Consider the following 57,297-nt stretch of genomic DNA (forward strand, 5'->3'; position numbering starts at 1 on the left):
GGTTTGGCGCTCAGGGGCAAACTTCCGCTCTGCCGCCATCACCCGACACAGCTGCACCGCGTCAACGGAAGCGATGGGGCACGAGCGGAAGTGCCTAGCCGCTCCATATCGGCCGCCGTCGGTCATCCCTGAACGAACAGCTTACTTTTCTCTCGTCTCCGGCCTATTCTTGGTGTCCTTCTGCGATGAGCGCGTTTGGGAAGAAATGTGGTCTATCGGGCGGAGAAGACGGCCTTGCGCTATCTCTTCGAAGACTACGTATTGGACACGGACCAGCGCGAGCTGCGCTGCGGAGCCGTGCTGATTGCGACTGCGCCACAAACGTTTGACTTGCTCCTTTACCTCATTCGCAACAGGGAGCGGGTTGTTAGCAAGGACGACCTCCTCGGTGCTGTTTGGAGTGGTCGCATCGTCTCGGATGCCGCGCTCACGACGCGCATGAATGCTGCTCGCGGCGCAATTGGCGACACGGGCGAGAGACAGCGTCTGATAAGGACGATGCCCCGCAAGGGTTTCCGCTTTGTTGGCACAGTGCAGGAGGCGCAAAGGCCCACAACCGTCCCCCTTGGCCATGTGGCGCAGAACGATGATGCAGCGCAGAGGTCGCTTTCACCACCTCGCCTTTCCATCGTTGTGTTGCCCTTCGTCAATCTCAGCAGCGCCCCAGAGCAGGACTACTTTGTCGATGGCGTGACCGGGAGCCTCACCACGGATTTATCACGTATCAGTGGCTCATTCGTCATCGGCCAACACACCGCGTTCACCTACAAAGGCAAATCGGTCGATGTCAGGCAGATAGGTCGCGAGTTGAATGTTCGCTACGCGCTCGAAGGCTCGGTGCAGCGTTGCGACGATCGTCTCCGGGTGAATGTTCAATTGATCGACGCGACGACGGGCAATCATCTGTGGGCCGACCGCTTCGACAAGCCCTTCGCCGATCTGCTCGATATGCAGGACGAAATCGTAGCCAGGATTGCGCGGACTTTAGACAACCAGCTCATCGTGGCTGAGGCGCGTCGCGCGGCAAGAACGTTGAATCCCGATGCCATGGATCTCTATTTCCAGGGCCGCCATTCTTGCAATAGGGGAGCGACACTCGAGAATTTGACAGAAGCTCGTAGTTCTTTTGAACGGGCTCTGGCGACTGATCCGCAAAATGTCGACGCCATGAGCTGGAGCGCGTTGGTCGAGACAGCGCTTGTCGCGGCATTCCTGACCGACAATGGGCCTTCGTATCTGGCAGCGGCAGAGACCATGGTGCTAAAGGCGCTCCGCCTCGCTCCGGACCATGCCTGGGCTCATTTCACCTTGGCCATGGTGCTGATCTATACGAACCGGACGGCGCAAGGCGTGGCTGAGTGCGAGCGAGCCTTGGCCCTGGATCGCAATCTGGCTGACGCTCACGAGATGATGGGCCAGGCTAAGTTCTATATGGGTTGCGGTGCAGATACCGAGTTCCACGTCAACGAAGCACTGCGCCTTTCCCCTCGCGATATCTCCGCCTTCCGATGGATGAATACAGCGGGCTTTGCCAAGCTGCAGATCGCAGCAGACGCTGAAGCGGCCGCTTGGTGTGCGCGAGGAATCGAGGCCAACCGAAACTATCCGCTGCTGCATTTCGGGTATGCTGCAGCGCTCGCGCTTCTTGGGAGGCTGAACGAGGCGCAAGTGGCCGCCAAAACCGGACTTGCACTTGATCCGACATTTACAATCCGTCGCCTCAGAAACGTTCCAGTGCGCGGCGGCGGCGCGAATTTCGTTGTAGGAGCCAGGCGCTTGGTTAGGGGATTGTACATCGCCGGAGTACCGGAGGGGTGATGCCGGCGATCGGTCTATCGCGTCACTATGGCCGCGTGCCGCTCTCTTCCGGTTTACCCCTGTGAACGGAAATCGTCGGAATGCACCGCCATGTCTCACACGGGCCAAAAGGCGACATTGGATGCATCGTGACCCAATCCGGCCCGGCAAGGGCCCAACCTGCGGCACTATCAGTGCGAGGCGGCGCGCGCCGGGCCGCGGCCGCCCGGAAGCGCTCGATCGTCCGGCCGAGCTCCCGGAAAACGGCATCAACGATCTTGAACGAGATGCAACAGTTCAGTGCTTTGCAATGAATGCAAGCACCGTATCATTGAAGGCTTGGGGGTTCTCAACCTCCATCTGATGAGATGCCGCCGGAATCGTTGCACGTTCGACGCTCGGCAGGCAGTGCTCCAGCATGTCGTCGACGACATGGAACACCTTAGGGCTGAGCTCCCCGTCGACGAGCAATGTTGGCGCCTTCACCTTCTGCACGTCCTCGCATGTGGTGGGCGGGAAGAGGTCTCGCGATGCGGCTTCGCCTTTCAGTTCTCGGACATTGTCCATGACGCGCTTCAGAACGGGAGGTGGGAGTTTCTCGTACGAACCATCGCCCAACACGCCGTTCACAAATCGACGCACTCCTTCTTCGTCATTCCCCTGCTTGAATGCTTCGCTCGTAGCGATTGATCTCGTGATAACGGCGCTAAGAAGAGCATCTCCTTCAGGAGTCGTTTTCAGTAGCGGCATTATAGGCGGTTCGCCCAGCGTCAGACTGCGAATGACCTCCGGGTGATCTCGTGCGACCAGGAACGCAATGAACGCCCCATACGAATGACCAACGAGATGAACCGGGGGTAGATTAAGTGCCTTGATGAATGCAGCCAGGTCTCTTGCATGTAGGGTGACGGAAAAATCCGTTGCATCTTTGGGCCATTCATTTGGATAGTGGTACCGACGACTGTACGAGATCAGTCGATATCCCTTCGAGAACGCCTCAAGCTGTCCATCCCACGTGCGGTAATCCTCCAATGTGCCGTGCACCAACACCACTGGAGTTCCTTGCCCGAGTTCAATGTAATGCAGTGTGAGGCCATCAACTCCCACCTCTTTTGTTTTTATCTCCGAAGAGGACGCGCCTTTCTGCTGCGCGAACGACGGACTCGCGACGAAGAACATGGCTGCTACCGATATGAGGACGATGTGTTTCAAGAGGAGCGTTCTCGGTTGCGTATGACTCTCCTGGTGTTGTGAGACCTTTCTGCTTCGGCTTCACTTACTAAGCTGTAGTCTAATCCGCGATTCTCGGCGGTAAGGTGGGACTCTAGGAGTCGGATTACGCCCTATGAATCCGGTGGTTCGGGGTTCGAGTCCCCGTGGCCTATACGCGCGATGCGGCCAGGGTGGCCGATCCGGCGGGTCTGGTGGGCAGGGCGCCGCATCGGCAAGGGGCAATGAGGTGAGCCCGCCGCTACCTATACTACCAGTTCAAACACACGCAGGGGGTGCACAAAACGTCACACCGCTCCCCAGGATCGCCTCGCGAGCGATTGCGCAGCTGATGGCTGGTCGACGTCTGCTTCGGGTCAAAAGCGGTCTTCGAGGAGCGTGCTTGGCAGGCCAGAAGCCGACGCAAGCCGTCATCGACGTGGCGCCTGGATATCGAATTCAGAGGTTGCCAATCGGTCGGCGGCGGAGATGGTGCGTTCTGATGGACGCCTGCTGGACACCCGCTGCCATGATGACATCATGCCCCTGTTTTGCCCGACGGGTCAAATCGATTTCGTAAAATCGAAAAAGCCCAATGCCGACAAGGGCCCGGCTACTGTGCATGGGGTTGTTTTCGCGAATTTTGCTTGTCGGCCCCCGCTGTGTCGGGCCGGGCCCCGATCTCGTCGGGTCCGGAGTGGCCTGAGCGTTCGCCTCAGCTATCCACCTTCAACGCGGCAATGAAGGCTTCCTGCGGGATGTCGACCTTGCCGAACTGCCGCATCTTCTTCTTGCCTTCCTTCTGCTTCTCCAGAAGTTTCCGCTTACGCGTGATGTCGCCGCCGTAGCACTTTGCGGTGACGTCCTTGCGCAGCGCGCGCACCGTCTCGCGCGCGATCACCTTGCCGCCGATCGCCGCCTGGATCGGGATCTGGAACATGTGCGGCGGGATCAGCTCCTTCATCTTCTCGACCATGGCGCGGCCGCGCCCCTCCGCGCGGGTGCGATGCACCAGCATCGACAGCGCGTCGACCGGCTCGTTGTTGACCAGGATCTGCATCTTGACGAGATCGGCCACCTTGTAGTCGGTGAGGTGATAGTCGAACGAGGCGTAGCCCTTCGAGACCGATTTCAGGCGGTCGTAGAAATCGAACACGACTTCGTTGAGCGGCAGATCGTACTTCACCATGGCGCGGGAGCCGACATAGGTCAGCTCCTTCTGCGCGCCGCGGCGGTCCTGGCACAGCTTCAACACGCTGCCGAGATATTCGTCGGGAGTGAGGATGGTGGCCTCGATCCAGGGCTCCTCGATATCTGCGATCTTGACCACGTCGGGCATGTCGACCGGATTGTGGATCGAGATCTCCTGGCCGTCGGTCAGGTGCATCTTGTAGATCACGCTTGGCGCGGTCGCGATCAAATTGAGGTCGAACTCGCGCGACAGCCGCTCCTGGATGATCTCGAGGTGCAACAGCCCGAGGAAGCCGCAGCGGAAGCCGAAGCCCAGCGCAGCCGAGGTTTCCATCTCGTAGGAGAAGCTCGCGTCGTTGAGGCGCAACTTGCCCATCGCCCCGCGCAGCGTTTCGAAGTCATTGGCGTCGGCCGGGAACAGGCCGCAGAACACCACCGGGATCGCCGGCTTGAAGCCCGGCAGCATTTCGGTGACCGGCTTCCTGTCGTCGGTGATGGTGTCGCCGACGCGGGTGTCGGCGACTTCCTTGATCGCCGCGGTGATGAAGCCGATCTCGCCGGGGCCGAGCTCGTCGACCTGCTCCATCTTCGGGGTGAAGAAGCCGACGCGCTCGACGTCATACGCCGCGCCTGTGCCCATCATGCGGATGCGCTGGTTCTTCTTCATGACGCCGTCGACCACGCGGATCAGCACGACCACGCCGAGATAGACGTCGTACCAGCTGTCGACCAAGAGCGCCTTCAAGGTCGCGTCGCGGTCGCCCTTCGGCGGCGGCAGGCGGGTGACGATGGCTTCCAGCACGTCGGGGACGCCGAGGCCGGTCTTGGCCGAGATCATCACGGCGTCGGAGGCATCGATGCCGATGACGTCCTCGATCTGCTGCTTGATCTTCTCGGGTTCGGCCGCGGGAAGGTCGACCTTGTTCAGGACCGGGACGATCTCGTGATTGTTGTCGAGCGCCTGGTAGACGTTGGCGAGCGTCTGCGCTTCGACGCCCTGGCTGGCGTCGACCACCAGCAGGGAACCCTCGCAGGCCGCCAGCGACCGCGAGACTTCGTAGGCGAAGTCGACATGGCCGGGCGTGTCCATCAGGTTGAAGATGTAATCCTTGCCGTCCTTGGCGTGGTAGGCAAGGCGGACCGTCTGCGCCTTGATGGTGATGCCGCGCTCGCGCTCGATGTCCATGGAATCGAGCACCTGCTCCTTGCCCGCCATTTCGCGGTCGGTGAGGCCGCCGGTCATCTGGATCAGGCGGTCGGCCAGCGTCGACTTGCCATGGTCGATATGGGCGACGATGGAGAAGTTGCGGATGTTCGAAATGGGGACGGTCGTCATGGGCGCGGGATACCACTCACATCCCCGTGCGGCAACCATATTGCTGTATTTTCAGGGCCTTTCTTCACGCCAAGCTGATTCCACGAGGGCCCAAAACGCGCTACGCAACGGCCCATGTCCAGGCTCATGTCCACGACCTCGATCCCCTCCGCCCGAACACGCGTAAAAGCCCGGGTGAGCTTTAACCGCTTCCGGGCCTGGCTGGTCGCCTGCGCGATCCGGCCCGAGGCGCGGCTCTGGCTGGTGATCCAGCTCGCCATCCTGCATGCGGTGCTCTGGACCTTCATCCTGATCAATCTCAAGGCAGCGCAGGACGTTCACATGGACGTCGCAGAAGCCTATGGCTGGGGCCAGGAGTTCCTGTGGGGCTACGGCAAGCACCCGCCGCTGTCGGGCTGGGTCGCCGGCCTCTGGTTCAAGGTGTTCCCGGCGGCGGACTGGGCGACCTATGCGCTGGCGATGGCGACCGTCGGCGTCGGCATGGTGATCTGCTGGCTGCTGAGCTTGCGCGTCGTGGACGCGCGGCGTGCGTTCCTGGTCGTGGTGATGGTCGCGCTCTACCCGATCTTCAATTTCAAGGGTTTCAAGTACAACCCCGACCTGCTCCAGCTCGTCACGCTGCCGCTGCTCGTGCTCGCCTATCTCAACGCCTTCGAGAAGCGGACCTGGCAGTCCGGTATCTGGTTCGGGCTCGCCGGCGCGCTGGCGCTGATGACGAAATACTGGGTGCTGACCATGATCGGCGCCATCGGCCTTGCCGCGCTGATTCATCCCGATCGGCTGCGATTCCTGCTGTCGCCGGCGCCGTGGGTGGCGATCGTGACGATGGTGGTGGCGATGATCCCGCACCTCGTCTGGCTTGCGGGCGTGCATTTCGTGCCGCTGACCTATGCCGGCGATACCTACAGTCTCGATGACAGCCGGCAGGTCCATCAGCTCGTGGCGGGCTATGCCCTGCATAATTTGGCGCTGCTGGCGCTGCCGGTGGCGCTGGCCGCGCTCGCAATGGCACTGGTGCCACATTGGTTCACGCTGCTGCTGCGCGCACCGTTACGCATCGTCACGCGCGCGTGGGGGCGCGGCGCCAATCCCGGCGTCAATGTTGCGCAGGCGTTGAACGTCTGGATCATCCAGGTCATCGTCGCGGTCGGCCCGCCGCTCGGCGCGCTGGCCTTCAGCATCTACATGAAGACCGATTGGGGCATCTCGCTGTTCTTCCTGGTGCCCTTGGCGCTGGTCGCGATCCCGGCGCTGCGGGTGCAGAGTGCGGCCCTGTTCAACATCGCCGCGATCTGGCTCGTTCTCAGCGTCGCCACGCTCGCCGCCTCGCCCTGGATCGCCGCGCGCGAGATGGCGGCCAATGCCAGCAATACGGCGACCTACGGCGCGCGCTCGGAGTTGGCGCATGAATTGACGCAGGCCTGGCACACGCGTTTCGGCTCGCGCTGGGCGGTCGTCGCCGGCACCATGGAGTCGATCCAGCCGATGGTGTTCTACAGCCCCGATCATCCGGCCGCGTTGATGCCGCTCGAAGCCTGGGATTCCGGGCTGACGTCGCGCGAGGATGCCAGGAAGTATGGCTTCATCGGCGTGTTCGATCCGACCGATGGCCGCCTCCCGGCGTTCGAGAAATGGGTCTCGGAGATCGCGCCGAACGCCGAGCGCATCGTGATGACGACGCGCCGCTTCACCCACGGCAAGGCCGGCCCGTCGATGAGCTGGAACATCTACATCGCGCCGCCGGCGAAGTGATTTCGGCGTTGTAGGTCTCGTAGGGTGGGCAAAGCGACTTGTCCGCCATAGCTCGAAGAGCGACGGCGGAAGCGTGCCCACCACTTCTATGGCGATTGTCGCGAGATGGTGGGCACGGCGCTACGCGCCTTTGCCCACCCTACGGCACCGAGCGCGTGGCTCAGATCCCTTCCTCGTTGAACTTGCTTTCAACGAGCTCGGTAATCGCCGCAAGCGCAGCCTGGGCATCGTCACCGGCGGCGGCGACCGTGATCGTCGTGCCCGGTCCCGCGGCCAGCATCATCAGGCCCATGATCGAGGTGCCGCCGACGGTCTCGCCGCCGCGCGTCACCCACACCTGCGCGTTGAAGCGCTCCACCGCCTGGACGAATTTCGCCGAGGCGCGGGCGTGCAGGCCGCGCTTGTTGATGATCAGGAGGTCTTTGGAAATGGCTCCCGCCGGCACGCCTGTCCCGGCCTGGTTTCCGAGCGGCGCGTCGTCGCTCATTTGCCGGCGAGCACGCGGCTGGCAATGGTGACGTATTTGCGACCCGCTTCCTGGGCCATCGCGATCGCGTCGGGCAGCGGACGCTCCTCGCGCACCTTGGCAAGCTTCACCAGCATGGGAAGGTTGATGCCCGCGAGCACCTCGACCTTCGGCCGGCTCATGCAGGATATTGCAAGGTTCGACGGCGTGCCGCCGAACATGTCGGTGAGGATCGCGACGCCGTCGCCGGAATCGACGCGGTTGACCGCCTCGATGATGTCGCTTCGGCAGAGATCGGAATCATCTTCGGCACCGATCGTGATCGCTTCGATTTGCTTTTGTGGGCCCATGACATGCTCAAGCGCTGCCTTGAATTCGTCGGCAAGGCGCCCGTGGGTCACAAGTACTAGACCAATCATCGGAAAACTCCTCGCGGGCGCTTTTGGTGCACCGCACGAACGCGCCACTTTGACCATCCAGAGCCCCCGCGCAAGAGGGGATGTTGCGTATCTCCCTGAAACTAGACGGATGGATGAGGGGAGCTGCGCCGGTCTATTCGGTCGCGATAGTGGGGTTCATATGGTTACCATTTCCCTTCAAACAATCGCCTGAAGGGTTAACCGAAGATGAACTCTTGGTAGTGGTCAAGGCCGCAACAACCAAAGGGAGGGGCGAATAGTCGCGCCCGACGGGGATTCGCGGTATTTTGACACCGAAAATGCTTGTTTTCAGTGATTCCGCCGCAGGCAGGCGTTCCGCGTCGGCGGCGTCCAGATCGACCACGAGGCCGACGGTCGCATGCTCCACGAAGTCGCAGCGGCGGATTCCCAGTCCCCGAATCTCGATCAGGCCGGCCAGCAGCGGCGCGGGGCGGACTTCAATTTCATCGCCGACTGTCGCCAGATGGACACGGTCATCGCCGACCAGAACGGCCCTTTCGACCACGCCGGCGCGTCCCGCCATGATCAAATCGAAGGCAAGGCGCGACTTGCCGGAGCCTGAGGGCCCGCGGATCAGCACCGCCAGAGTCCCGACCTTGACCGCCGAGGCATGAACGCTGGGGCCACCGTCGCTCATAGCGCCGGCAGCCTCACCACGAAACGCGCGCCGACAACCGTAGGCGCTCCGTCCTCGTCCACAGGGCCCGGGCGGTTCTCGGCCCAGATGCGTCCGCCATGGGCATCGACGATCTGCTTGGAGATCGACAGGCCGAGGCCGGAGTTCTGGCCAAAGCCCTGGTGCGGACGGTCGGTGTAGAAGCGCTCGAAGATGCGCTCCAGCGCGTCGTCGCGGATGCCGGGCCCGTCGTCGTCGACCACGATCTCGATCTCGGAGCGGACGCGGCGGCAGGTGAGGCGCACCTTGCTGCCGGGCTCGGAGAATGACTGCGCGTTGGAGAGCAGGTTGGAGACCACCTGCCCGAGCCGCGAATCGTGCCCGGTCACGGAGAACGCGTCGGTCGCGCCGCGGCCTTCGAAGCGCGTTTCGACCGCGACGTCATGGCCGAGCTTGGTTTCATTGGCGACGGACACGAGCGTCGTCAGCAGGCGGCGCAGGTCGACCCGGACCGCATCCTGGCGCTGCAATTCGGCGTCGAGGCGGCTGGCGTCGGAGATGTCGGAGATGAGGCGGTCGAGCCGCTTGACGTCATGCTCGATCACCTCGAGCAGGCGCGCGCGGCTGGTCTCGTTGCGCGCCAGCGGCAGCGTCTCGACCGCGGAGCGCAGCGAGGTCAGCGGGTTCTTCAGTTCATGCGCGACATCGGCGGCGAACATCTCGATCGCCTCGATGCGGCTGTAGAGCGCGCTGGTCATGTCGCGCAGCGCGCCGGACAGGTGACCGATTTCGTCGCGGCGCCGGGTGAAGTCGGGAATCTCGATGCGCGCCTTGATGCGGCGGCGGACGCGCTCGGCGCTGTCGGCGAGCCGGCGCACCGGACCTGCGATCGTGCTGGCGAGCAGCAGCGACAGCATGATCATGACCGCGGCAGCGACGCCGCCGACCTTCAGGATCGCCAGGCGCTCGGCGGTGACCATCTGGTCGATGTCGTCGCCCTGCGTCGACAGCATCAGGGCGCCGTGGATGGCGCGCGAGCGCAGCACGGGGACTGCGACCGAAACGATCACCTCGCCGCGCGAATTGACCCGCACCATCGAACGCTTCTGGCCCTGGAGCGCGTCGCTTACTTCCGAATAGCCATTGCCGTTCTCGCGCCCGAGCTCGCGATACAGCGGCAGGTCACCGCGGTTGATCCAGAGGCGCACCGAGGTCAGGCCGCGCTCGATCACGCCGGGCTTCTGCGATGGCGGCGGCAACGGGAAGATCAGCACGTTCTCGAGGTCGCGGCTGTCGAGCAGCACCGTCCCGTTGGGGTCGAATATCCGCGCCCGCGTCTTGGTCGGCGAGATCAGTGTGCGCAGCACGGGTGCCACGCGCTCCGGGCTGATCGGGAAGTTCAGCGCCGAATAATCGTCGGATTCGCCGTAGCTGTCGCCGAGCTTCAGATCGAGCAGGCGGTCAGGATCGACCGTGATCGCGTTGGTCTGCACGGTCGCCGACGCTCCGATGGCACCGGCGATGATCTCGGCCTGCACCAGCAGGCTCTGCGCACGCGCGTCGATCAGGCCGGCGCGGAACTGCGAGAGATAGAGAATGCTCGCGACCAGCGCGACGAGGCCGGCGAGGTTGAGCGAGACGATGCGGCGGGTCAGGCTCGAGAAGGAGAGCGCGAAGAAATACTGACCGGCACGCGTCAGCCAGGAGAACGGCCGCCAACCTTGCGCGGCCGGCTTGTCGTCGGCGACGTGCTCCGGTACGCCGTCGGATGCGATATCCCCGGCATTCTGGTTCTCGTCAGGCTGCGTTCGGTCAAGCAATGCTTACGCCCGCGTTAGGACATCTCGTGCGAAGGGTCCCCGCATCCTAGAGCCATCCCGGTCCCGATGGAACGAGAACCGGCGATGCTCTCAGTCTTTCGTGAAGGCGCGTGAGCCTTAGGCTTCCTTGAAGCGGTAGCCGACGCCGTAGAGCGTCTCGATCATCTCGAACTCGTTGTCGGTCACCTTGAACTTCTTGCGCAGCCGCTTGATGTGGCTGTCGATGGTGCGGTCGTCGACATAGACCTGGTCGTCATAGGCGGCGTCCATCAGCGCGTTGCGGCTCTTCACCACGCCGGGCCGGGTTGCCAGCGCCTGGAGGATCAGGAATTCGGTGACGGTCAGCGTCACCGGCTCGTTCTTCCAGGTGCAGGTGTGCCGCTCGGGGTCCATGCGCAGCAGGCCGCGGTCGAGCGCCTTGGCATCGTTCTCCTTCGGCGCGACGGTCGGGTCCTTCGGCGCAGAGCGGCGCAGCACAGCCTTGACGCGCTCGACCAGCAGGCGCTGCGAGAAGGGTTTGCGGATGAAGTCGTCGGCGCCCATCTTGAGGCCGAACAGTTCGTCGATCTCTTCGTCCTTGGAGGTCAGGAAGATCACCGGCAGGTCGGATTTCTGCCGCAGCCGGCGCAGCGTTTCCATGCCGTCCATGCGCGGCATCTTGATGTCGAGGATGGCAAGATCGGGCTGGGTGGTGCGGAAGCCGTCGAGCGCGGAGGCGCCGTCGGTGTAGGTCATGATGCGATAGCCTTCGGCCTCCAGCGCGATCGAGACGGATGTGAGAATGTTGCGGTCGTCGTCGACCAAAGCGATTGTGGGCATGAGCCTCTGCTTTCTGCTTTCCGTTTGGGTCGTGGCTTGAAACGGCGAGCAATTCACTGATGCGCCGCATACACGGGTGCCGAATTCGGCGGTCGAACCTTGTCACCGAGCAATGCAAGCTGGGCTGAAGTGTGACCAAGTTCCACGAAGCGCAGCAGATTCGCCGCGTTTCGACCCTTAACCTGACCCCCGTTTACCCGAAAAAAGACCTCCCTTGCAACCACCTGACCCGAGAAAGCCGATGCACCCGACCCCTGATTTCGACCCCGGAAAGCTCGCCAAATCGCTGCTCAGGCGCTCGCGCCAGGGGGCGCTTGCAACGCTGATGGCCGGCAGCGGCGATCCCTATTGCTCCCTCGTCAATCTGGCGAGCCACCCCGACGGCTCGCCGATCCTGCTGATCTCGGGCCTGGCCGTGCACACCAGGAACATCCTGGCGGATCACCGGGTCTCCCTGATGCTGGACGAACGCGCGGCCGGCGATCCACTGGAGGGTGCCCGGATCATGCTGTCCGGCCGGGCGGAACAGGCCGATGCCGACAAGGATCTGCTCCAGCGGCGGTATCTCAATGCCCATCCATCGGCCGAAGCGTTTGTTTCGTTTAAGGATTTCTCGTTCTTCAGAATTCGGCCCACGGGAACCCATCTGGTCGCCGGCTTCGGCCGCATCGTCGATCTCAAGCCCGAGCAGTTCCTGACGGACCTTGCCGGCGCCGAGGATCTGCTGGCGGCGGAGGAGGGGGCGGTCGCGCACATGAATGCCGACCACCGCGACGCCATGGGCCTCTATGCAACAAAACTCCTCGGCGCGGCGGAGGGCGACTGGCGCTGCATCGGCTGCGACCCCGAAGGCCTCGACATGCAGGATGGCCAGACTGCGCTGCGGCTGGACTTCCCGGAGCGGGTGACTGACGGCACGGCGCTGCGCAAGATGCTGGTCCGCCTTGCTGGCGAAGCGCGCGCGAAGGTGGACTAGCGCGCAACAATTTGAACGCTGCCCCCCATCGCTGCGACCCAAGACCGCAATGGTTCGAAGTCGGCAGCGAGAGGGTTCATGATACGCCGTCGTTTGACGCTGGTTGCGGGTTTGGCGCTCGCGATCACCGCATCGCTTGCCACGCCCGGCTTTGCCCAGAAAGGTCTCGCCGCGGAGAGCGCGCGGATCAACGCACTCCGAAGCGCCGGCAAATATTCGGAGGCGCTGCCGCTGGCGCAGGCCATGGTGGCGTCTCTCGAGAAGACCGCCAACAATCGTGATCTCGCGGGCGCGCTCAACAACCTCGCGCAGATCTACGCCGACCAGGGTCACGACGAGCAGGCCGAGCCGCTCTACAAGCGCGCCATTGCGCTGATGGAGAAGGGGACCGGTCTCGACAGTGTCGAGATCGCACCGGTGCTGAACAACCTCGCCGCGCTCTATCAGAGGCAGAGCCGCTTTGCAGAGGCAGAGCCGCTGTTCAAGCGTGCGCTCGCCGTGCGCGAGAAGGCGCTGTCGCGCGAGCATCCCGACGTCGGTCAGTCCCTCAACAATCTCGCCACATACTATGTCAAGCAGCAGCGTCAGGCCGAAGCCGAGCCGTTGTTTCAGCGCGCGCTCGCGATCTACCAGAAGGCCGGTGGCCCCGAGCATCCGGCGGTCGCGACGCTCCTGAACAATCTCGGCCAGCTCGATCGCGACCTCAACCGCGATGCGGATGCCGAGGCGCCGATCAGGCGCTCGCTCGCGATCCGCGAAAAAGTGCTGGGACCGGACCATCCCGACGTCGCGCGCTCGCTGAACAATCTCGCCGGTCTCTACGAGCACCAGCGGCGCTATGCCGATGCGGAGCTGCTCTATCGCCGTGCGCTGTCGATCCGCGAACGTGCGCTCGGTCCCGATCATCCGGACGTCACGACCTCGACCAGCAATCTCGCTTATTTCCTCTACGTCTCCGGCCGGAACGCCGACGCGCTGCCGCTCGCGGAAAAGACGCTTGCGACCAATCGCGCGCAGTTGCGCGTCGTGCTGCCGGTCCTGTTCGCCGCGCGACAGCAATATCTGCTGCCTGACGACAGGGCGCTGGACGAGGCGCTTGCCGCGATTCAGCGCGGCACGCAATCCTCCGCTGCCTCCGCCGTGAACAAGCTGGCCGTGCGCCTTGCTGCCGGTAGCGACCGGCTCGCCGAGCTCGTGCGCCGGGACCAGGATCTTGCGGCCGAGTCCGAGGCGCTCGACAAGGCGATCATCGCCGCGGTGTCGAAGCAACCGGCCCAGCGCGACGTCGCGGCCGAGCAGCGCAGCCGGGCGCGGATCGCGGCGATAGCGAACGAGCGCACGGGCTTGCAGAAGACGCTCGCGGTCGAGTTTCCCGATTATGCGTCGCTCTCCAACCCCCTGCCGCTGGCGGTCAAGGATATCCAGCCCTTGCTGTCGCCCGACGAGGCGATGGTGCTCTACTCCGTCGTCGACAAGCAGAGCTATGTCGTCGCGATCACGCGCGAAGGCGTCGACTGGAAGGAGATTCCGCTCGGCGCGGACGCGCTGACGCAGAAGGTGACTGCCTTCCGCAAGGGGCTCGATGTCGGCAAGGCGCGCGATGCCTCCGGCAAATCAGGACTGTTCGACCTCGGGCTCGCCAACGAGCTTTATGTCGCGCTGCTCGGCCCGCTCGAAGCGCTGACGAAGGACAAGCGCAACCTGCTGGTGGTGCCGTCGGCCGCGCTGACGGCGTTGCCGTTTCATCTGCTCGTCACGGAGACGCCGCAAGCTGCGATCCCGGACACGCTCGAAGGCTATCGTAGCGCCGCTTGGCTATTGCGGCGTCAGGCGGTGTCGGTGCTGCCCTCGGTGGTCAGCCTGAAATCGCTGCGTGCCGTCGCGCGCCGGGAGCAGGGCGTGAAGCCGATGACCGGCTTTGGCGATCCCGTGTTCAATCCCGCGCTGGAAGGGCCGGCCGATCGCCGCGCTGCAAGCGGCAAGGTCGCTGCACGCAACATTGCAACAATTGCCTATAGCGATTTTTGGCGCGGGGCCGGCGTCGATCGCGCGCGGCTTGCGCAGGCGCTGCCGCAACTGCCGGATACCGCGGACGAGTTGAACGCGGTAGCAAAGGATGTCGGCGCGGCCGAGGCCGACATCCATCTCGGCCGCGATGCCAGCGAAACGACGCTGAAGCGTGCAGCGCTTGCTCAATACAGCATCATCTACTTTGCCACCCACGGTCTCGTGGCCGGCGATATCAAGGGATTGGGCGAGCCCTCGCTTGCGCTCTCCATTCCCGATCGGCCGACGGAGCTGGATGACGGCTTGCTCACGGCAAGTGAAGTCGCTCAGCTCAAGCTCAACGCGGATTGGGTTGTGCTGTCGGCCTGCAACACCATCGCCGGCGACAAGCCCGGCGCCGAGGCCCTGTCGGGGCTGGCGCGCTCGTTCTTCTACGCGGGTGCACGTGCGCTGCTGGTCTCGCATTGGGCAGTGGATTCGGAAGCTGCCACCCGCTTGACCACGTCGACTTTCGAACTGCTCAAGAACGAACCAAAAATCGGCCGTGCCGAAGCCTTGCGCCGCGCGATGTTGACGTACGTTGATGACACCTCGTCACCGCGCAACGCCTATCCCGCGATGTGGGGGCCGTTCGCGCTCATCGGCGAAGGCGAGGTACGATAGGACGGTCCTGCGATTGTGCGTCGCAATAACCACAGGAAACGCGGAATCGCGCATTTGGTTGCGCGATCATTCGTATTTTTTTGATACGCTCGCTCAGAGCTGACATGCGCGGCATTTGGCGCGGTCCTTGAATAAACCAAATCCTGCGAGATCGGCTTGGCAACGCCAGCGTTCACCATTATTACGTCGCTCAACCGAGGCCGGACGGCCTATAATTCACGGTGACTGCGATGGCGCCAAAGCTTGGTCGCGCTGAGTGTCGCGGGTTCTAGGAGGATTTTTCGTGCAAGAGACGGGCGTGCGCAACGGTGCCTTCGGTGCCGACAAATTCGGCTTAAAGAATCTCAAACGGGTTCACTGGAACCTCGGCGCGCCGCAACTCTATCAATACTCGCTTTCCGCGGGCGAGGCGGTGCTGTCGGCAGACGGTTCGCTTTGCGCCGACACCGGTGAGTTCACCGGTCGCAGCCCGAAGGACAAGTTCACGGTGCGTGACGCCACCACCGACAAGAAGATGTGGTGGGCCGGCAACCAGTCGATCACCGCAGAGCAGTTCGAGACGCTCTACCAGGACTTCCTCAAGCACGCCGAAGGCAAGAGCCTGTTCGCGCAGGACCTCTATGGCGGCGCCGATCCGGCCTACCGGATCAAGACCCGCGTGTTCACCGAGCTCGCCTGGCACTCGCTGTTCATCCGTACGCTGTTGATCCGCCCCGAGGCGGTCGAGCTGCCGAGCTTCACGCCGGAGCTCACCATCATCGACATGCCGAGCTTCCGCGCCGATCCGAAACGCCACGGCTGCAAGTCGGAGAATGTCGTCGCGATCGATTTCGCCCGCAAGATCGTCCTGATCGGCGGGTCTTATTATGCCGGCGAGATGAAGAAGTCGGTCTTCACCACGCTGAACTACTATCTGCCCGAGCGCGGCGTGATGCCGATGCACTGCTCGGCCAATGTCGGCGCCAATGGCGACACCGCGATCTTCTTCGGGCTATCAGGCACCGGCAAGACCACGTTGTCGGCCGATCCGAACCGCACGCTGATCGGCGACGATGAGCACGGCTGGGGCCCGAACGGCGTGTTCAACTTCGAAGGCGGCTGCTACGCCAAGTGCATCAAGCTGTCGCAGGAGGCCGAGCCTCAGATCTACGCCGCCTCGACCCGCTTCGGCGCGGTGCTCGAAAACTGCGTGCTCGACGAAGACACCCGCGTTGTCGATTTCGACGACGGCTCCAAGACCGAGAACACGCGCTCGGCCTATCCGCTCGACTTCATCCCGAACGCTTCGCGCACCGGCCGCGCGCCGCAGCCGAAGAACGTGGTGATGCTCGCCGCCGACGCCTTCGGCGTGCTGCCGCCGATCGCAAAGCTTTCGCCGGCGCAGGCGATGTATCACTTCCTGTCCGGCTACACCGCCAAGGTTGCCGGTACCGAGCGCGGTCTCGGCAACGAGCCGCAGCCGGAATTCTCCACCTGCTTCGGCTCGCCCTTCCTGCCGCTCGACCCCAGCGTCTACGGCAACATGCTGCGCGACCTCATCGCCCAGCACAATGTCGATTGCTGGCTGGTCAACACCGGCTGGACCGGCGGCAAGTATGGCACCGGCTCGCGCATGCCGATCAAGGTGACGCGCGCGCTGCTCACCGCCGCGCTCGACGGCTCGCTTCGCAACGTCGAATTCCGCACCGACAAATATTTCGGCTTCGCGGTCCCGACCGCGCTGCCGGGCGTGCCGGCCGAGATCCTGAATCCGGTGAACACCTGGAAGGACAAGGACGAGTTCGACAAGACCGCCCGCGCGCTGGTCGGCATGTTCCAGAAGAACTTTGCCAAGTTCGAAGCCCAGGTCGACGCCGAAGTGCGCGCGGCCGCGCCGGACGTGAAGCTCGCGGCGGAGTAATCTCTCGCTCTGTCTTCAATGCAAAAGGGCGGCCGCGAGGCCGCCCTTTTTGTTTGTAGCCACTTGCGTGAACCACACATTCGATGTCGTCCCCGCGAACGCGGGGACCCATACCGCGTGATCTATCGAGGGAGTGCAGTACAAGTACCGGTGAAGAAGAAAGGGTCACTACGAGTCTTCGCCAAATTACTCCCTGTGGTTATGGGTCCCCGCGTTCGCGGGGACGACACCGGTGCGAGACCTCACGCCTTGAAATACGCGATCTGCGTCGTGGTCGCGAGCAGCCTGCCGTTCGGCGACCACAGCTCGGCGTTCTGATCGGCGTAGCTCTTGTGCATGATCTTCGAATCGGCCGTCGCGAGCACGCGCGTGATGTCCTCGGCGGCGAGCTCCTCGCTGCCGGTGTGAAAATACGTCGTCAGCGACACCGTGCCGAACGGCACCAGCTCGCGCCTGGCGTGGAAGATGCGGCCGAAGAAGGCGTCCGACATCGACATCAGCGACAGCATGTCGAGCTTGCGCGGCGTGCGGTCGCCGATCCAGAGCTTGGAATAGGTGCCAGCGAGCTCGGTCTGCGGGGGGCCGATCCGCATCTCGCCCTCGACGAAGCGGAATTCATACTGGTTGGCCCAGGACGCCGAGATCTTTGGGAATGGCAGCGTTGCCTCGAACGCCGTGGCGTCCGGATATTGCGCCACCCTGTGCTCCCAGGAGGGCCGGCGCTCGGCGAACACGGCGGTGGCGAGCGTTGCGACCTCGCCGCCGCCCTGCGACAGTTCGACGCTCCAATGCTGGCTGGAGCGATTGGCCTTCACCAGCCGCGCGTCCAGATCGAACGGCCCCTTGGCGATCGGCGCGCAGTAATTGACGGTGAGGGCCAGCGGATCGCCGGCGCGCTGCGGATGGTCGATCAGTGCGCGCAGGATGGTCGCGGCCGTGGCGCCGCCGAACGGGCCGACAAAGGCCCAGTAGTCGTCGCTGGTGTGTCCCTGCCAGCTGCTGTCACCGGCGGTGATGCGGGTGGCGTCGTCGAACGGGTGCGGGAGCTTGGCGTGCATGGGATTAGACCTCTACTGAGCTTCCGTCCCAACGACGAAACTCCATCGTCTCATCACCAGGGCCATATTGCTGCGAACTCAAAACATCGTCTGCCGGATCATCTGTGACCCAGGCATCCGCGACGGAGCCTCCTATGCGCTTCAGCGCAATGATACTCTTGCCGCTGATCAGATCGGCGACGAAGTCGCCGATGGCAGCTTCCTCGTCCTTGCCTGAAAGACTGGCAAGGATGCTGCCGTGCGTGTGCCAGGAGAATCCGTCCAACCCCAGCGTCCAGTCCCCGTCGGGACATATGACCAGCAATCGAAGCTGCCCATCCGGGCTCGTATACTCGCCGACGGGCACGATCGACTCCGGCCAGAAAAAGCTCAAGCCGTAATATGATGCTTATCCTGCCAAATCAATAACCTCGCAGGTAACGCCGATTTCACGTTGCGGAAAATCAGCCCGCGACGTCGCGCAGATCCGGCAGCAATGGCGTGGTCGGATTGACCGGCACGTTCCAGATCTCCTCGGCATATTCGCGGATGGTGCGGTCCGAGGAGAACCAGGCCATGCGCGCGACATTGAGGATGGAGGCGCGCGTCCAGGCCGGCGCCACCTGCCAGCGTGCGTCGACGCTGCGCTGGGCTTCGTAATAGGAATCGAAATCGGCGCTGACCATGTAATGGTCGAGATAGCGCAGCGCGTGCGCGATTGATTCGAAGCGGCCGGGATCGCCGGGTGAGAACTCGCCGGTGCCGATTGCATTGATGGCGCGCTGGAGCTTTGGCGAATTGCGGATCACGTCGGACGCATCCAGCCCCTGCTTGCGGCGGATCATCACGTCGCCGGCCTCCATGCCGAAGATCGCGATATTCTCCGCGCCGACATGGTCGCGGATCTCGATGTTGGCGCCGTCGAGCGTGCCGATGGTGAGCGCGCCGTTCAGCGACAGCTTCATGTTGCCGGTGCCGGAGGCCTCCATGCCGGCGGTCGAGATCTGCTCGGACAAATCGGCCGCGGGAATGATCACCTCCGCAAGGCTGACATTGTAGTCGGGCAGGAAGACGACCTTGAGCTTGCCGCCGATCGCGGGATCGTTGTTGACGACGTCCGCGACGTCGTTGACCAGCTTGATGATCAATTTTGCGTAGCGGTAGCTCGCCGCCGCCTTGCCGGCGAAGATTTTCACCCGCGGCACCCAGTTGCCGTTGGGATCGTCCTTCATCGCCTGGTACAGCGCCACCGTCTCGATGATGTTGAGGAGCTGGCGCTTGTATTCGTGAATGCGCTTGATCTGCACGTCGAACAGCGCGGTTGGATCGACCTTGATGCCGAGCCGCTCGCCGATCAGGCGCGCCAGCGCGGTCTTGTTGTGCAGCTTGACGCTGCGGAACTTCTTCTGGAATTCGACGTCGCTGGCGCGGGCTTCGATCAGGCTGAGCTGGGTCGGATCGTCGAGCACGGCTTCGCCGCAGATCTCGCGCAGCAGGTCGGTCAGCTTCGGATTCGCCAGCATCAGCCAGCGGCGGAAGGTGATGCCGTTGGTCTTGTTGGTGATGCGGCCGGGATAGAGATGGTTGAGATCGTGGAACACGGTCTCGCGCATCAGGTCCGAATGCATCGCCGAGACGCCGTTGATGCGGTGCGAGCCGACGAAGGCGAGCTGGCCCATGCGCACGCGGCGTCCGCTCCTCTCGTCGATCAGCGAAACCGAGGCACGGAAATCGATGTCGCCGGGCGCGCGCGCTTCGGCGAGCGCGAGATGCTGCACGTTGATGCGGTAGATGATCTCGAGATGGCGCGGCAACAACTGCTCGAACAGTTCGACCGGCCAGGTCTCCAGCGCCTCGGGCAACAGCGTGTGGTTGGTGTAGGACAGCGTTGCGACCGTGATCTTCCAGGCCTCGTCCCAGCGGAAATTGTGCAGGTCGACCAGGATGCGCATCAGCTCGGTGACGGCGAGGCTCGGATGCGTGTCGTTGAGCTGGACCGCGACCTTCATCGCGAGGCTGCGAAGCTGGCCGTCGGAGGTCAGGTGGCGATTGACCAGGTCCTGCAGCGAGGCGGAGACGAAGAAATACTCCTGGCGCAGCCGCAGCTCGCGGCCCGCCGGGCTTTCGTCGTTCGGATAGAGGAATTTGCAGATCGCTTCCGCGCGCGACTGCTCGGCGCTGGCGCTGACATAGTCGCCCTTGTTGAAGGCGTCGAGCTTCAACGGATCGGGCGAGCGTGCCGACCAAAGGCGGAGCGCGTTGACGTGCTGGCCGCGCCAGCCGACGATCGGCGTGTCATAGGCGATCGCCTGCACCGTCTCGGCCGGATGCCAGATCGCGCGGTCGCGGCCCTTGTCGTCGACATGCTCGACGCCACCGCCGAAATGGACGTGATAGATCACCTCGGGCCGCTGCAATTCCCAGGGATTGCCGAAGCTCAGCCATTCGTCCGGATATTCCTGCTGCCAGCCCTGATTGATGATCTGGCGGAACAGGCCGTAATCGTAGCGGATGCCGTAGCCGATCGCGGGGATCGAGAGCGTAGCCATGCTCTCCATGAAGCAGGCGGCGAGCCGCCCCAGGCCGCCATTGCCGAGCGCGGCATCCGGCTCGCATTTGCGGAGCTCAGGCAGCGACACGCCGAGATCGCCGAGCGCGACCTCGAAGATCTTGAGCAGCCCCATGTTGTTCAGCGCGTCGGTGAAGAGGCGGCCGATCAGGAATTCGAGCGAGAGATAATAGACGCGCTTGCGTCCCGCATCGTAGCTGTGCTTCTCGGCCGTGAGCCAGCGATGCACGATGCGGTCGCGCAACGCGAGCGCTGCGGCCTGGTACCAGTCGTGCTTGGTGGCCATGCCCGCATCCTTGCCGATGGCAAGGCGCAGCTTCGCCAGGATCGCGCCCTTGACGTCAGCCAGCGCGAGCTCGTCGATGGGCTGGCCGGAGGCCGGCAAACTTGGCTGGAACGATTGATCTTGCAAGGCCGTCACTTCCTGGTCGCGAGAACACCACTAACTCTACGCGTCTTGCCCCTGCACCGGAACCATCCCTGGCGCGGCCGTGCACTGCGCTGGCGTAAATTTATGCAAGGAACGGGCCGATTTGGGAACCCGGAAGCGTACGGAGAGATGCAGATTCGGTGCTAGATTGAGGGCCGATTCAGCCATCAGTGTGGAGGAAACGTCCATGAGACTGCTGATCGAAATCGCCGCCGCAGCCTTCCTCGTCGTCTGCATCACCGCCTCCAGCGCCGCCTTTGCCGCCGGCAAGACGGGCCGCAGTGCCGATGGCCTGAGCTGCGGCTTCAGCGTTCCGGAAAATGCGTCTCCCGCGGTGCGCTGCGCCGCCATCAAGCGCCAATGCGGCGGCAAGTTCTACGCGAATGCGTGTGGGGACAGGCTGGTGTCGGCGGCGAATTGAGGAGCGGGTCGCTGGATTCGCCGCGCGTGAAGGCGCTGCGCGCTATCTGACCACGCCCGACGTGAAGCCCGCCTTGCGGCGCGGCGGCTTGATTTCCTTTTTCAGGAAGCAGCGCGCTTCACGCCCGGTGTAGCCGGGACGGGAATAGGTGAAGGCGCGGCACTTGTTGTCCGCGATGCAGGCGGCCTTGCAGGCCTCTTCGCCTTCGCCGTCCTTGATCTCGAAATTGCGCAAGTCGCCGCCGGGGCGGTCGATCGACGTTTCAACGCCTTCGATCCGCGGCTCGATCACGCCGGCGCCACGCACACCGGAGATGCAGCAGCTGCCCGGGACACGCGGCGGCACCGTGTTCTTGAGCCAGCACACTGCCGAGCCGCCTTCGACGTCGGGATAGTTGAAGCTCCAGGAGCGGCAGCGGCGGTCACGCTCACACTGCAGCGCGCAATCCTCGGGGTCACCTGACGTCACCGGCGAGCTGAAATAGTCGCCGCCGGGACGGTCGAACGCCGTCTGGGCGCGCGCAGGCGCGCTCGCAAACACGAGCGCAAGCAACGTGGCGCAGGCCACGACGCTTGCCATGACGGCCCCACGCAGGCGGCCCTTCCCCATTGGAACAGCTTTCGAGTTATTGACGGCGCTCAGGTTTTTTCAGCCGGTCATTTGATCGCCGCAAACCTGTATGGGCGATGAACGGCTCAGGTCCTGGTCGTCGGCCTCTGGCCTAGAACGCGTATTCCGCGTAGGCCGGTTCCACGGAGCCGTTCCAGGCGCCGTTGAACTTCTCCAGCATCTCCTCGGCCGGGGTCCGGCCGGAATCGATGATGCGATCGAGCGGCTCCAGATGCCGGGTTTCGTCGCGGCCGAGCTGGTCGATCCGGCCGCGGCGGCGCAGGCCGGCATGGGCCAGAACGAGGCATTCCTTGGCGATCTCGAACAGATAGCGGTCCTTGATCCGCGCCTTGAAGCCGAACCGCGGCACGTCGTCGCGCAGAGCCTGGCGCTCATGCGCGGTCCAGTGCTTCACGAGGTCCCACGCGGCATCGAGCGACACATCGTCGTAGAGCAGCCCGGCCCAGAACGCCGATAGCGCCGGCAGGCGGCCCCACGGGCCACCATCGGAGCCGCGCATCTCGAGATAGCGCTTGAGGCGCACTTCCGGGAAGATCGTCGAAAGATGGTTGGCCCAGTCCGACAGCGTCGGGCGTTCGCCGGGCAGATTGTTGTTGCGGCCGTCGAAGAAGGCGCGGAACGAGGAGCCCGAGACGTCGATGTAATCCTCGTCGCGCTTGACGAAATACATGGGTACGTCGAGCGCGTAGTCGACATAGCGCTCGAAACCCATGCCGTCCTCGAATGCCCACGGCATCATGCCCGAACGCGCATTGTCGGTGTCGCGCCAGATCTCGGAGCGGAACGACAGGAAGCCGTTCGGCTTGCCCTCGGTGAACGGCGAATTGGCAAACAGCGCGGTCGCGACCGGCTGCAGCGCGAGCGAGACGCGCAGCTTCTTGACCATGTCGGCTTCGGAGGAGAAGTCGAGATTGGTCTGCACCGTGCAGGTCCGGTACATCATGTCGAGGCCGTATTGGCCGACCTTCGGCATGTAATTGGTCATGATCTTGTAGCGGCCCTTGGGCATCACCGGGATGTCGGCGCGTGACCAGGACGGCGTCATGCCGAGCCCGAGGAAGCCGATGCCGAGCGGGGTCGCGATCTCGCGCACCTGCGCCAGATGCGCCATCAGCTCGCTCTGGGTCTGATGCACGTTCTCGACCGGCGCGCCGGAGAGCTCGAACTGTCCGCCGGGCTCGAGCGAGATCGCGCCGCCGCCGGTGACGTCGTAGAGGCCGATGATGTTGCCCTTCTCCATGATCGGCTCCCAGCCGAGCAGGAGCTTCATGCCTTCGAGCAGCGCGCCGATGCCCCGTGCGCCCTCGTAAGGCACCGGACGGTGGCCTTCGAGCGTGAACGGCGTCTTCTCGTGCTCGGTGCCCATGCGGAATTCGGACGGGTCCTTGCAGCCGGCCTCGAACCACGCGACGAGCTCGTCGCGCGACTGCAGCGGCGTCATATCGATCTGGTCTCGCGCCATATCAAACTCTAATCAAAAAGGGCGCTTCGATCGAAGGCGCGCGGGTGACGGGGTGGTCCGCGAACCCAGGGGGTGCACGGACGAGCTGGTGTGCCGCACGATCATCGCGACGGCGTGGTTTCGTTGACGTGGACGGGCGGCAGTTTCATCTCGCCGCACGAGCAGCCGAGACGGTCGAGCAGACCGCTGAGCTTGACGGCATCCGCATCGGACAGTTTCGAGCCGACATACTTTTCGATCGCGGCCGAATAGGCGCCCCACATCCGCTTCTGCAACTCGCGGCCAGCTTCCGTGATCTCCACGAACTGGCCGCGCTTGTCGATCTTGCATTCGCGCCGGGAGGCGAGTCCCTCGTCGACCAAGCGGTCGATCAGGCGCGAGGTGGAGTATTGCGGGATCAGCATTTGCCGCTCGAGTTCCACCGGCCGCAGCTCACCCGAGGGCGCCCGCGACAATTCGAGCAGCGCGTCGTACCAGGCCAGCGGCGGGAACCCCGCCTTCTTCAAGTCCTGCTCGACGCAATCGAGCACGCGGCTCTGCACCCGCATCAGGCGGATCCAGGCCGAAGTTGCCTCGGTCGATGGTTTGCGTTTCATGGTCCCGCTCAAGCTCGTCGTTCCGTCTCTTACCTCACTCAATGCACCTGCATCAATCTTGACTATTGGATGCAAATGCATGTAGGCGTTCCTTCGCCCCAACCAAGCGTCAAGAGAAAGAAATTCCATGAAACTCTATTACTCGCCCGGCGCCTGCTCCCTGTCCCCCCACATCGCACTCCTGGAAGCCGGCCTGCCCTATGAGCTGGTCAAGGTCGATATCCGGGCCAAGAAGCTCGAAAATGGTGAGGATTATCTGAAGCTGAACCCGAAGGGCCAGGTCCCTGCGCTGGGCCTCGACAGCGGCGAGATCGTGACCGAAGGCCCGGTCATTGTCCAGATGATCGCCGACCAGGCTTCAGCAAAGGCGCTGGCGCCAGCTCACGGCAGCTCCGAGCGCTACAAGCTGCTCGAATGGCTGAACTTCCTCACCTCGGAGGTGCACAAGAGCTTCGGACCGCTGTTCGCGCCGGCGCTGAACGACGAGGCCAAGGCCTTCTTTAGGGACCGCGTCATGGGCAAGCTGACATACATCGACAGCCAGCTCGCCGGCCGCGACTACCTCATGGGAAAGCAGTTCACGGTGGCCGACGGCTATCTCTTCACGATGCTGACCTGGGGCGATCGGATGAAGTTCGACCTCTCGGCCATGCCGAACCTGACCGCCTACAAGGCTCGCGTCGCGGCGCGGCCGCAGGTGCAGGAGGCGCTGAAGAAGGAAGGCCTTGCGCAGGCGAAGTAAGCGCATCGCAAGATGCAACAATCGAAAGGCCGGATCGACGATCCGGCCTTTTTTTCATTGTGAACCATTCGATCGGCGGCCACGTCGAAATCGCGGAGCACCTCCATGGGACAGCCGCCGCGATGAACATGATCGTCCTTATGACCGCCGCGGGCGCGCCGCTCGCGATGCTTGGCTTGTCGACGCCGGACCTGCCGCAGCGCAATTGCATCTTCATGATCCATCCGCAGGTCACCTCGGCCGTGTTCGAGAGCAAGGAAGGAAAAATCGTCTTTCCCGATCGGCCGACCGAATATCCGTGCAGCTATGCCAGGAAGAAGGGCGGAACGGACATCGCCTTCACCAACCAGAATGGCTGGCGCTTCGAGGTGCGCATTGGCCGTGGCGATGAAGGCAGCTGGAGAGCGAGTCTTGCCGACGATGCGGTCTCGGGCCGGGCGTTCGCGCCGCTCGGAGACCGCAAATAAAACGGGCCGGATCGTCGATCCGGCCCGTTTTATTTGCCCTCGGGCGGGCTGGGCGCGAACCCATCTCGCCGGATCATCGTACCTATCATTAGACTTATGAACTACTGTTCGCCGAATGTAAGTAGTGCTGTCTTGTCAGTACCCGTAAAGCGCGCGAGCTTGGCGGAATTGTTAGAGGATTATTTCATCGGAGTTGAACTTGACGATTGCCTTGGTCCTGATCGTCGCAAGTGCATTGGTGGGAATAGCGACAGGTTATGCTTTCAGGATCTGGGCGCTGATATTGATTGCGCCGGCGATCGCAGTTTTCTCGGCAATCATTCTTCGCGCTTACGAATTCGGCATGATGGCGGGTGTGACCGTCATCGCCATCTGTCTTGCCGCCTGCCAACTCGCCTACTTCGCGGCGGCCTACCTGCTGCACGCGCGGGCGGTCTCAGCCCATGACGAAGTCGACGGCGAGCCAGGCGAGGGAAGCCAGCATAAAATCCGCCGCCAGCACAAGTAACGCCAAAGCGGCCCAAAGCATCGGCCCCTTGCGGCGCAGGCGCGCCGGCTTCTGTTGCGGCGAGAGGCGGGGAGTGGCGGGTCCAACAGCATATTTCGCGGTGAGATCGCGACCGAGCGCGGTCTTCCGCAGCACCAAAGAGTTCATCAAGGATACTTTCTTATTTTGTCTTCAACCTGCCGATGGCTCGGCAAGTGTCCCAACCGGATTCGGAACCCTGACCCGGAGCAAGACTAGTGCCAGGGCCGAGCAAAAGAACGGCGCCGCTTCGATACGCCTATGACAATTGCGCGACACCACGGCAGCGGGGGACTCTGACACGGGTCCTACGCGAATTCTGTGACTGGTTCCACAAGCCGGGAACAAATCTGACGCAACCGTGATGACGTCTCCCCAAACAAAAAGGCCGGATCGACGATCCGGCCTTCTTTCTCAAATGATCTTGGGTGATCAGGCCGCGGCCTTCTTCGGCGCGAAGCGGCCGTAGAAGGTTTCTCCCTTCGCGGCCATCTCCTCGAGAAGCTTCGGCGGGGTGAAGCGCGAGCCGTACTTCGCCTCCAGCTTGTGGCAGAGCTCGACGAATTTCTTCGTTCCCATGAAGTCGATGTAGGACAGCGTGCCGCCGGTGAACGGCGCGAAGCCGAAGCCGAGGATCGAGCCGACATCCGCCTCGCGCGGGTCGGTGATGACGTGGTCCTCGACCGTGCGCGCGGCTTCCACCGCCTGCACCACCAGGAAACGCTGCTTCAGCTCCTCGATGTCGAGCGTGTCAGGGTCGAGCTGCTTCGGCTGCAGCGCCGAGAGGCCCGGCCACAGGCTCTTCTGACCCTTGCCCTTCTCGGGGTAGTCGTAGAAGCCCTTGCTGTTCTTGCGGCCGAGACGGCCCTGTTTCTCGACCATCTCCACCATCAGCTTCTTCTGATCGGGGTTGATGGCGTTCGGGCCGAGATCGGCTTCCGTCGCCTTCATGATCTTGAGCCCGAGGTCGAGTGCGACTTCGTCCGAGAGCGAGAGGGGACCGACCGGCATGCCGGCCATCTTGGCGCAGTTCTCGATCATCGCCGGCGGCACGCCTTCGAGGAACATCTCGTTGCCTTCGGCGACATAGCGGCCGACGCAGCGATTGGCGAAGAAGCCGCGGCTGTCGTTGACGACGATCGGCGTCTTGCCGATCTGCCGGACGTAGTCGAGCGCGGTCGCCAGAGCGAGATCGCCGGTGTTCTTACCCTTGATGATCTCGACCAGCATCATCTTCTCGACCGGCGAGAAGAAGTGGATGCCGACGAACTTGCCCTGGTCCTTGAAGCCCTCGGCCAGCGAGGTGATCGGCAGCGTCGAGGTGTTCGACGCGAAGATCACGTCCGGCTTCATATGCTCCTGCGCCTTCGCGAAGGTATCAGCCTTGACCTTGCGATCCTCGAACACGGCCTCGATGACGAGGTCGACGTCCTTGAGTGCAGCATAATCGGCAGTCGGCGCAATGCGCGCGAGCAGCGCGTCGGCGTCACCGGGCTTGGCGCGGCCCTTCTTGATCTGCTCCTCGATCACCTTCTGCGCATGCGCCTTGCCCTTGTCGGCGCTCTCCTGGTCGCGGTCGATCAGGACGACGTCGAGGCCGGCGCGGGCCGAGACGTAGCCGACGCTCGCACCCATGAAGCCGGCGCCGATCACGGCGATCTTCTTCACCTTGGTCGGGGCTACGTCCTTCGGACGGCGCGCGCCCTTGTTCAACTCCTGCATCGACAGGAACAGGCTGCGGATCATCGCGGCTGCTTCTTTCGAACGCAGCACCGAGGTGAAGTAGCGCGACTCCACGCGCAGCGCCGCGTCGATCGGCAGCTGCAGGCCTTCATAGACGCAGCTCATGATCGCGCGCGCGGCCGGATAATTGTCGTAGGTCTCGCGGCGATAGATCGCGTTGCCGGCCGGGAACATCATCATGCCGGCCTTGGAGAACACCGGACCGCCGGGCAGCTTGAAGCCCTTCTCGTCCCAGGGCGCGACGGCCTTGCCGCCGCCCTTGATCCAGTCCTTCGCCGCCTTGATGAGGTCGGCTGCGGGAACGATCGCGTGAATCAGATTGAGCTGCTTGGCCTTCTCGACGGTGACCGGATCGCCCTTGAGCAAAATCGTCATCGCGTCCTGCGGCGGCACCAGGCGCGGCACGCGCTGCGTGCCGCCGGCGCCGGGGAACAGGCCGACCTTGACTTCGGGCAGGCCGAGGCGCGTCTTGGGATTTTCCGCCGCGACGCGATAGTGGCAGCACAGCGTGATCTCGAAACCGCCGCCGAGCGCGAGGCCGTTGATTGCGGCCGCCCACGGCTTGCCGGAGGTCTCGATCGAACGCAGCACCTGCGAGAAGCGCCGGCTCTGGTCGAACAGCATCTGGTTTGCGGCGGTCTCGTCCTGCTCCTTCAAGACCTTGGCGTAGGCCTGGTTCATGCCCTCGAGCATCGACAGATCGGCGCCGGCGCAGAACGCCTCCTTGGCGGAGGTGATGACGACGCCCTTCACGGCGGCGTCGGCCGTGGTTTCCTTGACGATCGCATCGAGCTCGCTGGTCGAGGTCTCGTCGAGCACGTTCATCGAACGGCCCGGGATGTCCCAGGTGACGAGCGCGATGCCGTCGGCGTCGGTTTCAACCTTGAAGTTCTTGTAAGCCATGTTGGTTGCTCCTCGGTGCCGCAGCCGATTTCAGGCGCGGCGGTTGACTTAAGATCTCGTAGGGTGGGCAAAGGCGCTCTTGCGCCGTGCCCACCATCATTTGCTGAGACGTCAGTGGTGGGCACGCTTCGCTTTGCCCACCCTACGAAGTCAGACGCGCTCGATGATGGTCGCGGTGCCCATGCCGCCGCCGATGCACAGCGTCACCAAGGCGGTCGCCTTGTTGGTGCGTTCGAGCTCGTCGAGCACGGTGCCGAGGATCATCGCGCCGGTCGCGCCAAGCGGATGGCCGAGCGCGATGGCGCCGCCATTGACGTTGATCTTGGCGTTGTCGATGTCGAAGGCCTGGATGTAGCGCAGCACGACCGAGGCAAAGGCCTCGTTGAGTTCGAACAGGTCGATGTCCGACTTCTTCATGCCCGAGCGCGCGAACAGCTTTTCGGTGACGTCGACCGGACCGGTCAGCATCATCGCCGGCTCGGAGCCGACATTGGCAAACGCGCGGATCTTGGCGCGCGGCTTCAGGCCGTACTTGCTACCCGCTTCCTTGCTGCCGAGCAGCACGGCGCCGGCGCCGTCGACGATGCCAGACGAGTTGCCAGCGTGGTGCACGTAGTTGACGCGCTCGATTTCCGGGTGCGACTGCACCGCGACGCCGTCAAAGCCGCCCATCTGTGCCATCATCGTGAACGACGGCTGGAGCTGTGCCAGCGACTGCATCGTCGTCGAGGGACGCATGTGCTCGTCCTTGGCGAGGATGGTGAGGCCGTTGATGTCCTTCACGGGCACGATGGACCTGTTGAACCGGCCCTCGTCCCAGGCCTTGGCGGCGCGCTGCTGGCTCTGCACGGCATAGGCGTCGACGTCGTCGCGCGAGAAGCCGTATTTCGTGGCGATCAGATCGGCCGAGACGCCCTGCGGCATGAAGTAGGCCGGCACCGCCATCGACGGGTCCATCGGCCAGGCGCCACCGGAGGCGCCGATGCCGACGCGGCTCATGGATTCGGCGCCGCCACCGATCACCAACTCATGCTGGCCGCTCATCACCTGGGCTGCGGCAAAATTCACGGCGTCGAGGCCGGAAGCACAGAAGCGGCTGATCTGCACGCCGGGCACGGCTTCGCCGAGGCCGGCCTTGAGCGCGGCGAAGCGCGCGATGTCGCTGCCGGCTTCGCCGACGGGGTCGACCACGCCGAGCACGACGTCGTCGACGGAATCTTCCGGCAGATTGTTGCGGTCCTTCAGCGCCTTCAGCGGCACGGTGGCGAGCGCGAGCGCGGTCACCTCGTGCAGCGCGCCGTCCGCCTTGCCGCGGCCGCGCGGGGTTCGGACGTGGTCGTAAATATAGGCATCTGCCATGGGAGCCTCCTGATTGCAGTTATTGGTTACGACCGCGGCGCGGTCGGATCATTGGCGAAGCGGGAAGCCTCAGAAAGCTTCCGCCGGCAGTTCCATGATGGTGGCGCAGCCGGCCTGGATGCGCGCGAGATTGGCGGCGGTCTCCGGCAGCATGCGTTCCATGAAGAAACGGCCGGTGACGAGCTTGGTCGAGAGATAGGGCGTCGCTCCGCTCGCGGCAATCTTCGCCTGCGTCACCTTCGCCATCTTCGCCCACATGTAGCCGAGCGCGACGAAGCCAAAGAGATGCAGGTAATCGGTTGCGGCAGCGCCCGCATTGTCCGGCTTCGCCATCGCGTTCTGCATTAGCCAGGTCGTAGCCTGCTGGAGATGGCCGAGCGAGGCCGAGAGCGGGGTGATGAACGGCTTGAGCGCCTCGTCGCCGCCGTTCTCCTTGGCGAAGGCCATGACCTCGCCGAAGAAGGCCATGATGGCGCGGCCGCCGTCGCGCGGCAGCTTGCGGCCGACGAGGTCGAGCGCCTGGATGCCGTTGGCGCCTTCATAGATCATGGCGATGCGGGCATCGCGCACGAACTGCTCCATGCCCTGCTCGGCAATGTAGCCGTGGCCGCCATACATCTGCTGCGCCTGCACCGCGTTGGCAAAGCCGTAATCGGTGAGGAAGCCCTTCAGCACGGGCGTCATCAGGCCCATGTGGTCGTCGGCGGCCTGGCGGTCCTTGGGGTCTTCGGAGCGATGGGCGACGTCACTCTTCAGCGCGGTCCACATCACGAAGGCGCGCGCGGCCTCGTTGAAGGCGCGGATCGAGAGCAGCGTGCGGCGCACGTCGGGATGCACGATGATCGGGTCGGCCTGCTTGTCGGGCGCCTTGACGCCGGTCAGCGAGCGGCCCTGGATGCGCTCGCGGGCATAGGCGACCGCGTTCTGATAGGCGACCTCGGACTGCGCGAGACCTTGAACGGCGACGCCGAGGCGGGCCTCGTTCATCATCACGAACATGCCCTGCATGCCCTTGTTCTCTTCGCCGATCAGCCAGCCGGTGGCGCTGTCGTAGTTCATCACGCAGGTGGAATTGCCGTGAATGCCCATCTTGTGCTCGATCGAACCGCACACGACGCCGTTGCGTGCGCCGACCGAACCATCGGCATTGACCAGGAATTTCGGCACCACGAACAGCGACACGCCCTTGATGCCGGCGGGTGCGCCCTCGATGCGGGCGAGCACGAGGTGGATGATGTTGGGGGCGAGGTCATGCTCACCGGCCGAGATGAAGATCTTCGTGCCCGTGATCTTGAAGCTGCCGTCAGGCTGGCGGACCGCCTTGGTGCGGAGCATGCCGAGATCGGTGCCGCAATGCGGCTCGGTCAGGTTCATGGTGCCGGTCCACTCACCCGCCACCATCTTCGGCACGTAGGTCTGCTTCTGTTCGGGCGAGCCGTGCACGATCAGCGCCGCGGTCGCGCCCATGGTGAGGCCGCCATACATCGAGAACGCCATATTGGCGGAGATCTGGAATTCGTTGACCGCCTGGCTCAGCGTCACCGGCAGGCCCTGGCCGCCGAACTCGGTCGGCGCCGACAGGCCAAGCCAACCGCCCTCTGCCACTTGCTTGAAAGCGTCCTTGAAGCCCTTCGGCGTGGTGACGCTGCCGTCATCGGCGCGCTTGCAGCCTTCGAGATCGCCGACACGGTTGAGCGGCTGCAGCACTTCTTCCGCAAGCTTCGCGGCTTCGCCGAGAATGGCTTCGCGCACGTCGCTCGACGCATCGGAGAAGCCGGCCAGATTGTCGTAGCGATCGATCTGGAAGACGTCGTTGAGCAGGAAGTTCACGTCTTCGACGGGGGCTTTATAGATCGGCATGATGGTCTCCCGGCAGGCGGTCTGAAGTGATGATGTTGGCTTATGACTGGGCGGCGGCCAACTGCTCCGCCATCAGGCGGTGCAGCATGTTGATCGCCTTGAGCGGACGCACCATCACCTTGAAATGGGTGATGCGTCCCTCGGCATCGAAGGTGATGATGTCGACACCGTTGATCTCGATGCCGTCGATGACATTCTTGAATTCGAGCACCGCGCCATTGGCGCTTTTCCACTCACCGACATAGGTGAAGCCGGGACCGCCGAGCACCTTCTCGGCACTGGCGAGATATTTGAAGGTGATGTCGCGGCCGCGCTGTGGCGAATGCACCACGGGGCTTTCGAACACGGCGTCAGGATGGAGCAGGTCCCAGAGCGCGGCGCGGTCGTGGGACTTCATAAAGGCGTACCAGGAATCGAGGCCGGTCATTCTCAGGTGCCTCCCTTAGTCAAAGGCCTTCTTGATCAAAGGCCTTGGCAAAAACGCGAAAACAACCCCATGCACAGTAGCGCGATGGCCGATAAGGGCGGGTCTGAAGCCCGCCTCATATGCACATTGACGCATATGCACCGATGCGCATAAAGTCAAGTCAATTGGTCGGGACCTCGAAAGGGAGCTGGTGCCATGGCGCTCGGCGACGCAATCCTCGCATGCCTGACGGAACGTCCGATGACGGGCTACGAGCTCGCCAAAACATTCGATTCCTCGATCGGCTTCTTCTGGAAAGCCGACCACCAGCAAATCTACCGCGAACTCTCCAAGCTGCGCGACCGTGGTTACATCCAGGGCCGCGAGGTCGTGCAGTCAGGAAAGCCCAACAAACTGATTTATACGCTGACTCCCGAGGGCCGAACAGCGCTGCGGCACTGGGCCGCGCGGCCGAGCACGCCGCCCTCGATCAAGGACGACCTGCTGGTGCGGCTGCACGCGCTCGACAGCATCGACATCGAGCCCATGCGCACCGATCTGATGGCCCGGCTGGAGCACCACCGTGACCGGCACGAGAATTACGAGCGGATCCTCAAGAAGCGATTTCCGGAGGGCTCGGCGTCGGGCGTGCTCGACCTCGGCAATCTGCTGCTGCTTCAGCTCGGTGCGCGCCACGAGCAGATGGTGGCCGATTTCTGCGAGGAGGCGCTCCAGGCGCTATCGGCGATGAGCGGCAAGGGCACGGTCGTGCCGCTGGAGGACGGCAAGCGCGAGGGGAAGGGCTGAGCCTGCGCAGCCCTAGTACTTCGTGACGACCGGCCTATCCCAGTTGAACCGGACATTGACGCCGGCGCGGACGATGTCGTCCGTCAGCCTGACGTCGCGCGTGACGGCGCCGCTGATCGGCGGATCGACATATCGTTTGCTGCCAAAATCGACGTGCACATATTCGAGCTTGAGAGTCACGGCGCCCCAGGTATCGACATAGGCCGCCCATTCACCACCGAGCCCGGCCGCCAGGCCCGTGCGGGTCTGGGAGCTGGTGACCTGCACCACCTGGTTGGACACGGTGACCTCGGTGCCCGCGAAGGCGATACCGGCCGTGCCATAGATCAGGAACTGATCGAGCGCATAACCGACACGGCCGCGGAACATATCGATCCATTTTTCCCGCGTGCCGCTCGTCACCCCGACGTTGAAGGGCGGCAGATCCTGCACCTTGCCGTGCTGGTTGGTCCATGACGCGTCGTTCTCGAAGCCGAGCACGGTCTTTTCGATCTGGAAATCGCAGCCGAAGACACCGCCCGCGACGGCAGCACCGCTGAGATTGAAAGTCCCTGTGATCGTTGGCCCGGAGTCGTCGCCGGCGCGCCGGACATGCTCGCTCTTGCCCCAGTTGCCGCCGCCCTGGATGCCGACATAGCAGCTGGTCCAATTGTATCCCGCGGGCGCCGGTGCCTTCACCGCAGGCGCTGCCGCCGGGGCATCGGCGGCAACGGCATGCGATGCCAGTCCGGCCGCCATCGCGGCCACGAGCAACCTTTTCATGTCAGCCAACAATCCAGTCAGGCAAGAACCCGCCCGTGGATCGGGCCGCTCTCTATCCATTGAGACGTGCGGATCGGGCGCGTGGCGAAATCTTTGTCGGGACGCAGCTTTGGGGCGGGGCCAACGGCGGCAATCGGGTTCCCGGCGCCCAACTTTAAGACACCGGCAACGCGTTCCTTAACCCGTTATTTACCGTAACAGGAAAAAGTCGGTTTTCGAGGCAGACGACCCGCGCCAAATCCGATTGTCTTCACAACCGGCACGCGTGGGGAGGCTGGAGGCGCCGGGTGGGGCGCCGGAGTCGGAACCGGACAGAGTCATGAATTCGCGCGTATCGTGGAGTGTTGACGGCATCGATCCATCCGTCAGGGAGCGGGCCGAAGCTGCTGCGCGTCGTGCCGGCATGTCACTCAACGATTGGCTGAACTCCACGCTCGGCGAGACGGCCCCGCCGAATTTTCGCGGACCTTACGATCAACGCCAAGAACAACGTCAAGACCAGCGTCAAGAGCAGCGCCAGGATCAGCGCCCGCAACAGATGCCGAGCCAGGAGAGCCGCGACGTCGCCGACATCCACCAGCGGCTCGACGCGATCACCCAGCAGATCGAACGGATTTCAAAGCCCGCGCCGCGCCAGGATGCTTCACGACAGGACGCGTCGCGACCAGACGTCTCGCGCGAGCAGGGCGTCGCGCGCCAGCTCAACGACGCGATCTCGCGGCTCGATGCGCGGCTGTCGCAAATCTCAAAGCCGCAGCAGCCTCAGCGGCCGGCACCGGCTCCGGCACCCGTCGAGACGCGCCAGCGCCAGGCCGATATGGTCGAGCGCGCGGCCGCACAGGTCTATCGCAATTCACCTCCCTTGAGCCCCGCGTCGTTCGACGTTGCCGTCGCCGAGATCACGGCCCGGCAGAGCGAGCTCGACGGCTTTACGCCGCGGCAGATACCGCCACGCGCAGCGCCCTCGATTGCACCGACGGCAGCTCCTTTCGCGCCCCCGATGGCGCCGCCCGCGCCTGCCTATGCACCGCCGCCCCCGCAGCCGGGGCCGGATTTCTCGTCGCTCGAGCGCCATTTGCTCAAGATCACGAGCCAGATCGAGTCGCTCCAGCGCCCTGACAACACCGAGCAGGCGATCAACGCCTTCCGCGGCGAGCTTGCCGAGATCCGCCACGCCATCACCGAGGCGATGCCGCGCCGCGCGATCGAATCGATCGAGAACGAGATCCGCTCGCTGCATCGTCGCATCGACGAGACCCGCTCGTCCGGGACGGACGGCCAGGTCCTGTCGGGCATCGAGCACGCGCTGTCCGAGATCAAGCAGGTGCTGCGCACGCTGACGCCGGCCGAGCAGCTCACCGGCTATGACGAGGCGATCCGCAACCTCGGCGCCAAGCTCGATCTGATCCTGCGCGCCAATGACGACCCGTCGACGGTGCGCCAGCTCGAAGGCGCGATCTCGGCGCTGCGCGGCATCGTCTCCAACGTCGCCTCCAACGAAGCGCTGGCGCGTCTTTCCGAAGACGTGCAGCTGCTGTCGTCCAAGGTCGACCAGGTCACCCGCTCGTCCGGCCCTAGCGACAGCTTTGCGGTACTGGAGCAGCGCATCGCGGCGCTCACCGCCGCGCTGGAAACGCGCGAGCGGCCGCAGCCCACCGAGAGCAGCGAGCATCTCGAAGCCGCGATCCGCGCGCTGTCGGACCGTTTCGACCGCATGCAGGTCGGCAACGATTCCGCGTCGACCTTTGCGCATCTCGAACAGCGGGTCTCGTATCTGCTGGAGCGGATCGAAGCCGCCTCCGATCCGCGCAACGGCAATCTAAGCCGCGTCGAGGACGGGCTGCACGACATCCTGCGGCATCTGGAGCGGCAGCAGGCGACCTATTCCGCCCTCGCCGAGAGCCGCAATTCGGCGCCGTCTGCCGATTCCGGCATGGTCGATCTGGTCAAGCGCGAGCTCTCCGACATCCGCTTCAGCCAGGCCGAGACCAACCGCAGCACCCAGGATTCGCTCGAGGCCGTGCACAGCGCGCTCGGCCATGTCGTCGATCGCCTCTCGATGATCGAGGGTGATCTGCGCGCGGTGCGCACGGCGCCGCCGGCACCCGCGCCGCAGCCGATGCCCAGTTCGACGTCGATATCGATGCCAATGGCCGCGCCCATGGAGCCCCCGCCTGTCGCGCGCGAGCCGTGGCAGCAGCCGAAATACGATCCGAAGCCGGAGCTGCAGAACCCGGCCGCCGCGCAACAGCCGCCACAGGGCGCTTTCGTTGCCGCGCCGCGCGAATTCCATGCCGCCGCGCCGCCGCCGGTGCCAACCGCACCGCCCGTTCCGCCGCGTGCGATCAGCGAGATCCTCGAGCCGCACACGGCGCCCGCGCGCGCCGCGCTCGCACCGGAATTGCCGCCGGACCATCCGCTCGAGCCGGGCACACGGCCGGGCGGCCGCGTCGCCACGCCCTCGGAGCGCATTGCCGCGTCCGAAAGCGCGATCAGCGAAATCCCCGCCGCGCCGAAAGAGCCGGTGTCGTCGTCGAGCTTTATCGCGGCCGCACGCCGCGCCGCGCAGGCCGCCGCCGCGCAGCCGGAAAAGCCGGCTCGCGGTGCCAAGGCAAGTGCGAAGGCAGCTGCCAAGGCGGCCATCGCAGGCCGCACCAAGGACAAGAGCCAGGAAGGCGGCTCGACCATCACCTCGAAGATCCGCTCGCTGCTGGTCGGTGCCAGCGTGGTCGTGATCGTGCTCGGCACCTTCAAGATGGCGATGAACCTGCTCGATGGCGGCAGCCCGCCGCCGTCACCGCAGGCGATGGAGAATTCGTCGAGCGCGCCCGCGCCGCAGGCTCCTCCGCCGCCGGTCGAGACCAGGCCCGCCACGCCCGAGCAGGTCACGCCGTCCATGACCTCGCCGACGCCGATCGGGAAGCAGTCGCTGAATAATCCCGCGCCGGCTCCCATGGCAGGAGCGGGCAGCTCGGCTTCGGTCGAAATCCCGCCGGTCCCCGCGACGCCACCACCGCCTGCGGCGAGCAACGACGTCACCGGCGCGCTGTCGGGCGCGAGCCGCGCGAGGCTCGGTATGATCCAGGTGCCGCCGAGCGAGAAGCTCCCTGACGGCATCGGCGGTCCGGTGCTGCGCACCGCGGCGATGAAGGGCGATGCGACTGCGGCCTACGAGATCGGCGTGCGCTTTGCTGAGGGCAAGGGCGTCGCTGCGAATTACGATGAAGCCGCCAAATGGTATGACCGCGCGGCGCAGGCCGGCGTGGTGCCCGCGACCTTCCGCCTCGGCACGCTCTACGAGAAGGGCCTCGGGGTGAAGAAGGACGCCGACATCGCCCGCCGCTACTACACCCAGGCCGCCGAGCGCGGCAACGCCAAGGCGATGCACAATCTCGCTGTGCTCGACGCCGACGGCGGCGGACGCGGCGCCAATTACAAGAGCGCGGCGCAGTGGTTCCGCAAGGCCGCCGATCGCGGCGTCGCCGACAGCCAGTTCAACCTCGGCATCCTCTATGCCCGCGGCATCGGCGTGGAGCAGAACCTCGCCGAATCCTACAAATGGTTCACTCTCGCAGCCGCCCAGGGTGACGCGGATGCGTCCGGCAAGCGCGACGACGTCGCCAAGCGGCTCGATCCGCAGTCGCTCGCCGCCGCCAAGCTCGCGATCCAGACTTTCAGCGCCGAGCCGCAGCCTGACGATGCCGTCAATGTTCCCGCCCCGAACGGCGGCTGGGACAGTGCGCCGCAGGCGAACGCAAAGCCTGCGCCGAAGCCGGTCGCAACCAAGCGCTCGGCCTCGGCGGCGCACTAGAGCGCACTCTCACTCCTCATGGTGAGGAGCGCGCCCTGGCGCGCGTCTCGAACCATGCAGGCCCCCACCACCGATCCGGGCCTCGCCCTTCGAGACGCCTGCTGCGCAGGCTCCTCAGGGTGAGGGGAGACAGCTCGCGCGCCGTATTCACCACGCCCCAAATTCATGGTCCCGCCCGACAACGAATTCCGCTATTGAAAGGCGCGGCAATCGTTCCGACCGTCCGGCGAGCATTCCCGCGCAATCGATCCATTTCGCCGGAGTGTGGTCCTTCGATGCAGCTCTATCTCCCGATCGCCGATCTGCCGGTCAACATCTTCCTGGTGCTGGCGATGGGCGCGGCGGTCGGCTTCGTCTCCGGCATGTTCGGGATCGGCGGCGGCTTCCTGATGACGCCGCTGCTGATCTTCATCGGGATCACGCCGGCGGTCGCGGTCGCCTCCGTTGCGAGCCACATCGCGGCCTCCTCTTTTTCCGGTGCGCTGTCCTACTGGCGGCGGCGTGCGATCGACCCGGCGCTGGCGAGTGTGCTGTTATGTGGCGGTGTCACCGGCACGGCGCTCGGGGTGTGGACCTTCACGCAGCTTCGCGCGCTCGGCCAGCTCGATCTGATGATCGCGTTGTCCTACGTGGTGCTGCTCACCACCGTCGGCAGCCTGATGTTCTCCGAGGGCCTGCGCGCCCTGATGCGGACCCGTCGCGGCGCGGTGCCGCCACGGCGCACGCACAACTGGATCCACGGCCTGCCGCTGAAAATGCGGTTCAAGCGCTCGAAGATCTACCTCTCGGTCATTCCGGTCGTGGTCGTCGGCATCGTGATCGGCTTCATCGGCGCCATCATGGGCATCGGCGGCGGCTTCATCCTGGTGCCGATCATGATCTATCTGCTGCGGGTGCCGACCTCGACCGTGATCGGGACCTCGATGGTCCTGACGCTGGTCACGATGCTGTTCGCGACCTTGCTGCACGCGGTGACCAATCACCTCGTCGACGCGGTGCTGGCGCTGATCCTGATGGTCGGCGGCGTCACCGGCGCGCAGTTCGGCGCCCGCGCCGGCCAGAAGATCCGGGGCGAGCAGCTGCGGCTGTTGCTGGGCCTGTTGATCCTTTCGGTCGGCGTCCGCTTCGCCATCGAGCTGGTGATCCGGCCCGAGGATCTCTTCACCATCCGTGAATTGGGAGTGAGCGGATGATGCGCGCAGCTCTCGCAGTCCTTCTCGTCCTGCTGCTGGGCTCAGCCGCGCGTGCCGAGCGACTGATCGTGTCGGTCTCCAACCATCGCGTCACGGTGACGCCGAACTATTCCGGCGAGGAACTGGTGCTGTTCGGCTCGGTCGAGAAGGACGCCTCCACGCCCGCGGATCGAAAGAGCTACGATCTCGTCGTCACCGTGATGGGCCCGCGCGCCGACATGGTCACGCGGCGCAAGGAGCGTACCTTCGGCATCTGGATCAACACCGACTACCGGCAGTTCCTGGCGGTGCCGAGCTATCTCGCGCTGTTCGCCAACCGCCCCTTCGATGTCATCACCTCGCCCGAGATCGCGCGGCGGCAGCAGATCGGGCTCAACAACGTGCTGCTGACCCAACGGGTCAGCGGCGACTATGCCGACGTGGTGCCGAACGATGCGTTCCGCTCGGCCTTCATCCGCCTGCGAACCCAGAAAGGTCTCTATCGCGAGGACCCGAGCGCGGTGACGTTCCTGACACCGACGCTGTTTCGTACCGGCATTCCACTGCCGGAGGAGGTGCCGATCGGCACCTATGAGGTGGAAATCAAGCTGTTCGCGAACGGCGCGTTGGTCACCAAGACCGAGACCGCGTTCGAGATCGTCAAGGTCGGCTTCGAGCAGTTCGTCGCGACCAGCGCGCGGCAGCACGGCCTGATCTACGGCCTCGCGACGGCCGCGATGGCGCTGATGACGGGGTGGATGGCGTCGATCGTGTTTCGGAAGGATTAGCGTCCGTCATTGCGAGGAGCACCACTCTCTCCTCCCGTCATCGCCCGGCTCGACCGGGCGATCCAGTATTCCAGAGGCCTTCGTCGAATAGCTCGCTCTCGCAACGACCGCCGCGGCGTACTGGATGCCCCGGTCAAGCCGGGGCATGACAGCTGAGCCTCACGGCGCCTCAACCACCGTCGGCAGGCCCGGCTCCAGCAATCGCAACCGGGTCCCGAAGCCGAGCACATCAAAGGTCTTGCGCAGATCCTCGCCGTCCTGGCGGAAATGCGCCCAGCCCTCGGTATGCAAGGGCACGATCATCGCATCCGGAAAGGCGCGCGCCGTCTCGATGGTGTCGTTGGTGTCCATGGTGAGATGGAACGGCCCACGCGTTTGCGCCGCGCCCGCGAACGGCAGCACCACGCCGCATTTGAAGCGGCGCGCGACCTCGGCGACGCCGTCGAACCAGGTGGTGTCGCCGCTGATGTAGACGTCGCTCGTGTCCGTCCGGCTCGAGGACACCACGAAGCCGATGACGTCGCCCGACAGCGGCTCGATGCCGGCCGGGCCGTGGCGCGCCGGCGTCGCGGTGATCGTCAGGGTGTTGCCGTCACGGTCCTTCAGATGCGAGGTCGCCCAGGGCGCGAGGCCCTCGACATGGCCGCCCAGGCGTTTTGCGCCGGCCTCGGTCGTCAGCACGCGCTTTGCGTGTTTGAGAAACGCGCGGCCGGAATTGTCGAGATTGTCGGAGTGCTGGTCGTGGCTGAGCAGGACCGCATCGATCGGGCCGATCGCATCGGCCTTCATCGCGGGACCGATGGTCTTCTCCAGCGTCACATGCGGCAGCTGGTAGGCGCCGGGCGCATCGAAGGTCGGATCGGTGAGCAGGCGGAAGCCGTCGATCTCGATCAGCGCGGTAGGGCCGCCGATCAGGGTGATGGAAATGGGCATCAGAAAGCTCCTCTTACGCAACGGGCTTTGCGGGGCGCGTCACCAGGTAAATTCCGAGCGCGACCGGGATGATGCCGAGCAGGTCGCGGGCCTCGACATGCTCGCCGAGCACGATGTAGGCGAACAGCATGCCGAGCGGCGGCATCAGGAAATGATAGGCGCTCGCAGCCGTTGCGCCACACACTTTCAGGAGATGAAACCAGAGCCAGTAGGCGAGGATCGAGCCGCCGAGCACGAGGAAGGTGAAGGCGCCGACCAGGCCCGGGGTGAAATCGATTGCGTGGACGTCGGCGAAGGTGAACGCGACCGGCGTCAGCACGATGCCGGCGGCGAGGTTCTGCACGCCGTTGCCGATCCACAGGCTTCCCTTCGGCGCGAGCAGCTTGAACAGAATCGTGCCGGCGACGATGGAGGCGAGCGAGGCCAGGGTGAAGACGATGCCGTGCAGGGAGTCTGTGCCGACCGACAGGCGATGCCAGACGATCAGGGTGACGCCGATGATGCCGAGCAGGAGACCGCCCGCCTTGCGCCAGGTCATGCCTTCGCCAAGCAGCAACGCAGCGAGCGCCGCCGTGAAGACCGGATTGGCCGAGACGATCAGGCCGCCGAGGCCGGCGGAGATCGATTGCAGGCCGGTGTAGCCGAGCCCGAGATAGAGTGCATTGTTGGCGATGCCGAGCACGGCGAAGATCGCGGCATCGCGCCAGGACAAGGACCAGCCATCACCGCGGATCAGCGTCGCGCCGAGGATCAAAATGCCGGCGAGCGAGAAGCGCGCGGCGAGCAGGATCAGCGGCGGGCAGTGGGTGACGCCGATCTTTCCGGCGACGAAGGCATAGCTCCAGAGCAGGCAAAACAGTCCGATGGCGAGCGGTAGCGTGTTGAACCGGCTGGGGGCTGCGGGAAGCGAGGTGGCGAGCGACATGAGGGCATTCTCCTGAACCCTCGATCTAGGGAGACGGCTTGTCATTTGGAAATTAAATGATTAACTTCCGATCAGTGGATTTTCGAATGGAGAGCAGCCATGCTCGACCTGGAGCTCCTGCGCAGCTTCGTCTCGGTGGTCGAGGCCGGCGGCTTCACCCGCGCCGGCGAGCGCGTCCACCGCACGCAATCGACCGTCAGCCAGCAGATCAAGCGGCTGGAGGAGGACGTCGGACAGGTGCTGTTGCACCGCGACGGCAAGGACGTGCGCCCCACCGAGGCCGGCGAGCGGTTGTTGTCCTACGCCCGGCGGCTGCTCACGCTCGCCGAGGAGGCGCGCGACGTGCTGCGCGAGCCCGACAGCGAGGGCGCGATCCGGCTCGGCATCCCCGAGGATTTTGCGGCGTACCGGCTGGCAAAACTGCTCGGCGCCTTTTCGCGCTCACATCCGGGTCTGCGAATGGATGTGCGCGCCGACCAGAGCAAGAACCTGTCCCGCGACCTCGAACGCGGCGAGCTCGACCTGGCGCTGTTCAAGCGCGAGGCCGGGGCGAAGGGCGCCATCGCGGTGTGGCCGGAGCGGGTGCACTGGGTCACCAGCAAGAGCCATCCGGTCGACGTCAACGCCTCGTCCGTGCCGCTGATCGGATTTCCGCTCGGCTGTCTCTATCGCGCCGGCGCCATCCACGCGCTGGAAAGCGCGGGCCGCGCCTGGCACATGTCTTACTCGTCATCGAGTCTCGCGGGCATCCAGGCTGCGGTCGCCGCCGGCATGGGCTTAAGCATCCTGTCGGAGATGTCGATCCAGTCCGACCATCGCGTGCTGACGGCGAAGGACGGATTTGAGCCGATCAACCGGACCGAAGTGGCGCTGATGGCTTCGCCCGACGCCAGCCCCGCAACGCTGCGGCTTGCGGATCGGCTCGCGGAGTTCTGCGACAATGTACAGGCCAAGGCGGCGTGATCACTCCGCGGCAATCACCGTGAGTTCCGGCCACACCGCCTTCCATCGCGCGGCCTTCACCGCGTAACTCGCCGCAGAGAAGTTCGGGCCCGGATTGGGCCGCGCGATCAATCCGGTTATGTCGTCGAAGCCGTGCGGCGCGTAGACCTCAAAGCTGTCGCCTGCGTGCCTCACACCGACTTGCGTGTTCTGGGTGAGGAAACGGTCGATGCCGTCGGTCGAGCAGGTTAGGGGCGGATAGGGCAGGCCGTGCTTGCCGGGATACCAAAGGTGCACACGCGCCTGGTTGCGGGTCTCGATCTTGACGCCGAGATGCGCGAGCCGCGCGTGCAGCGTGCGGATCACCGTGTCCTCCGCCTCCCATGAGGTGTCAGGATCGAAATAGAACACGTCGTAATCGGCGATGCCATGATCGACCGCGCGGTCCGTGAGTACGTTCCACGCCGTCTGCACCAGGCACCCCGACACGAGCCACGCATCGGGAAGCGCGAGCGAGGCGAGCTCGCCGATGATTGCAACATTGACCGGGTTCTTCAGCGCCAGCGTGAGGAAGCGGTCGCGATCCATCGCGGCCACGATTCACGCGCTGGCATCGAACGCGGCGCGCGCGGTCTTCGAGGCGAGGCCCCGCCAGCGCCGCCGCAGGAACGGCTCGACGATCGTGCGCTTGGCCTTGGACAGGCGGATCAGCACGATCGGATAGTCGGCGTAGTGATCGGTGAAATAGAAGATTTTTGGCTGGCTCTCGACCAGCATGGCGCGCTCGTCGATGGGGACGTCGGGCACGACGAGACTGTCGCCGTCCTCCTTCAGCCGCACCAGCATCTTCTTGCGCACTTTCAGCGCCGGCGTGCCGTAGGAGGTGCCGTCCTCGACCTCCGGCCACGTCAGCGCAAATTTTCTGACGTCGTCGAAGGTCATTTGATCAAGACCTTGGGATCAGCTCAGTGCACGGCGGTGAAGAACCGCGCGAGCCGGAAGCCGGAGAGCCAGGTCCACACCGGCTGGCCGCGCATGCCGAGATCCCAGGAGCCGAGCACGGCATCCGCGCGTCCGACCAGATTGTCGATCGGCAACAGGCCGACGCCGCCGGAGCGCAGGGGCACGCGGCTGTCGGCGGAATTGTCGCGGTTATCGCCGAGCACGAAGAGGTGGCCGGGCGGCACCGTCACTTCAGGCGTGTTGTCGAGCGGACCGTTGTCGCGCATCTTGAAGATCAGATGCGAGACGCCGTTCGGCAGCGTCTCGATGTAGCGGTAGGCCGGCTCGCTGCCGCCATTGTCGTCTTCGGCAGCTCCGACACCATCCGGCTTCAGCTCGGCCGGACGGTCGTTGATGAAGAGCTGGCCCTGCCGCATCTGGATGCGGTCGCCGGGCAGACCCACGACGCGCTTGACCCAAGCCTGCGAGCGATCGCCGGGCCAGCGGAACACGACGACGTCGCCTTGCTTCGGCGTCTCCGCGAAGACGCGGCCGCTTTCGGGCAGGTTGATCTGGATCGGCAGCGACGAGGTGCCGTAGCCATAGGGGAATTTCGAGGCGAGCAGCGCATCGCCGATCAGGAGCGTCGGCTCCATCGAACCCGACGGCACATAGAACGGCTCGGCGAGCGCGCCCTTGGCGATGAACACGGCGGCGACGATGCCGGCGAGTTGCATCAGCTGACCAGCCCAGCCGCTGCTCTTCCGCTTGGCGGTGACAGTTACCTTCTCAACGCTCATGCGCCCGTTCCACCTACAGTAATACGTTCCATCAGAAGCGACGGCTGGCCGACGCCGACGGGCACGCCCTGACCGTTCTTGCCGCAAGTGCCGATGCCGGTATCCAGCGCGAGATCGTTGCCGATCATGCGGATGCGATGCAAATCGGTCGGCCCGTTGCCGATCAGCATGGCGCCCTTCAGCGGCGCGCCAATCTTGCCGTTCTCAATCTTGTAGGCCTCGGTGCACTGGAACACGTATTTGCCCGAGGTGATGTCGACCTGGCCGCCGCCGAAATTCGCGGCGAAGACGCCGTTCTTCACGGACGCCAGGATCTCGGCCGGATCGCGGTCCCCGGCGAGCATGTAGGTGTTGGTCATGCGCGGCATCGGCACGTGGGCGTAGCCTTGGCGGCGGCCGTTGCCGGTCGGCTTCATGTTCATCAGGCGCGCGTTCTGGCGGTCCTGCATGTAGCCGACCAGAATGCCGTCCTCGATCAGCACGGTGCGGTTGGTCGGCGTGCCCTCGTCGTCGATCGACAGCGAGCCGCGGCGCGAGGCAATGGTGCCGTCGTCGACCACGGTGACGCCCTTGGCCGCGACCTGCTGGCCCATCAGGCCGGCGAACGCGGACGTCTTCTTGCGGTTGAAATCGCCTTCGAGGCCATGGCCGACCGCCTCATGCAGCATTACGCCGGGCCAGCCGGCACCAAGCACGACGTCCATTTCGCCGGCGGGGGCGGGGATCGATTCCAGATTGACCAGGGCCTCGCGCAGCGCGCCGTCGGCGGCATCGCGCCAGTTCTTGCTCTCGATGAATTCGGCATAGCCGGCGCGGCCGCCATAGCCCTTGCTGCCGCTCTCCTGGCGGTCGCCCTGACCGGCAACGACGGAGACGTTGACGCGCACCAGCGGACGGATGTCGCGATAGCTCTCGCCATCGGGCCGCAGAATCTCGACGACCTGCCAGGTCGCGCCCAGGCTGACGCTGACCTGCCTTACCCGCGGATCCTTGTCGCGTAAGTAGGCGTCGATCTCGGCGAGCAGCTTGACCTTGGTCTCGAAGCCCGGCGCATCCAGCGGATTGTCGTCACTATAAAGCCGCACGTTGGTATGCGCCGGCGGGGCCGCGAAGCTGCCCGAATAGCCGCCGCGCACGGCAGCGACCGCGTCGGCGGCGCGAATCAGTGCCGGCAGCGACACGTCGGAGGAATGGGCATAGCCGACCGCGTCGTCCTTGACGGCGCGCAGGCCAAAGCCCTGCGAGGTGTCATAGGTCGCCTGCTTCAGCCGCCCATTGTCGAACATCAGCGCTTCGGTCTGGCTGTATTCCAGGAACAATTCGCCGTCGTCGGCACCGGCAAGCCCGCGTGCGACCTCGTTGCGGACCTGATCACGGTCGAGATTGGCGCGGTCGAGCAGGGAGGTTGTGGCTGGATTGGTCATGCGTCCGTCCATTATCGGAAGATGTAGGGCAAGATAATGGTTTCCCGGCGGTTCCGCGAGGGTGCCAGGTGCCACATTACGAAACGATAGGATTCGCCGCGCGCGGACGCGCCTGCCGCCCCTACGGCAGCTTGTCGTAGCCCTCGCCGAGCCCATTCAAGCTGAGCGGGAAGCCGATGCCTTCTTCCGGGGTCTCGAAGATGATGAAGGTCGCGGTCTTGGCGGTGCGGAGTTGTCCGAGCAGCTTGTCGTCCATGACGACCTCGGCGACGCAGCCATTGGGCAGGCAGCGGACGAAGCCGGCGCGGCCGACGTCCTGGTTGTCGAGCTTCAGCCCGAGGCCGGAGGGCAGCAGCACGCCGAGCGGGGCGACCACGCGCATCAGCCGGCTCTTCTGGTCGGCGGTCTTGAGCACGATCACGGTGAGGCCGGCATTGGAGCGGTCTTCGGCCACCACGCTCTGGATCAGGGCGCATTGCTCGGTCTGGGCGCCGGGCGGGGTGTCGCAGCGGATCTGCCAGTCGCCATGGACGGAGCGCACCGCGCCCTGCGCATGGGCGAGGCCCGGCAGCGCCATGACAACGACCGCCGCCAGCATCGTGAGGCCGCTCGCCTGCCTTGCCATGCTTCTCGAAAACCCCATCGGGTCGGTCCCTCTGCTCGCCTGGGTCGCTCGTGCCTGGCGGACTGATACGGGAATGACGGCGTCTTGAAGGCGATTCGCAAGCAAATTCCGCGCCGCCCACACCGCCATCGCCCGCACGAATCAGGTTCCTGCGCGGCTGTCTGCCAGTGCCTACCGCGGGCAATGCCGCTGTCAAGCCGCGGCATCCCGGGAAACGGTATTTTTCTCTGATGTTACTAGGAAATATCTTGCGGGTGATGGCTGACAGACGGGGCTCAAGACTGCATTGCGATAGATCAAGAATTATGGTTTGAGAGGCTTGATTTCGGCGTTCTAGCGATCTGGCCCCAATTCCTCTTAGAGGTATTCTTGCGCGGCGGTTTGTCAGACGGGCGGATCGAATAAGCGTTTCCCGGAAATAGGGGGATGCACTTGGGGTGATTTCGTTAGGGGAGCGCGAACGGCATGAGGATGTCGATGGGCCATGTGGGCCGGCACTTGCTGGGATTGGCCGTGGCGGGTCTGACGCTGGCGACGGGCGGTGCGGCATACGCCGAACTCGGGCAGCCGGCGCCGTGGGAATGGACGCTCCAGCAATCCGCCTCGCCGGTGATGGACAATATCGTCTGGTTCCACAACTTTCTGTTCGTGCTGATCACGCTGATCACGCTGTTCGTTCTGGCGTTGCTGGTGATCGTGGTCATGAAGTTCAACGCGAAGGCCAATCCGGTGCCGTCGCGGACCACGCACAACACGCTGATCGAGGTGGCCTGGACGCTCGTTCCGGTGCTGATCCTGGTCGGTATCTCGGTGCCGTCGTTCCGCCTGCTGTTCCTCGAACTCGACGTGCCGAAGGCGGATTTGACCATCAAGGCCACCGGCAAGCAGTGGTACTGGTCCTATGCCTATCCTGATAACGGCAAGTTCGAGTTCGACTCGCTGATGGCCCAGGACAAGCAGCCCCGCCTGCTCGGCGTCGACAACGAGATGGTGGTGCCGGTCAACAAGGTGATTCGTGTCCAGGTCACCGGCGCGGACGTCATCCACGCCTTTGCGCTGCCGGCTTTCGGCGTCAAGATCGACGCCATTCCGGGGCGGCTGAACGAGACCTGGTTCAAGGCCACCAAGACCGGCATGTTCTACGGCCAGTGCTCGGAGCTCTGCGGCAAGGACCACGCCTTCATGCCGATCGCGATTCGCGTCGTAGAGGACAAGGAGTTCGCCTCCTGGGTCGAAACGGCGAAGAAGAAATATGCGAGCGGCGGCACCAGCACTTTCGCCTCCGCGGCCGGCCCGACGCAGTAAGCGCCGGGCGACGGCTCGAGGGGACTGAAAGCGACATAAAGGGTGGGACCGCACAAGGTCCGAACGGGACGCAAGGCAGGATTTGAAAATGGCAACGAGCGCAGCGACACACGGCGATCACGCGCAAGACCACGGACATGACGAGCACGCCCATCCGACCGGATGGCGGCGCTACGTCTATTCGACCAACCACAAGGACATCGGTACGATGTACCTGATCTTCGCGGTCATCGCCGGCGTCATCGGTGCCGCGATGTCGATCGCGATCCGTGCCGAGCTGATGTATCCGGGCGTGCAGATCTTCCACGAGACGCACACCTATAATGTGTTCGTGACCTCTCACGGCCTGATCATGATCTTCTTCATGGTCATGCCCGCGATGATCGGCGGCTTCGGCAACTGGTTCGTGCCGCTGATGATCGGCGCGCCCGATATGGCGTTCCCGCGCATGAACAACATCTCGTTCTGGCTGCTGCCGGCCTCTTTCGCGCTGCTGCTGATGTCGACCTTCGTCGAGGGCGAGCCGGGTGCCAACGGCGTCGGCGCCGGCTGGACCATGTATGTGCCGCTGTCGAGCTCGGGCCATCCGGGCCCGGCCGTCGACTTCGCGATCCTGTCGCTGCATCTGGCGGGCGCCTCGTCGATTCTCGGCGCCATCAACTTCATCACCACGATCTTCAACATGCGCGCGCCGGGCATGACCCTGCACAAGATGCCGCTGTTCGTGTGGTCGATCCTGGTGACGGTGTTCCTGCTGCTGTTGTCGCTGCCGGTGCTCGCCGGTGCGATCACCATGCTGCTCACCGACCGCAATTTCGGCACGACGTTCTTCGCGCCCGACGGCGGCGGCGACCCCGTGCTGTTCCAGCATCTGTTCTGGTTCTTCGGTCACCCCGAGGTGTACATCCTGATCCTGCCCGCCTTCGGCATGGTCAGCCAGATCGTCTCGACCTTCTCGCGCAAGCCCGTGTTCGGCTATCTCGGCATGGCCTACGCCATGGTGGCGATCGGCGGCATCGGCTTCGTGGTGTGGGCGCACCACATGTACACGGTCGGCATGTCCTCGGCGACGCAGGCCTATTTCGTCGCCGCGACCATGGTCATCGCGGTTCCGACCGGCGTGAAGATCTTCTCGTGGATCGCCACGATGTGGGGCGGCTCGATCGAGTTCCGTGCCCCGATGATCTGGGCGGTCGGCTTCATCTTCCTGTTCACTGTCGGCGGTGTCACCGGCGTCGTGCTGGCGAATGCCGGCGTCGACCGCGTGCTCCAGGAGACCTACTACGTCGTCGCGCACTTCCATTACGTGCTGTCGCTCGGTGCGGTGTTCGGGATCTTTGCCGGCTGGTACTACTGGTTCCCGAAGATGTCGGGCTACATGTACAATGAGACGCTGGCCAAGGCGCACTTCTGGGTCACCTTCATCGGTGTGAACCTTGTGTTCTTCCCGCAGCACTTCCTCGGCCTGTCGGGCATGCCGCGCCGCTACGTCGACTATCCCGACGCGTTCGCCGGCTGGAACCTGGTCTCCTCGGTCGGCTCCTACATCTCCGGCTTCGGCGTGCTGATCTTCCTCTACTGCGTGTTCGACGCCTTCGCGAAAAAGGTGCCGGCTGGCGACAATCCGTGGGGTGCGGGCGCGACCACGCTGGAATGGACGCTGCCTTCGCCGCCGCCCTTCCATCAGTTCGAAGTGCTGCCCCGCGTGCAGTAAGCCAACGCTCGCGGCGCCCGTGACGGGCGCCGCGGCTCTGTAACGAAGCGAGTCAAAACTAGTGTCCGTCCTCGACCACAACGCCATCGACATCGATCCCCGCATCTCCGAAGCGGAGGTGGGCGACTACATTGCGCTGCTCAAGCCGCGGGTGATGTCGCTGGTGATCTTCACCGCGCTGGTCGGACTGGCGATGGCGCCCGGGCATTTCCACCCGGTGCTGGCCATCACCTCGCTGCTCTGCATCGCGGTCGGTGCCGGCGCTTCCGGGGCGCTCAACATGGCGCTCGAAGGCGATATCGACGCCAAGATGTCGCGCACGGCAAACCGGCCGATTCCGCGCGGCCGCATCACCCGTCCCGAGGCGATGGCGTTCGGCATGACGCTCGCCTTCTTCTCGGTGATGACGCTCGGCATCCTCGTCAACTGGATCGCGGGCGCGCTGCTCGCCTTCACCATCTTCTTCTACGTCGTGATCTACACGATGATCCTGAAGCGCCGGACCGCACAGAACATCGTGATCGGCGGCGCCGCTGGTGCACTGCCGCCGGTGGTGGCGTGGGCCGCGGTCACGGGCACCGTCGACGTCGAGCCGCTGCTGCTGTTCGCCATCATCTTCTTCTGGACGCCGCCGCACTTCTGGGCGCTGGCGCTGTTCCGCTCCGACGACTATGCGCGTGCCGGCATTCCGATGCTGCCCAACGTCGCCGGTCCCGACGCGACGCGGCTTCAGATCCTGCTCTACACCATCGTGCTGATCGCGGTCGCCGCCGCCCCGTGGGCGCTCGGCTATTTCGACGCCATCTACGGCATCGTCTCGCTGATCCTCGGCGCCGGCATGCTTGTGCTCGCGATCAACGTCTATGTGCGCCGCGAGCGCAGCCAATCGCTGCGCGCGACCCGCAAGCTGTTCGCCTTCTCCATCCTTTATCTGTTCGCGCTGTTTGCGACCCTGCTGGCCGAAGTCGTGTTCCGGGCGCTTGCTCCGATGGTAGGGGGCGCATGATCGCTGGAATGGCCGACAAACCTGAGATGAATGGAATCGTCCTCACGGAGGCGCAGAAGAAGAGCCGCCGCCAGCGCTCGATCGCGATCGCGCTCGCGCTCGGCGTGCTCGTGGTGCTGTTCTTCGCCGTCACCATCGTCAAGGGACCGGCAGTACTCGTCCGGCCGATGTAGGAAACATGGATCGAGAGCCCACCATATCGCGGGATCAGAGCCGGACGGCCAAGCAGGGGCGGGGGCCTTCCAAGGGTCTTGGCCGCGACGTGCTGGTCGCCTCGATCTGCGGCGGCGTGGTGGCGCTGATGGTCGGTGCCTCCTACGCGGCGGTGCCGTTCTACAACTGGTTCTGCCGCGCCACCGGCTTCAACGGCACGACGCAGGTTGCGACCTCGGCGCCGGCCACCGGGCCGATCGCACGGAAGATCGCGGTGCGCTTCGATTCCAACGTCGCGCCCGGCCTGCCCTGGAAGTTCGAGCCGGAGCAGAGCGAGATCGAGGTCAATATCGGCCAGGTCGTGACGGTGTTTTACACCGTGACCAACCAGGCCGCGCGCACCACCGCGGGCCAGGCGGCCTACAACGTCGCGCCCCTGACGGTCGGCTCCTACTTCCAGAAGATCAACTGCTTCTGCTTCACCGAACAGACCATGGCGCCCGGCGAGAAGCGCGAGATGCCGGTCGTGTTTTACGTCGATCCGTCGATCGCCGACGATCACGAGAACGACGGGCTGAACACGATCACGTTGTCCTACACGTTCTATCCGGTGCGCGATCCCGTGGTGAAGCCGCTGGCGTCGGGCGAGGACGATAAACGCAAGGGAAATCTCTGACCGCCGGGCTCATGCCGCGGGGGTCGGACACAAGGGGATAAGTGCCGGACAGGCACGGGATTGAGGAGAGAGACCGCAAATGGCAACGGCGCACACCAAGCATCACGACTACCACCTGGTGGATCCCTCCCCGTGGCCCGTCGTCGGCTCCATCTCGGCCTTCGTCATGGCGGTCGGTGCGATCACCTGGATGCACCACATGTTCTCGGCCGCGCCGATCATCTTCGGTGCCGGCACCATCGGCGTGATCTACACCATGGCGAGCTGGTGGGCCGATGTGATCAAGGAAGCCCAGTACAAGGGCGATCACACCCGCGTCGTGCAGCTGCATCACCGCTACGGCATGATCCTGTTCATCGCTTCCGAGGTGATGTTCTTCGTCGCCTGGTTCTGGGCCTATTTCAACGCAGCGCTGTTCCCGGCCGACGCCGTCCACGCCACGCGCGACGCCGTGTTCGGCTGCGGTCTCGGCACCGCGGCCGGCGCCTGCGCCGTGCCCGGCACCTGGCCGCCGCATGGCATCGAGACCTTCGATCCCTGGCATCTGCCGCTCCTGAACACGCTGATACTGCTCACCTCCGGCACCACGGTGACCTGGGCGCACCACGCGCTGCTGGAAGGCGACCGCAAGGGTCTGAAGTACGGGCTGATCCTCACGGTCATCCTGGGCGCGCTCTTCACCTGCGTGCAGGCCTATGAGTACAGCCACGCGGCGTTCTCGTTCGGCGGCAACGTCTATGGCGCGACCTTCTTCATGGCGACCGGCTTCCATGGTTTCCATGTGCTGGTCGGCACCATCTTCCTGCTGGTCTGCCTGTTCCGCGCCTATGCCGGCCACTTCACCCCGACACAGCACCTCGGCTTCGAGTTCGCCGCCTGGTACTGGCACTTCGTCGACGTGGTCTGGCTGTTCCTGTTCCTCTGCATCTATGTGTGGGGACACGGCGCCGAGACCATGGCCCACGGCGCGCACTGAGCCGCATTGGATCGATCAGAAAGGGCGGCCGCAGGGCCGCCCTTTCGCTTTTGGGCCGCCGGAAGCTTCGGCGGAAACTGTGATTGAGCGTTTTCGAGCGAAGCGGATACCGGTTCGCGTGAAGAAAACGCGTCAAAACAAGAATCTAGAGCTTCGGTTCTGATTCAATCAGAACCGATAATGTTCTAGAGTCCGTGATCATGAACGATACCGCCGGCCCATCCGAGCCCGAGACGACCGTCCTGCAAAGCGCGCTGCGCGGGCTTGCCTGCAAGTGCCCGCGCTGCGGCCAGGGCAAGCTCTATGCGGGCTTCCTGACGCTCGCGCCCAGCTGCGACCGCTGTGGCCTCGACTATGCCTTCATCGACTCCGGCGACGGTCCTGCGATCTTCATCATCATGCTGGCCGGCGGGATCGTCGTTGCGTGCGCGCTGATCGTCGAGGTCAAATACCAGCCGCCGTACTGGCTGCATGCCGCGCTTTGGCTGCCGCTCATCCTCGCGACCACGCTCCTGCCGCTGCGCGCGATGAAGTCGCTGCTGATCGCGCTGCAATTCCACCACAAGGCGGCGCCGGGCCGGCTGGTCGACCGCGCGAAATGAACGAGACCGCGCGCAAGCCCCGCGTGGCCGGCTTCGCGCTGTTCACGCTTTTCCTGGCCGCCGTCTTGGTCGCGCTCGGCGTCTGGCAATTGCAGCGCCGCGTCGCGAAACATCAGTTGATCGCCGCATTGACCGAGCGTCTCGCGGCGGCACCTGTTGCGTTGCCGCCGCCGTCGCAATGGAGCACGCTGACGCCGGAGCGGGACGAATTCCGTCGGGTCACATTTGCGGCGACCTACGAGTCCCGTCTGGATGCGATGGTCTACAGTTCCGGCTCCGCCATCCGCTCCGACATTTCCGGCCCCGGCACCTGGGCTTTCCTTCCCGCACGGCTGCCTGGCGGCGATATGGTCGCGGTCAACGCGGGCTTCGTGCCGAACACCCAACAGGACCGCGCCCTGCAGGATCGGGCGGTCGCGCGACTCATTACCAATAAGCCGGCGATGTTGACCGGCTACGTCCGTTTCCCCGAAACAGCCAGCGTGCTGATGCCTGACGCTGAGCGTGACAAACGGCTGTGGTTCACCCGCGATCATCTCGCCATGTCCCGGGCGCTCGGCTGGGGCACGGTCGCGCCGTTCTACATCGACCTGGAGCGGCCGGTGCCGGAGAACGGCATTCCGCGTCCCGGCCCGCTCGACGTGCATCTGAAGGACGATCATCTGCAATACGCCATCACCTGGTTCGCGCTCGCCGGCGCGGTGCTGATCGCATTCGGCGTCTGGGCGAGGGGACGGCGGCACCCGACCTGAAATTTTCCGTAGGTTCCTGGAGGGATCCCGGTATCGCCCGGGGTTTATTATTCAGGACATATTCACGAGGGTGGTCCTAAGCCGCACGCAAATTTTTCGCGGCAGACAGGATTTTGGTGTGAGCGATTTCGACCAGATGGGAATTGTCGTCGACTGGGTGGACGCCTGCCGGAAGGGCGACCTCGCGACGCTCCTCGATCTCTATGCGGACGACGCCCGGGTCGAATGCATGTGCAACGGCAAGCGACATTATCGCGGGCGGCGCGAGCTCGAAACCTATTGGGGACCGCGGCTCAGCACCTTCTCGTCGGCAGGCTTCGGTCTTGAGGAGATCAATCCAGTGCCGCATGGCATCGATCTTGAATATTCCGTCGCGGGCTCGCTGCGTATCCACGCCTCGTTTCGCTTCAGTCCCGAAGGCAAGATCTACAGCACCCTGTGCGAGCCGGCGCGGCAGTCCCCGCATGCCGATGGTGTGTGCTAGCCGGCCGCCGGCGCGTCTCGCGCCGTCTCGACCGGCAGGCGACAGCGCACATAGGTTCGCTCGTCGGCGCGCAGCAGTGACAGCGATCCGCTGAGCGCGCGCACGCGCTCGTGCATGCCCGTCAGGCCGCGGCCGAAGACGTTGTCGGCGGGAAAGCCGCCGCCGTCGTCGGAGATCTCAATCGTGAGCACCTCGCCGGCAATGGTCGCCAGCACATGGGCGTTGTTCGCCCCGGCGTGGCGCAGCACGTTCGTCAGCGCCTCCTGGATCAAGCGATAGACGGTTTGGGCCAGCGGTCGGTCGATCTCGTTCAGACCAGGATCGATCGTGGCCGTCAGGCTGATATGCGGCGCCTGTCTGCGAAAGTTCTGGAGCAGCGTCTGCACGCTGGTCTCGAGCCCCAATTCCTCGATGTAGAGCGGCCGCAGCCGGTCGAGGATGCGGCGGTTGGTCTGCTGGAGCGCCTCGACAGAGCGCATCACCTCCTGCGCCGGGTTGCCGAGATTTCCCGAGGTCTCGCTCAGCGCGATCGTGCTGGCGCGGATGCCGAACAATAGCGGTCCGAGCTCGTCGTGCAGCTCGCGCGCGAGATCGCGCCGCTCGTCGTCCTGGAGCGACACCAGGCGGTGCAGCAGGTCGCGATTATCCTGACTCAATTGCGCGAGCGTCATCGCCAGCGCATTGGCTTCCTCGCAGCTCTGCCGGATCTCCTGCGGTCCTGCGATCGGGATAGGCGTTGCATAATCGCCGCGCCGGATTCGCGTGAGGCCTGCGCCGAGATCTTGCAGGGGACGCAGCACCGATCCCGCAAAGAGATAGGCAATGGTCCCAGTCAGCATCATCAGCACGGCGATGAGGCTCGTCAGCGCCAGGAAGCCGATCCATTTCTCGAACAGATCGGCTGACAGGTCCGGCATGAACACGATGTCGCCGACACGCCTGCCGTCGATGATGACGGGAGATGCGGCGTCCATCTCCGGGATGGCGATCAGGTCCACGAACCAATGCGGCACGCCATGCAGATCACGCAGGCTGTCCTTTGGAGAGGGGGCTGGACCTGCTTCCACTGAACGGAATTGAATATCCGAGGAGTTGTCCAAAGAATGGACAAATGCGTCGAGTATCTTCCGCGGGTCGTCCGAGGCCTTCAGGCTGTTGTTGAGTGCCTCGGCGACCGTCCGGGTCGAGCGTCGGCCCGGCTCATTCTCGTCGGCAAGCTGCCCCGTCGCGAAGCCCTGGAGCAGCACGCCGCCCATGACCAAAGCGGCAAGGAAGCTCAAGCCGAGCGGAAGAAACAATTGTGTTCTGAACGAGAGCCGCTGCCACATTAGGTCAATTCTAACGCGCATTGGCGGGATTTTCTCTTTCCATTTGTTCCCGCCGGTCTATGAGTCGAAAAACAAGAGAGTGCGCGATGCAAGATACCGCCAAGCCGGCAACCCGAGTTCTGATCGTCGACGACCATCCCGTGGTGCTGTCAGGATGCCGCACCCTTTTCGCGTCCGACCACTCGATCCGTATCGACGAGGCGACCGACGCCAAATCCGGGCATCGCGCCTATATCAGCAAGCGGCCCGACGTCACCGTCATCGACATCAGCCTGCCCGACGTCTCCGGCTTCGAGCTGATGCGGCGAATCCGCAAGGACGACCCTGATGCCAAGATCATCATGTTCAGCATGAACGACGATCCGGCCTTCGTGGTGCGGGCGGTCGAGCTTGGCGCGCAGGGGTATGTCTCCAAGGGCGACGATCCCCGGATTCTGCTCAAGGCGGTGCGCAAGGTGGTCGCCGGCGACAATTTCATCTCGCCGCAGCTCGCGGAGGCGGTCACGTTCTCCGGTGCAGCGATCAAGGCCAATCCGGCCTCGCAGATGACGCCGCGGGAGCTCGAGATTCTCCGCCTGCTCGGCCGTGGCGACAAGATCGTCGAGGTCGCCGAGGCGCTCGGCATCTCCTACAAGACGGTCGCCAACACCACGTCCCTGCTCAAGCAGAAGCTCGGCGCCAAGAACCATTCCGATTTGATCAGGATCGCGGTGGAAATCGGGATGAGCTGACGCCCGGGGCACTGGCGGCCCGGCACCGAACCGGCTGCTCCAGGATGCAGCCGGTCCGGCCGGGCGGATAGGGTCTCGGCGCGTAGCCGGGCAATGCATGGACAGCGCCGACACCATCCGCCGACACAATGGGCCGGCGTGATATTCGTTCCTGAACCACCCGAAATTACGGGAAAAAGAAGCAATGGCGCGCGGGCGCTCGCAGGAATGCCTTTGCGAAACGCGAACCGCGCCGGGAAAAATAGGAACATTTTCTTGCCCCCGCCGTTTTGGCTCTTGACGATTTCGTGACGGGCGCCGAGAACTTGGCCGACAGTTTTGGCGGGCCGGCAACCCGCACGAGGCAAACCGGGTCTGCACATATCAACGACAGACCTTCCAAGAGAGGGCTGCGGCATCGCCGCAGCTCTTTTTCGTTGAGCGGGGCACAGGCGGGAAGCGGTTTCCCGATGCCGCAAAACACTTTATGGTGGCCCAACGCCTCTGGCCGTTAACAAGTAGTTTCATGAAATCAAAGGCTTATGGATCTGGCTCAAGGCCGGCCGGCCTTTGGAGGGCAGTTTGACTCGCTATATCTCGACCCGGGGCGAGGCCCCAGAACTCGGCTTCTGCGACGTGATGCTGACTGGGCTTGCCCGTGACGGCGGCCTGTATGTGCCGGTGACCTGGCCGCAGCTCTCGACCGAGGTCATCGCTGGCTTCTTCGGCCGCCCCTATTGGGAGGTCGCAGTCGACGTGATCCGTCCGTTCGCCGGCGGCGAGATTTCGGATGCCGAACTCGGCCGCATGGCGAACGAGGCCTATGCTACTTTCCGCCATCCGGCGGTGGTGCCGCTGCGCCAGATGACGCCGCATCAATTCGTGCTGGAGCTGTTCCACGGCCCGACGCTCGCCTTCAAGGACGTGGCGATGCAGCTGATCTCGCGGCTGATGGACCACGTGCTCGCCAAGCGCGGCCAGCGCACCACCATCGTGGTCGCGACCTCCGGCGACACCGGTGGCGCCGCGGTCGACGCGTTCGCGGGCCTGGAGAATGTCGATCTCATCGTGCTGTTCCCGCACGGGCGCATCTCCGAAGTGCAGCAGCGGATGATGACGACCACGGGCGCGGCCAACGTCCATGCACTCGCCATCGAGGGCAATTTCGACGACTGCCAGGCGCTCGTGAAGGGGATGTTCAACAACCATCGCTTCCGCGATGCGACCTCGCTCTCCGGCGTCAACTCCATCAACTGGGCGCGCATCGTCGCCCAGGTGGTCTACTACTTCACCTCCGCCGTCGCCGCCGGTGCGCCGGCGCGCACGGTGGATTTCGTCGTGCCGACCGGAAATTTCGGCGACATCTTTGCCGGTTATGTCGCCAAGCGGATGGGGCTGCCGGTGCGCACGCTGCGCATCGCCGCCAACGTCAACGACATCCTGGCGCGCACGCTCAAGACCGGGATCTACGAGGTGCGCGAGGTGCACGCCACCGCGTCGCCATCGATGGACATCCA

Annotated in this window: 51 protein-coding genes (1 of these 51 running past the window's edge); 25 read left to right on the top strand and 26 right to left on the bottom strand. The window is 64.3% G+C overall.

What is annotated here, in order from left to right:
• Positions 1-234: 234 nt before the first annotated feature.
• Entirely contained in the window at positions 235-1,818 is a 1,584-nt protein-coding gene (locus ABIA90_RS09775; RefSeq protein ID WP_354118681.1) for a winged helix-turn-helix domain-containing protein, read from the top strand.
• Positions 1,819-2,094: 276 nt separating this feature from the next.
• Here the strand turns inward: ABIA90_RS09775 and ABIA90_RS09780 are convergent, their stop codons facing one another.
• Together ABIA90_RS09780 and lepA are read right to left on the bottom strand one after the other, a co-directional pair.
• Positions 2,095-3,009: an alpha/beta fold hydrolase gene (locus ABIA90_RS09780; RefSeq protein ID WP_354118682.1), complete on the bottom strand. Its 915-nt coding sequence runs from the start codon at positions 3,007-3,009 to the stop codon at positions 2,095-2,097.
• A 712-nt stretch (positions 3,010-3,721) separates the two neighbouring features.
• Positions 3,722-5,533: a translation elongation factor 4 gene (gene lepA / locus ABIA90_RS09785; RefSeq protein ID WP_071916919.1), complete on the bottom strand. Its 1,812-nt coding sequence runs from the start codon at positions 5,531-5,533 to the stop codon at positions 3,722-3,724.
• 126 nt (positions 5,534-5,659) lie between these two features.
• On the opposite strand from lepA, the gene ABIA90_RS09790 reads away from it, so the two are divergent.
• Positions 5,660-7,285 (top strand): glycosyltransferase family 39 protein, encoded by a 1,626-nt coding sequence (locus tag ABIA90_RS09790; RefSeq protein WP_354118874.1) that lies wholly within the window; start codon positions 5,660-5,662, stop codon positions 7,283-7,285.
• 160 nt (positions 7,286-7,445) lie between these two features.
• Here the strand turns inward: ABIA90_RS09790 and ABIA90_RS09795 are convergent, their stop codons facing one another.
• The 5 genes from ABIA90_RS09795 to ABIA90_RS09815 form a co-directional block, all read right to left on the bottom strand.
• Positions 7,446-7,772: an HPr family phosphocarrier protein gene (locus tag ABIA90_RS09795; protein WP_063980739.1), complete on the bottom strand. Its 327-nt coding sequence runs from the start codon at positions 7,770-7,772 to the stop codon at positions 7,446-7,448.
• Positions 7,769-8,170, bottom strand: a complete 402-nt coding sequence (locus ABIA90_RS09800) for a PTS sugar transporter subunit IIA (protein ID WP_007597752.1) — start codon at positions 8,168-8,170, stop codon at positions 7,769-7,771. The genes ABIA90_RS09795 and ABIA90_RS09800 overlap by 4 nt, the downstream gene beginning before the upstream one ends.
• 133 nt (positions 8,171-8,303) lie before the next feature.
• Complete coding sequence (locus tag ABIA90_RS09805) at positions 8,304-8,828, bottom strand: HPr kinase/phosphorylase (RefSeq protein WP_354118683.1); 525 nt, start codon at positions 8,826-8,828, stop codon at positions 8,304-8,306.
• Positions 8,825-10,627 carry a sensor histidine kinase gene (locus ABIA90_RS09810; RefSeq protein WP_063980741.1) on the bottom strand — a complete coding sequence of 601 codons (1,803 nt, stop codon included), beginning with the start codon at positions 10,625-10,627 and terminating at the stop codon, positions 8,825-8,827. Before ABIA90_RS09810 ends, ABIA90_RS09805 begins: the two co-directional genes overlap by 4 nt.
• A gap of 117 nt (positions 10,628-10,744) precedes the next feature.
• Complete coding sequence (locus tag ABIA90_RS09815) at positions 10,745-11,446, bottom strand: response regulator transcription factor (RefSeq protein ID WP_038952081.1); 702 nt, start codon at positions 11,444-11,446, stop codon at positions 10,745-10,747.
• Positions 11,447-11,687: 241 nt separating this feature from the next.
• Between ABIA90_RS09815 and ABIA90_RS09820 the strand changes: the two genes are divergently transcribed.
• The 3 genes from ABIA90_RS09820 to ABIA90_RS09830 all read left to right on the top strand — a co-directional run bounded on the left by ABIA90_RS09820 (position 11,688) and on the right by ABIA90_RS09830 (position 16,992).
• Positions 11,688-12,422: a HugZ family pyridoxamine 5'-phosphate oxidase gene (locus ABIA90_RS09820; protein WP_354118684.1), complete on the top strand. Its 735-nt coding sequence runs from the start codon at positions 11,688-11,690 to the stop codon at positions 12,420-12,422.
• A 78-nt stretch (positions 12,423-12,500) separates the two neighbouring features.
• Positions 12,501-15,092, top strand: a complete 2,592-nt coding sequence (locus ABIA90_RS09825) for a tetratricopeptide repeat protein (RefSeq protein WP_354118685.1) — start codon at positions 12,501-12,503, stop codon at positions 15,090-15,092.
• Between the two features lie 283 nt (positions 15,093-15,375).
• Positions 15,376-16,992: a phosphoenolpyruvate carboxykinase gene (locus tag ABIA90_RS09830; protein WP_166345764.1), complete on the top strand. Its 1,617-nt coding sequence runs from the start codon at positions 15,376-15,378 to the stop codon at positions 16,990-16,992.
• Positions 16,993-17,234: 242 nt separating this feature from the next.
• Here the strand turns inward: ABIA90_RS09830 and ABIA90_RS09835 are convergent, their stop codons facing one another.
• The 3 genes from ABIA90_RS09835 to ABIA90_RS09845 form a co-directional block, all read right to left on the bottom strand.
• Positions 17,235-18,050 (bottom strand): acyl-CoA thioesterase, encoded by an 816-nt coding sequence (locus ABIA90_RS09835; protein WP_354118686.1) that lies wholly within the window; start codon positions 18,048-18,050, stop codon positions 17,235-17,237.
• A gap of 4 nt (positions 18,051-18,054) precedes the next feature.
• The gene (locus tag ABIA90_RS09840; RefSeq protein WP_354118687.1) at positions 18,055-18,396 is read right to left on the bottom strand and encodes a hypothetical protein; all 342 of its coding nucleotides are present in this window, start codon (positions 18,394-18,396) and stop codon (positions 18,055-18,057) included.
• Between the two features lie 97 nt (positions 18,397-18,493).
• Positions 18,494-21,010 (bottom strand): glycogen/starch/alpha-glucan phosphorylase, encoded by a 2,517-nt coding sequence (locus tag ABIA90_RS09845; RefSeq protein WP_354118688.1) that lies wholly within the window; start codon positions 21,008-21,010, stop codon positions 18,494-18,496.
• A 205-nt stretch (positions 21,011-21,215) separates the two neighbouring features.
• Here ABIA90_RS09845 and ABIA90_RS09850 point away from each other — a divergent pair, with 205 nt between their 5' ends.
• Positions 21,216-21,449: a hypothetical protein gene (locus ABIA90_RS09850; RefSeq protein WP_354113370.1), complete on the top strand. Its 234-nt coding sequence runs from the start codon at positions 21,216-21,218 to the stop codon at positions 21,447-21,449.
• 42 nt (positions 21,450-21,491) lie between these two features.
• Here the strand turns inward: ABIA90_RS09850 and ABIA90_RS09855 are convergent, their stop codons facing one another.
• The 3 genes from ABIA90_RS09855 to ABIA90_RS09865 form a co-directional block, all read right to left on the bottom strand.
• Positions 21,492-22,058, bottom strand: a complete 567-nt coding sequence (locus ABIA90_RS09855) for a PAN domain-containing protein (RefSeq protein ID WP_071916912.1) — start codon at positions 22,056-22,058, stop codon at positions 21,492-21,494.
• A gap of 112 nt (positions 22,059-22,170) precedes the next feature.
• Complete coding sequence (locus ABIA90_RS09860) at positions 22,171-23,541, bottom strand: glutamate--cysteine ligase (RefSeq protein WP_038933719.1); 1,371 nt, start codon at positions 23,539-23,541, stop codon at positions 22,171-22,173.
• A 101-nt stretch (positions 23,542-23,642) separates the two neighbouring features.
• Positions 23,643-24,137 (bottom strand): MarR family winged helix-turn-helix transcriptional regulator, encoded by a 495-nt coding sequence (locus ABIA90_RS09865; protein WP_014498535.1) that lies wholly within the window; start codon positions 24,135-24,137, stop codon positions 23,643-23,645.
• Between the two features lie 127 nt (positions 24,138-24,264).
• Here ABIA90_RS09865 and gstA point away from each other — a divergent pair, with 127 nt between their 5' ends.
• The 3 genes from gstA (at position 24,265) to ABIA90_RS09880 (ending at position 25,854) form a co-directional block, all read left to right on the top strand.
• Positions 24,265-24,879, top strand: coding sequence for a glutathione transferase GstA (gene gstA, locus ABIA90_RS09870; RefSeq protein WP_071916910.1), 615 nt, complete (start codon positions 24,265-24,267; stop codon positions 24,877-24,879).
• A gap of 122 nt (positions 24,880-25,001) precedes the next feature.
• Positions 25,002-25,346 (top strand): hypothetical protein, encoded by a 345-nt coding sequence (locus ABIA90_RS09875; protein WP_354118689.1) that lies wholly within the window; start codon positions 25,002-25,004, stop codon positions 25,344-25,346.
• Positions 25,347-25,545: 199 nt separating this feature from the next.
• Positions 25,546-25,854 carry a hypothetical protein gene (locus ABIA90_RS09880; protein ID WP_354118690.1) on the top strand — a complete coding sequence of 103 codons (309 nt, stop codon included), beginning with the start codon at positions 25,546-25,548 and terminating at the stop codon, positions 25,852-25,854.
• A 450-nt stretch (positions 25,855-26,304) separates the two neighbouring features.
• Here the strand turns inward: ABIA90_RS09880 and ABIA90_RS09885 are convergent, their stop codons facing one another.
• The 4 genes from ABIA90_RS09885 to ABIA90_RS09900 form a co-directional block, all read right to left on the bottom strand.
• Complete coding sequence (locus ABIA90_RS09885; protein WP_354118691.1) at positions 26,305-28,518, bottom strand: FAD-dependent oxidoreductase; 2,214 nt, start codon at positions 28,516-28,518, stop codon at positions 26,305-26,307.
• A 150-nt stretch (positions 28,519-28,668) separates the two neighbouring features.
• Positions 28,669-29,877, bottom strand: a complete 1,209-nt coding sequence (locus ABIA90_RS09890; protein ID WP_354118692.1) for an acetyl-CoA C-acetyltransferase — start codon at positions 29,875-29,877, stop codon at positions 28,669-28,671.
• 69 nt (positions 29,878-29,946) lie between these two features.
• Positions 29,947-31,737 (bottom strand): acyl-CoA dehydrogenase C-terminal domain-containing protein, encoded by a 1,791-nt coding sequence (locus tag ABIA90_RS09895; RefSeq protein ID WP_354118693.1) that lies wholly within the window; start codon positions 31,735-31,737, stop codon positions 29,947-29,949.
• A gap of 40 nt (positions 31,738-31,777) precedes the next feature.
• Complete coding sequence (locus tag ABIA90_RS09900) at positions 31,778-32,164, bottom strand: nuclear transport factor 2 family protein (protein ID WP_028151642.1); 387 nt, start codon at positions 32,162-32,164, stop codon at positions 31,778-31,780.
• A 195-nt stretch (positions 32,165-32,359) separates the two neighbouring features.
• Here ABIA90_RS09900 and ABIA90_RS09905 point away from each other — a divergent pair, with 195 nt between their 5' ends.
• Positions 32,360-32,950 (top strand): PadR family transcriptional regulator, encoded by a 591-nt coding sequence (locus ABIA90_RS09905; protein WP_028159994.1) that lies wholly within the window; start codon positions 32,360-32,362, stop codon positions 32,948-32,950.
• A 12-nt stretch (positions 32,951-32,962) separates the two neighbouring features.
• Here the strand turns inward: ABIA90_RS09905 and ABIA90_RS09910 are convergent, their stop codons facing one another.
• On the bottom strand, positions 32,963-33,712 hold the full coding sequence (locus ABIA90_RS09910) for an outer membrane protein (protein ID WP_161495873.1): 750 nt from the start codon (positions 33,710-33,712) through the stop codon (positions 32,963-32,965).
• Positions 33,713-34,031: 319 nt separating this feature from the next.
• Between ABIA90_RS09910 and ABIA90_RS09915 the strand changes: the two genes are divergently transcribed.
• The 3 genes from ABIA90_RS09915 (at position 34,032) to ABIA90_RS09925 (ending at position 39,483) form a co-directional block, all read left to right on the top strand.
• A complete protein-coding gene (locus ABIA90_RS09915; RefSeq protein ID WP_354118694.1) occupies positions 34,032-37,523 on the top strand; it encodes a tetratricopeptide repeat protein in 3,492 nt (1,163 codons plus the stop codon).
• Positions 37,524-37,798: 275 nt separating this feature from the next.
• A complete protein-coding gene (locus ABIA90_RS09920; RefSeq protein WP_354118695.1) occupies positions 37,799-38,716 on the top strand; it encodes a sulfite exporter TauE/SafE family protein in 918 nt (305 codons plus the stop codon).
• Complete coding sequence (locus tag ABIA90_RS09925; RefSeq protein WP_063980759.1) at positions 38,713-39,483, top strand: TIGR02186 family protein; 771 nt, start codon at positions 38,713-38,715, stop codon at positions 39,481-39,483. The genes ABIA90_RS09920 and ABIA90_RS09925 overlap by 4 nt, the downstream gene beginning before the upstream one ends.
• A 159-nt stretch (positions 39,484-39,642) precedes the next feature.
• Here the strand turns inward: ABIA90_RS09925 and ABIA90_RS09930 are convergent, their stop codons facing one another.
• A complete protein-coding gene (locus ABIA90_RS09930; RefSeq protein WP_354118696.1) occupies positions 39,643-40,416 on the bottom strand; it encodes an MBL fold metallo-hydrolase in 774 nt (257 codons plus the stop codon).
• Positions 40,417-40,429: 13 nt separating this feature from the next.
• A complete protein-coding gene (locus ABIA90_RS09935) occupies positions 40,430-41,341 on the bottom strand; it encodes a DMT family transporter (RefSeq protein ID WP_354118697.1) in 912 nt (303 codons plus the stop codon).
• A gap of 99 nt (positions 41,342-41,440) precedes the next feature.
• Between ABIA90_RS09935 and ABIA90_RS09940 the strand changes: the two genes are divergently transcribed.
• Positions 41,441-42,304 carry a LysR family transcriptional regulator gene (locus tag ABIA90_RS09940; protein ID WP_071917778.1) on the top strand — a complete coding sequence of 288 codons (864 nt, stop codon included), beginning with the start codon at positions 41,441-41,443 and terminating at the stop codon, positions 42,302-42,304.
• Here the strand turns inward: ABIA90_RS09940 and ABIA90_RS09945 are convergent, their stop codons facing one another.
• From ABIA90_RS09945 to ABIA90_RS09965, 5 genes are all read right to left on the bottom strand, one after another.
• The gene (locus tag ABIA90_RS09945) at positions 42,305-42,871 is read right to left on the bottom strand and encodes a nucleotidyltransferase family protein (RefSeq protein ID WP_354118875.1); all 567 of its coding nucleotides are present in this window, start codon (positions 42,869-42,871) and stop codon (positions 42,305-42,307) included.
• Between the two features lie 12 nt (positions 42,872-42,883).
• Positions 42,884-43,225: an MmcQ/YjbR family DNA-binding protein gene (locus tag ABIA90_RS09950; protein ID WP_354118698.1), complete on the bottom strand. Its 342-nt coding sequence runs from the start codon at positions 43,223-43,225 to the stop codon at positions 42,884-42,886.
• Positions 43,226-43,248: 23 nt separating this feature from the next.
• Complete coding sequence (gene lepB, locus ABIA90_RS09955) at positions 43,249-44,025, bottom strand: signal peptidase I (RefSeq protein ID WP_063980763.1); 777 nt, start codon at positions 44,023-44,025, stop codon at positions 43,249-43,251.
• Positions 44,022-45,449: a metalloprotease TldD gene (gene tldD, locus ABIA90_RS09960; protein ID WP_028151631.1), complete on the bottom strand. Its 1,428-nt coding sequence runs from the start codon at positions 45,447-45,449 to the stop codon at positions 44,022-44,024. The genes lepB and tldD overlap by 4 nt, the downstream gene beginning before the upstream one ends.
• A 121-nt stretch (positions 45,450-45,570) precedes the next feature.
• Positions 45,571-46,092 (bottom strand): invasion associated locus B family protein, encoded by a 522-nt coding sequence (locus ABIA90_RS09965; protein ID WP_354118699.1) that lies wholly within the window; start codon positions 46,090-46,092, stop codon positions 45,571-45,573.
• A gap of 447 nt (positions 46,093-46,539) precedes the next feature.
• On the opposite strand from ABIA90_RS09965, the gene coxB reads away from it, so the two are divergent.
• The 9 genes from coxB (at position 46,540) to ABIA90_RS10010 (ending at position 53,742) form a co-directional block, all read left to right on the top strand.
• On the top strand, positions 46,540-47,379 hold the full coding sequence (gene coxB / locus ABIA90_RS09970) for a cytochrome c oxidase subunit II (protein ID WP_354118700.1): 840 nt from the start codon (positions 46,540-46,542) through the stop codon (positions 47,377-47,379).
• Between the two features lie 88 nt (positions 47,380-47,467).
• The gene (gene ctaD, locus ABIA90_RS09975; protein WP_071916896.1) at positions 47,468-49,093 is read left to right on the top strand and encodes a cytochrome c oxidase subunit I; all 1,626 of its coding nucleotides are present in this window, start codon (positions 47,468-47,470) and stop codon (positions 49,091-49,093) included.
• Positions 49,094-49,154: 61 nt separating this feature from the next.
• On the top strand, positions 49,155-50,099 hold the full coding sequence (locus ABIA90_RS09980) for a heme o synthase (RefSeq protein ID WP_166076593.1): 945 nt from the start codon (positions 49,155-49,157) through the stop codon (positions 50,097-50,099).
• Positions 50,096-50,272, top strand: a complete 177-nt coding sequence (locus ABIA90_RS09985; RefSeq protein WP_014498510.1) for a cytochrome c oxidase system small membrane protein — start codon at positions 50,096-50,098, stop codon at positions 50,270-50,272. The genes ABIA90_RS09980 and ABIA90_RS09985 overlap by 4 nt, the downstream gene beginning before the upstream one ends.
• 5 nt (positions 50,273-50,277) lie before the next feature.
• A complete protein-coding gene (locus ABIA90_RS09990) occupies positions 50,278-50,928 on the top strand; it encodes a cytochrome c oxidase assembly protein (protein ID WP_063980766.1) in 651 nt (216 codons plus the stop codon).
• 79 nt (positions 50,929-51,007) lie between these two features.
• A complete protein-coding gene (locus tag ABIA90_RS09995; protein WP_028151625.1) occupies positions 51,008-51,904 on the top strand; it encodes a cytochrome c oxidase subunit 3 in 897 nt (298 codons plus the stop codon).
• A 200-nt stretch (positions 51,905-52,104) separates the two neighbouring features.
• Complete coding sequence (locus tag ABIA90_RS10000) at positions 52,105-52,506, top strand: DUF983 domain-containing protein (protein WP_354118701.1); 402 nt, start codon at positions 52,105-52,107, stop codon at positions 52,504-52,506.
• Positions 52,503-53,258, top strand: coding sequence for an SURF1 family protein (locus ABIA90_RS10005; protein ID WP_354118702.1), 756 nt, complete (start codon positions 52,503-52,505; stop codon positions 53,256-53,258). The genes ABIA90_RS10000 and ABIA90_RS10005 overlap by 4 nt, the downstream gene beginning before the upstream one ends.
• Before the next feature lie 118 nt (positions 53,259-53,376).
• A complete protein-coding gene (locus ABIA90_RS10010; RefSeq protein ID WP_063980769.1) occupies positions 53,377-53,742 on the top strand; it encodes a nuclear transport factor 2 family protein in 366 nt (121 codons plus the stop codon).
• Here the strand turns inward: ABIA90_RS10010 and ABIA90_RS10015 are convergent.
• Positions 53,739-55,070: a histidine kinase gene (locus ABIA90_RS10015; protein ID WP_354118703.1), complete on the bottom strand. Its 1,332-nt coding sequence runs from the start codon at positions 55,068-55,070 to the stop codon at positions 53,739-53,741. The two genes, ABIA90_RS10010 and ABIA90_RS10015, sit on opposite strands and share 4 nt — an antisense overlap.
• An 86-nt stretch (positions 55,071-55,156) precedes the next feature.
• On the opposite strand from ABIA90_RS10015, the gene ABIA90_RS10020 reads away from it, so the two are divergent.
• Positions 55,157-55,801, top strand: a complete 645-nt coding sequence (locus tag ABIA90_RS10020; RefSeq protein WP_014498503.1) for a response regulator transcription factor — start codon at positions 55,157-55,159, stop codon at positions 55,799-55,801.
• A gap of 561 nt (positions 55,802-56,362) precedes the next feature.
• A protein-coding gene (gene thrC, locus ABIA90_RS10025; protein WP_354118704.1) for a threonine synthase crosses the window boundary here: on the top strand, positions 56,363-57,297 show its 5' portion. 484 nt of this gene lie beyond the right edge of the window; 935 of the gene's 1,419 nt are visible here — the first part of the coding sequence; it begins with the start codon at positions 56,363-56,365; its stop codon lies beyond the right edge, outside the window.

It is taken from the genome of Bradyrhizobium sp. LA6.8, from assembly GCF_040547935.1.
In the GTDB taxonomy this organism is placed as follows: domain Bacteria; phylum Pseudomonadota; class Alphaproteobacteria; order Rhizobiales; family Xanthobacteraceae; genus Bradyrhizobium; species Bradyrhizobium barranii.

Coding starts and splice junctions, on each gene's coding strand:
- lepA (WP_071916919.1), bottom strand. CDS start 5,533: ATGACGACCGTCCCCATTTCGAACATCCGCAACTTCTCCATCGTCGCC.
- ABIA90_RS09790 (WP_354118874.1), top strand. CDS start 5,660: ATGTCCACGACCTCGATCCCCTCCGCCCGAACACGCGTAAAAGCCCGG.
- ABIA90_RS09795 (WP_063980739.1), bottom strand. CDS start 7,772: ATGAGCGACGACGCGCCGCTCGGAAACCAGGCCGGGACAGGCGTGCCG.
- ABIA90_RS09800 (WP_007597752.1), bottom strand. CDS start 8,170: ATGATTGGTCTAGTACTTGTGACCCACGGGCGCCTTGCCGACGAATTC.
- ABIA90_RS09805 (WP_354118683.1), bottom strand. CDS start 8,828: ATGAGCGACGGTGGCCCCAGCGTTCATGCCTCGGCGGTCAAGGTCGGG.
- ABIA90_RS09815 (WP_038952081.1), bottom strand. CDS start 11,446: ATGCCCACAATCGCTTTGGTCGACGACGACCGCAACATTCTCACATCC.
- ABIA90_RS09820 (WP_354118684.1), top strand. CDS start 11,688: ATGCACCCGACCCCTGATTTCGACCCCGGAAAGCTCGCCAAATCGCTG.
- ABIA90_RS09825 (WP_354118685.1), top strand. CDS start 12,501: ATGATACGCCGTCGTTTGACGCTGGTTGCGGGTTTGGCGCTCGCGATC.
- ABIA90_RS09835 (WP_354118686.1), bottom strand. CDS start 18,050: ATGCACGCCAAGCTCCCGCACCCGTTCGACGACGCCACCCGCATCACC.
- ABIA90_RS09850 (WP_354113370.1), top strand. CDS start 21,216: ATGAGACTGCTGATCGAAATCGCCGCCGCAGCCTTCCTCGTCGTCTGC.
- ABIA90_RS09855 (WP_071916912.1), bottom strand. CDS start 22,058: ATGGGGAAGGGCCGCCTGCGTGGGGCCGTCATGGCAAGCGTCGTGGCC.
- ABIA90_RS09860 (WP_038933719.1), bottom strand. CDS start 23,541: ATGGCGCGAGACCAGATCGATATGACGCCGCTGCAGTCGCGCGACGAG.
- ABIA90_RS09865 (WP_014498535.1), bottom strand. CDS start 24,137: ATGAAACGCAAACCATCGACCGAGGCAACTTCGGCCTGGATCCGCCTG.
- gstA (WP_071916910.1), top strand. CDS start 24,265: ATGAAACTCTATTACTCGCCCGGCGCCTGCTCCCTGTCCCCCCACATC.
- ABIA90_RS09875 (WP_354118689.1), top strand. CDS start 25,002: ATGAACATGATCGTCCTTATGACCGCCGCGGGCGCGCCGCTCGCGATG.
- ABIA90_RS09885 (WP_354118691.1), bottom strand. CDS start 28,518: ATGGCTTACAAGAACTTCAAGGTTGAAACCGACGCCGACGGCATCGCG.
- ABIA90_RS09890 (WP_354118692.1), bottom strand. CDS start 29,877: ATGGCAGATGCCTATATTTACGACCACGTCCGAACCCCGCGCGGCCGC.
- ABIA90_RS09895 (WP_354118693.1), bottom strand. CDS start 31,737: ATGCCGATCTATAAAGCCCCCGTCGAAGACGTGAACTTCCTGCTCAAC.
- ABIA90_RS09900 (WP_028151642.1), bottom strand. CDS start 32,164: ATGACCGGCCTCGATTCCTGGTACGCCTTTATGAAGTCCCACGACCGC.
- ABIA90_RS09905 (WP_028159994.1), top strand. CDS start 32,360: ATGGCGCTCGGCGACGCAATCCTCGCATGCCTGACGGAACGTCCGATG.
- ABIA90_RS09910 (WP_161495873.1), bottom strand. CDS start 33,712: ATGAAAAGGTTGCTCGTGGCCGCGATGGCGGCCGGACTGGCATCGCAT.
- ABIA90_RS09915 (WP_354118694.1), top strand. CDS start 34,032: ATGAATTCGCGCGTATCGTGGAGTGTTGACGGCATCGATCCATCCGTC.
- ABIA90_RS09920 (WP_354118695.1), top strand. CDS start 37,799: ATGCAGCTCTATCTCCCGATCGCCGATCTGCCGGTCAACATCTTCCTG.
- ABIA90_RS09925 (WP_063980759.1), top strand. CDS start 38,713: ATGATGCGCGCAGCTCTCGCAGTCCTTCTCGTCCTGCTGCTGGGCTCA.
- ABIA90_RS09930 (WP_354118696.1), bottom strand. CDS start 40,416: ATGCCCATTTCCATCACCCTGATCGGCGGCCCTACCGCGCTGATCGAG.
- ABIA90_RS09935 (WP_354118697.1), bottom strand. CDS start 41,341: ATGTCGCTCGCCACCTCGCTTCCCGCAGCCCCCAGCCGGTTCAACACG.
- ABIA90_RS09940 (WP_071917778.1), top strand. CDS start 41,441: ATGCTCGACCTGGAGCTCCTGCGCAGCTTCGTCTCGGTGGTCGAGGCC.
- ABIA90_RS09945 (WP_354118875.1), bottom strand. CDS start 42,871: ATGGATCGCGACCGCTTCCTCACGCTGGCGCTGAAGAACCCGGTCAAT.
- ABIA90_RS09950 (WP_354118698.1), bottom strand. CDS start 43,225: ATGACCTTCGACGACGTCAGAAAATTTGCGCTGACGTGGCCGGAGGTC.
- lepB (WP_063980763.1), bottom strand. CDS start 44,025: ATGAGCGTTGAGAAGGTAACTGTCACCGCCAAGCGGAAGAGCAGCGGC.
- tldD (WP_028151631.1), bottom strand. CDS start 45,449: ATGACCAATCCAGCCACAACCTCCCTGCTCGACCGCGCCAATCTCGAC.
- ABIA90_RS09965 (WP_354118699.1), bottom strand. CDS start 46,092: ATGGGGTTTTCGAGAAGCATGGCAAGGCAGGCGAGCGGCCTCACGATG.
- coxB (WP_354118700.1), top strand. CDS start 46,540: ATGAGGATGTCGATGGGCCATGTGGGCCGGCACTTGCTGGGATTGGCC.
- ctaD (WP_071916896.1), top strand. CDS start 47,468: ATGGCAACGAGCGCAGCGACACACGGCGATCACGCGCAAGACCACGGA.
- ABIA90_RS09985 (WP_014498510.1), top strand. CDS start 50,096: ATGATCGCTGGAATGGCCGACAAACCTGAGATGAATGGAATCGTCCTC.
- ABIA90_RS09990 (WP_063980766.1), top strand. CDS start 50,278: ATGGATCGAGAGCCCACCATATCGCGGGATCAGAGCCGGACGGCCAAG.
- ABIA90_RS09995 (WP_028151625.1), top strand. CDS start 51,008: ATGGCAACGGCGCACACCAAGCATCACGACTACCACCTGGTGGATCCC.
- ABIA90_RS10000 (WP_354118701.1), top strand. CDS start 52,105: ATGAACGATACCGCCGGCCCATCCGAGCCCGAGACGACCGTCCTGCAA.
- ABIA90_RS10005 (WP_354118702.1), top strand. CDS start 52,503: ATGAACGAGACCGCGCGCAAGCCCCGCGTGGCCGGCTTCGCGCTGTTC.
- ABIA90_RS10015 (WP_354118703.1), bottom strand. CDS start 55,070: ATGTGGCAGCGGCTCTCGTTCAGAACACAATTGTTTCTTCCGCTCGGC.
- ABIA90_RS10020 (WP_014498503.1), top strand. CDS start 55,157: ATGCAAGATACCGCCAAGCCGGCAACCCGAGTTCTGATCGTCGACGAC.